Source organism: Methylococcus capsulatus str. Texas = ATCC 19069 (assembly GCF_000424685.1).
In the GTDB taxonomy this organism is placed as follows: Bacteria; Pseudomonadota; Gammaproteobacteria; order Methylococcales; family Methylococcaceae; genus Methylococcus; species Methylococcus capsulatus.
This window is the reverse complement of record NZ_AUKJ01000005.1, coordinates 1-57,306: the sequence shown is the minus strand read 5'-3', so window position 1 is coordinate 57,306 and position 57,306 is coordinate 1. Positions and strand designations below refer to the sequence as shown.

General features: G+C 63.7%; 53 protein-coding genes and 2 pseudogenes (1 of these 55 only partly in view). 22 read left to right on the top strand and 33 right to left on the bottom strand.

Annotation, left to right across the window (positions count from 1 at the left end):
* Window positions 1-467, bottom strand: the 5' portion of a protein-coding gene (locus H156_RS0101110) for a DUF2244 domain-containing protein (protein WP_017364870.1). It extends 13 nt beyond the left edge of the window; only the first 467 of its 480 coding nucleotides appear in the window; the start codon lies at window positions 465-467; its stop codon lies beyond the left edge, outside the window.
* Between the two features lie 238 nt (window positions 468-705).
* Here H156_RS0101110 and H156_RS0101105 point away from each other — a divergent pair, with 238 nt between their 5' ends.
* Window positions 706-1,284: a 3'-5' exonuclease family protein gene (locus tag H156_RS0101105; protein WP_017364869.1), complete on the top strand. Its 579-nt coding sequence runs from the start codon at window positions 706-708 to the stop codon at window positions 1,282-1,284.
* 17 nt (window positions 1,285-1,301) lie between these two features.
* On the opposite strand, the gene H156_RS0101100 is transcribed toward H156_RS0101105, so the two are convergent.
* The 4 genes from H156_RS0101100 to H156_RS0101085 all read right to left on the bottom strand — a co-directional run bounded on the left by H156_RS0101100 (window position 1,302) and on the right by H156_RS0101085 (window position 5,799).
* Entirely contained in the window at window positions 1,302-1,733 is a 432-nt protein-coding gene (locus H156_RS0101100; protein ID WP_428829178.1) for a protease complex subunit PrcB family protein, read from the bottom strand.
* Window positions 1,734-1,831: 98 nt separating this feature from the next.
* Window positions 1,832-3,823 (bottom strand): S8 family serine peptidase, encoded by a 1,992-nt coding sequence (locus H156_RS0101095; RefSeq protein ID WP_017364867.1) that lies wholly within the window; start codon window positions 3,821-3,823, stop codon window positions 1,832-1,834.
* Window positions 3,824-3,942: 119 nt separating this feature from the next.
* Window positions 3,943-5,028 (bottom strand): SEL1-like repeat protein, encoded by a 1,086-nt coding sequence (locus H156_RS15615; protein WP_238536830.1) that lies wholly within the window; start codon window positions 5,026-5,028, stop codon window positions 3,943-3,945.
* Between the two features lie 108 nt (window positions 5,029-5,136).
* Entirely contained in the window at window positions 5,137-5,799 is a 663-nt protein-coding gene (locus H156_RS0101085) for an LON peptidase substrate-binding domain-containing protein (protein WP_017364865.1), read from the bottom strand.
* A gap of 152 nt (window positions 5,800-5,951) precedes the next feature.
* Here H156_RS0101085 and potA point away from each other — a divergent pair, with 152 nt between their 5' ends.
* The 4 genes from potA to H156_RS0101065 all read left to right on the top strand — a co-directional run bounded on the left by potA (window position 5,952) and on the right by H156_RS0101065 (window position 9,824).
* Entirely contained in the window at window positions 5,952-7,049 is a 1,098-nt protein-coding gene (gene potA / locus H156_RS0101080) for a spermidine/putrescine ABC transporter ATP-binding protein PotA (protein ID WP_017364864.1), read from the top strand.
* Window positions 7,033-7,887, top strand: coding sequence for a spermidine/putrescine ABC transporter permease PotB (potB, locus tag H156_RS0101075; RefSeq protein WP_017364863.1), 855 nt, complete (start codon window positions 7,033-7,035; stop codon window positions 7,885-7,887). Before potA ends, potB begins: the two co-directional genes overlap by 17 nt.
* 99 nt (window positions 7,888-7,986) lie before the next feature.
* Window positions 7,987-8,799, top strand: a complete 813-nt coding sequence (gene potC, locus H156_RS0101070; RefSeq protein WP_017364862.1) for a spermidine/putrescine ABC transporter permease PotC — start codon at window positions 7,987-7,989, stop codon at window positions 8,797-8,799.
* Window positions 8,772-9,824 (top strand): extracellular solute-binding protein, encoded by a 1,053-nt coding sequence (locus H156_RS0101065; protein WP_017364861.1) that lies wholly within the window; start codon window positions 8,772-8,774, stop codon window positions 9,822-9,824. Before potC ends, H156_RS0101065 begins: the two co-directional genes overlap by 28 nt.
* Window positions 9,825-9,843: 19 nt before the next feature.
* Here H156_RS0101065 and H156_RS0101060 read toward each other — a convergent pair whose 3' ends face one another.
* From H156_RS0101060 to H156_RS0101050, 3 genes are all read right to left on the bottom strand, one after another.
* On the bottom strand, window positions 9,844-10,941 hold the full coding sequence (locus tag H156_RS0101060) for a phosphotransferase enzyme family protein (protein ID WP_017364860.1): 1,098 nt from the start codon (window positions 10,939-10,941) through the stop codon (window positions 9,844-9,846).
* A complete protein-coding gene (smrA, locus tag H156_RS0101055) occupies window positions 10,938-11,531 on the bottom strand; it encodes a DNA endonuclease SmrA (RefSeq protein WP_017364859.1) in 594 nt (197 codons plus the stop codon). The genes H156_RS0101060 and smrA overlap by 4 nt, the downstream gene beginning before the upstream one ends.
* A gap of 66 nt (window positions 11,532-11,597) precedes the next feature.
* Complete coding sequence (locus tag H156_RS0101050) at window positions 11,598-13,112, bottom strand: B12-binding domain-containing radical SAM protein (protein WP_017364858.1); 1,515 nt, start codon at window positions 13,110-13,112, stop codon at window positions 11,598-11,600.
* Between the two features lie 63 nt (window positions 13,113-13,175).
* On the opposite strand from H156_RS0101050, the gene H156_RS0101045 reads away from it, so the two are divergent.
* Together H156_RS0101045 and yjgA are read left to right on the top strand one after the other, a co-directional pair.
* Window positions 13,176-13,985 (top strand): M90 family metallopeptidase, encoded by an 810-nt coding sequence (locus tag H156_RS0101045; RefSeq protein ID WP_017364857.1) that lies wholly within the window; start codon window positions 13,176-13,178, stop codon window positions 13,983-13,985.
* Window positions 13,986-14,071: 86 nt separating this feature from the next.
* Window positions 14,072-14,620: a ribosome biogenesis factor YjgA gene (gene yjgA, locus H156_RS15610; protein ID WP_010960184.1), complete on the top strand. Its 549-nt coding sequence runs from the start codon at window positions 14,072-14,074 to the stop codon at window positions 14,618-14,620.
* 1 nt (window position 14,621) lies between these two features.
* Here the strand turns inward: yjgA and H156_RS0101035 are convergent, their stop codons facing one another.
* The 7 genes from H156_RS0101035 to lptM are packed head-to-tail and all read right to left on the bottom strand — an operon-like array spanning window position 14,622 to window position 19,882.
* Window positions 14,622-14,915 carry a DUF4389 domain-containing protein gene (locus H156_RS0101035; RefSeq protein WP_010960183.1) on the bottom strand — a complete coding sequence of 98 codons (294 nt, stop codon included), beginning with the start codon at window positions 14,913-14,915 and terminating at the stop codon, window positions 14,622-14,624.
* A 24-nt stretch (window positions 14,916-14,939) separates the two neighbouring features.
* Window positions 14,940-16,070 carry a DUF2333 family protein gene (locus tag H156_RS0101030; protein WP_010960182.1) on the bottom strand — a complete coding sequence of 377 codons (1,131 nt, stop codon included), beginning with the start codon at window positions 16,068-16,070 and terminating at the stop codon, window positions 14,940-14,942.
* A complete protein-coding gene (gene xerC, locus H156_RS0101025) occupies window positions 16,039-16,953 on the bottom strand; it encodes a tyrosine recombinase XerC (RefSeq protein WP_017364856.1) in 915 nt (304 codons plus the stop codon). The genes H156_RS0101030 and xerC overlap by 32 nt, the downstream gene beginning before the upstream one ends.
* Window positions 16,954-16,960: 7 nt before the next feature.
* Window positions 16,961-17,665: a DUF484 family protein gene (locus tag H156_RS0101020; RefSeq protein WP_017364855.1), complete on the bottom strand. Its 705-nt coding sequence runs from the start codon at window positions 17,663-17,665 to the stop codon at window positions 16,961-16,963.
* On the bottom strand, window positions 17,662-18,489 hold the full coding sequence (dapF, locus tag H156_RS0101015) for a diaminopimelate epimerase (protein WP_017364854.1): 828 nt from the start codon (window positions 18,487-18,489) through the stop codon (window positions 17,662-17,664). The genes H156_RS0101020 and dapF overlap by 4 nt, the downstream gene beginning before the upstream one ends.
* A 9-nt stretch (window positions 18,490-18,498) precedes the next feature.
* Window positions 18,499-19,746, bottom strand: a complete 1,248-nt coding sequence (lysA, locus tag H156_RS0101010) for a diaminopimelate decarboxylase (protein WP_017364853.1) — start codon at window positions 19,744-19,746, stop codon at window positions 18,499-18,501.
* A 7-nt stretch (window positions 19,747-19,753) separates the two neighbouring features.
* On the bottom strand, window positions 19,754-19,882 hold the full coding sequence (lptM, locus tag H156_RS16555; RefSeq protein ID WP_017364852.1) for an LPS translocon maturation chaperone LptM: 129 nt from the start codon (window positions 19,880-19,882) through the stop codon (window positions 19,754-19,756).
* Window positions 19,883-19,975: 93 nt separating this feature from the next.
* Between lptM and mutY the strand changes: the two genes are divergently transcribed.
* Both mutY and H156_RS0100995 read left to right on the top strand, forming a co-directional pair.
* Window positions 19,976-21,037, top strand: coding sequence for an A/G-specific adenine glycosylase (gene mutY / locus H156_RS0101000; RefSeq protein ID WP_017364851.1), 1,062 nt, complete (start codon window positions 19,976-19,978; stop codon window positions 21,035-21,037).
* A gap of 15 nt (window positions 21,038-21,052) precedes the next feature.
* Window positions 21,053-21,325 carry an oxidative damage protection protein gene (locus tag H156_RS0100995; protein ID WP_017364850.1) on the top strand — a complete coding sequence of 91 codons (273 nt, stop codon included), beginning with the start codon at window positions 21,053-21,055 and terminating at the stop codon, window positions 21,323-21,325.
* 76 nt (window positions 21,326-21,401) lie between these two features.
* Here the strand turns inward: H156_RS0100995 and H156_RS15605 are convergent, their stop codons facing one another.
* Window positions 21,402-22,508, bottom strand: a complete 1,107-nt coding sequence (locus H156_RS15605; protein WP_238536828.1) for a L,D-transpeptidase family protein — start codon at window positions 22,506-22,508, stop codon at window positions 21,402-21,404.
* A 14-nt stretch (window positions 22,509-22,522) separates the two neighbouring features.
* On the bottom strand, window positions 22,523-23,455 hold the full coding sequence (rdgC, locus tag H156_RS0100985; protein WP_017364848.1) for a recombination-associated protein RdgC: 933 nt from the start codon (window positions 23,453-23,455) through the stop codon (window positions 22,523-22,525).
* Between the two features lie 131 nt (window positions 23,456-23,586).
* On the opposite strand from rdgC, the gene H156_RS0100980 reads away from it, so the two are divergent.
* The 5 genes from H156_RS0100980 to htpG all read left to right on the top strand — a co-directional run bounded on the left by H156_RS0100980 (window position 23,587) and on the right by htpG (window position 32,281).
* The gene (locus H156_RS0100980; protein WP_238536827.1) at window positions 23,587-26,007 is read left to right on the top strand and encodes a Lon protease family protein; all 2,421 of its coding nucleotides are present in this window, start codon (window positions 23,587-23,589) and stop codon (window positions 26,005-26,007) included.
* Between the two features lie 55 nt (window positions 26,008-26,062).
* Window positions 26,063-26,914, top strand: a complete 852-nt coding sequence (fdhE, locus tag H156_RS0100975) for a formate dehydrogenase accessory protein FdhE (protein WP_017364846.1) — start codon at window positions 26,063-26,065, stop codon at window positions 26,912-26,914.
* A gap of 151 nt (window positions 26,915-27,065) precedes the next feature.
* Window positions 27,066-28,979: an ATP-dependent zinc metalloprotease FtsH gene (ftsH, locus tag H156_RS0100970; protein WP_010960172.1), complete on the top strand. Its 1,914-nt coding sequence runs from the start codon at window positions 27,066-27,068 to the stop codon at window positions 28,977-28,979.
* A 16-nt stretch (window positions 28,980-28,995) separates the two neighbouring features.
* Window positions 28,996-30,018 (top strand): sodium:calcium antiporter, encoded by a 1,023-nt coding sequence (locus tag H156_RS0100965; RefSeq protein WP_017364845.1) that lies wholly within the window; start codon window positions 28,996-28,998, stop codon window positions 30,016-30,018.
* Between the two features lie 358 nt (window positions 30,019-30,376).
* Window positions 30,377-32,281, top strand: a complete 1,905-nt coding sequence (htpG, locus tag H156_RS0100955; protein ID WP_017364844.1) for a molecular chaperone HtpG — start codon at window positions 30,377-30,379, stop codon at window positions 32,279-32,281.
* A 51-nt stretch (window positions 32,282-32,332) separates the two neighbouring features.
* Here the strand turns inward: htpG and H156_RS0100950 are convergent, their stop codons facing one another.
* A complete protein-coding gene (locus tag H156_RS0100950) occupies window positions 32,333-33,622 on the bottom strand; it encodes a citrate synthase (protein WP_010960169.1) in 1,290 nt (429 codons plus the stop codon).
* 553 nt (window positions 33,623-34,175) lie between these two features.
* Here H156_RS0100950 and H156_RS0100945 point away from each other — a divergent pair.
* From H156_RS0100945 to H156_RS0100920, 6 genes are all read left to right on the top strand, one after another.
* Window positions 34,176-34,457, top strand: a complete 282-nt coding sequence (locus H156_RS0100945) for a hypothetical protein (RefSeq protein ID WP_017364843.1) — start codon at window positions 34,176-34,178, stop codon at window positions 34,455-34,457.
* Between the two features lie 36 nt (window positions 34,458-34,493).
* Window positions 34,494-34,919, top strand: coding sequence for a hypothetical protein (locus H156_RS0100940; protein WP_010960167.1), 426 nt, complete (start codon window positions 34,494-34,496; stop codon window positions 34,917-34,919).
* 75 nt (window positions 34,920-34,994) lie between these two features.
* Entirely contained in the window at window positions 34,995-35,927 is a 933-nt protein-coding gene (gene msrP / locus H156_RS0100935) for a protein-methionine-sulfoxide reductase catalytic subunit MsrP (protein ID WP_010960166.1), read from the top strand.
* A 55-nt stretch (window positions 35,928-35,982) separates the two neighbouring features.
* A complete protein-coding gene (locus H156_RS0100930) occupies window positions 35,983-36,585 on the top strand; it encodes a protein-methionine-sulfoxide reductase heme-binding subunit MsrQ (RefSeq protein WP_238536826.1) in 603 nt (200 codons plus the stop codon).
* A gap of 59 nt (window positions 36,586-36,644) precedes the next feature.
* A complete protein-coding gene (locus tag H156_RS0100925; protein ID WP_026045875.1) occupies window positions 36,645-37,997 on the top strand; it encodes a GGDEF domain-containing protein in 1,353 nt (450 codons plus the stop codon).
* A gap of 38 nt (window positions 37,998-38,035) precedes the next feature.
* Window positions 38,036-38,530, top strand: coding sequence for a glutathione peroxidase (locus H156_RS0100920; RefSeq protein ID WP_026045874.1), 495 nt, complete (start codon window positions 38,036-38,038; stop codon window positions 38,528-38,530).
* On the opposite strand, the gene H156_RS0100915 is transcribed toward H156_RS0100920, so the two are convergent.
* From H156_RS0100915 to H156_RS0100875, 6 genes and pseudogenes are all read right to left on the bottom strand, one after another.
* Window positions 38,527-39,270 carry a substrate-binding periplasmic protein gene (locus H156_RS0100915; RefSeq protein ID WP_017364840.1) on the bottom strand — a complete coding sequence of 248 codons (744 nt, stop codon included), beginning with the start codon at window positions 39,268-39,270 and terminating at the stop codon, window positions 38,527-38,529. The genes H156_RS0100920 and H156_RS0100915 overlap by 4 nt on opposite strands.
* A 641-nt stretch (window positions 39,271-39,911) precedes the next feature.
* Window positions 39,912-41,822, bottom strand: a complete 1,911-nt coding sequence (locus H156_RS0100900; protein ID WP_017364837.1) for a DUF4209 domain-containing protein — start codon at window positions 41,820-41,822, stop codon at window positions 39,912-39,914.
* Window positions 41,819-42,652, bottom strand: coding sequence for a restriction endonuclease subunit S (locus H156_RS16550; RefSeq protein WP_238536831.1), 834 nt, complete (start codon window positions 42,650-42,652; stop codon window positions 41,819-41,821). Before H156_RS16550 ends, H156_RS0100900 begins: the two co-directional genes overlap by 4 nt.
* Before the next feature lie 15 nt (window positions 42,653-42,667).
* Window positions 42,668-43,311, bottom strand: a pseudogene (locus H156_RS17410) (DUF559 domain-containing protein); the annotation flags it as partial.
* Window positions 43,312-43,624: 313 nt separating this feature from the next.
* On the bottom strand, window positions 43,625-44,785 hold the full coding sequence (locus H156_RS0100880) for a Fic family protein (protein ID WP_017364836.1): 1,161 nt from the start codon (window positions 44,783-44,785) through the stop codon (window positions 43,625-43,627).
* Window positions 44,786-44,865: 80 nt separating this feature from the next.
* A complete protein-coding gene (locus tag H156_RS0100875; protein WP_238536825.1) occupies window positions 44,866-46,392 on the bottom strand; it encodes a class I SAM-dependent DNA methyltransferase in 1,527 nt (508 codons plus the stop codon).
* Here H156_RS0100875 and H156_RS17180 point away from each other — a divergent pair.
* Window positions 46,382-46,630 carry a hypothetical protein gene (locus H156_RS17180; RefSeq protein ID WP_162136871.1) on the top strand — a complete coding sequence of 83 codons (249 nt, stop codon included), beginning with the start codon at window positions 46,382-46,384 and terminating at the stop codon, window positions 46,628-46,630. The two genes, H156_RS0100875 and H156_RS17180, sit on opposite strands and share 11 nt — an antisense overlap.
* A 105-nt stretch (window positions 46,631-46,735) precedes the next feature.
* Here H156_RS17180 and H156_RS0100865 read toward each other — a convergent pair whose 3' ends face one another.
* From H156_RS0100865 to H156_RS0100840, 6 genes are read right to left on the bottom strand one after another with little or no spacing between them, the layout of a single operon-like run.
* Window positions 46,736-47,905 (bottom strand): SpoIIE family protein phosphatase, encoded by a 1,170-nt coding sequence (locus tag H156_RS0100865; protein WP_017364833.1) that lies wholly within the window; start codon window positions 47,903-47,905, stop codon window positions 46,736-46,738.
* The gene (cheB, locus tag H156_RS0100860) at window positions 47,898-48,965 is read right to left on the bottom strand and encodes a chemotaxis response regulator protein-glutamate methylesterase (RefSeq protein WP_017364832.1); all 1,068 of its coding nucleotides are present in this window, start codon (window positions 48,963-48,965) and stop codon (window positions 47,898-47,900) included. Before cheB ends, H156_RS0100865 begins: the two co-directional genes overlap by 8 nt.
* Window positions 48,962-51,220, bottom strand: a complete 2,259-nt coding sequence (locus H156_RS0100855; RefSeq protein ID WP_017364831.1) for a hybrid sensor histidine kinase/response regulator — start codon at window positions 51,218-51,220, stop codon at window positions 48,962-48,964. Before H156_RS0100855 ends, cheB begins: the two co-directional genes overlap by 4 nt.
* Window positions 51,217-51,870 (bottom strand): chemotaxis protein CheW, encoded by a 654-nt coding sequence (locus tag H156_RS0100850; protein ID WP_017364830.1) that lies wholly within the window; start codon window positions 51,868-51,870, stop codon window positions 51,217-51,219. Before H156_RS0100850 ends, H156_RS0100855 begins: the two co-directional genes overlap by 4 nt.
* Window positions 51,867-53,120, bottom strand: coding sequence for a CheR family methyltransferase (locus H156_RS0100845; protein ID WP_026597555.1), 1,254 nt, complete (start codon window positions 53,118-53,120; stop codon window positions 51,867-51,869). Before H156_RS0100845 ends, H156_RS0100850 begins: the two co-directional genes overlap by 4 nt.
* Window positions 53,111-53,572, bottom strand: a complete 462-nt coding sequence (locus tag H156_RS0100840; RefSeq protein WP_017364105.1) for a chemotaxis protein CheW — start codon at window positions 53,570-53,572, stop codon at window positions 53,111-53,113. The genes H156_RS0100845 and H156_RS0100840 overlap by 10 nt, the downstream gene beginning before the upstream one ends.
* A gap of 112 nt (window positions 53,573-53,684) precedes the next feature.
* Here H156_RS0100840 and yfbR point away from each other — a divergent pair, with 112 nt between their 5' ends.
* Window positions 53,685-54,272, top strand: coding sequence for a 5'-deoxynucleotidase (gene yfbR, locus H156_RS0100835; RefSeq protein ID WP_010960150.1), 588 nt, complete (start codon window positions 53,685-53,687; stop codon window positions 54,270-54,272).
* A gap of 10 nt (window positions 54,273-54,282) precedes the next feature.
* Here yfbR and H156_RS0100830 read toward each other — a convergent pair whose 3' ends face one another.
* From H156_RS0100830 to H156_RS15585, 3 genes and pseudogenes are all read right to left on the bottom strand, one after another.
* A complete protein-coding gene (locus H156_RS0100830; RefSeq protein WP_017364106.1) occupies window positions 54,283-54,738 on the bottom strand; it encodes an SRPBCC family protein in 456 nt (151 codons plus the stop codon).
* Between the two features lie 201 nt (window positions 54,739-54,939).
* Window positions 54,940-55,776, bottom strand: a complete 837-nt coding sequence (locus H156_RS0100825) for a helix-turn-helix transcriptional regulator (RefSeq protein ID WP_282213541.1) — start codon at window positions 55,774-55,776, stop codon at window positions 54,940-54,942.
* A gap of 515 nt (window positions 55,777-56,291) precedes the next feature.
* Window positions 56,292-57,306, bottom strand: a pseudogene (locus tag H156_RS15585) (IS3 family transposase); the annotation flags it as partial.

The following is a 57,306-nucleotide window of genomic DNA, read 5'->3' as shown; positions in this document are numbered from 1 at the left end:
AGTTCTTCTTTCAATTCCCGGTACAGCGCCTCGCGCTCCGACTCCACCAGAAAACGACCGATCTCTATCTTCCTGCCATGACGCTTCAGGCATAGCCGGCTGGGATGCCCTGCCGCCGCCGGCCCGTCCAGGCTGACACCGAGCCAGGCGCGGCGGAACCGGTAAGTCTCGTCCGGACCGCGGATTCCACGCTCCAGCATGACGTCCGCGTCCGTTACCGTGATCACTTCGCGCACCGCCGACTGCCGGAAAGCCAGGCTGAAACAATAAGCCAGTACCAGCCATTCTGCACCGGCAAACGGCAGAACGAACCAGCAGCCAAGGAAGGCGAACGCCGACCCGATGGAAACCAGCACCAAGGCGAACCCGCAGAGCAGCAGACGGGCCTGCACGCGCGTCAGCGATGCATTGGGTTTCAGGACGATTCGCTTGCCGCCTGTCTGTGGGTCCCGCTCGGACTCAATCATGGAACCGGCCCGCTCCGCACCTCAAGCGCCCGCAGGAGACTCCGTTTCAAGGCTCCGCTCATGCAGCATTCGGTCATTACCCCCAGTTTTCTGTGGGAATTCACTCACGGCATAAAATCCGCAGAACTTTAACGTAACCGTCTGGGCAACGCAAGGAAGCAATGGGCCCGGCATCGTCCCGATGTTTGACGGCCCGCCCCGTATTCGGGAATAGTGACCGTCATTCAGGAGCAAGCCCATGACCAAGATCAAAGCAGGGGAAATTTATGTCAGCGTAGACATCGAAGCGGACGGCCCGATACCCGGCCCCCACTCGATGCTCAGCATCGGTGCCGTGGCCTATGGGGCCCAGGGGGATCTTCTCGGTGAATTCACCGTCAACCTCGAAACGCTCCCCGAGGCGGCCCCTCATCCGGCCATGGCGGAATGGTGGCGGCAGTTCCCGGAGGCATGGAATGCCCACCGCCGGAACACGCGGCCGCCGGCAGAGGCTATGAACGCCTTTGCGGACTGGCTGGATGGTCTGCCGGGCAAGCCGATATTTCTTGCCTGGCCAGCCACCTGGGATTTCATGTGGATCTACTGGTATCTGATCCGCTTCACCGGACGCCGGCCTTTTTCGGAACATGGCATCGACGTCCGATCGTATGCCATGGGGATGCGCCGCCAGACTTTCGGAAAATCGGGCAAGAACTATCTGCCCAAACGCTGGAGTTCACCCCATCCACACACCCACATCGCCCTCGACGACGCCCGCGAGCAGGGCGATCTCTTCATCGCCATGCTGCGGGAAAACCTGGGCATCAAAAGCGAGTGAACGATGGGGAAGACGGTTCACCCACCGGCAGCACATGGGATGTCGACAGTGGACATCCGGAACTCCACCGGCAGAGCACTGCGCCGGAGCTTTGCCCAGACATGCGGCTGGGTCAGAACTTGCGCCGTCATGCAACCGGCTCCCGGCCGCTCGAGCAAGAGATCCACTTGCAGGCGGCGATCCTTCTCTTCGATACCGGCGATGGTGAGACGGTAGCCCCTGCTGTTCCTGGTGCCGGCAAAAGCGGCGATCACCATCTCGCTGGAGAAGTCCACTTGCGGCGGCGGGGGGACGGGATTAGCGCCCGCACCGTGCGAGGTCCACAGCGAGCGGAGCGCCGCTTCATCGAGAATGACCACGTTCCGCTCGTCCTCGATGCCGCTCTGAGCCCCCTGTGCCAGCAGCGTGAACTGGACGGGGCCGGCGCCGGAACCGGAAGACGCGGTCATGGCCGCCGCGAACACCAAGCCCCGCCACCTCGAAAAGGAACCTTTCATCGGCAGCCTCATGCCGGGGGAGGGACAGCCCCTCCCCGATTCGGAAATCACTATCGCGTCACCGCCAGCTCCGCATCATCGACCAGGAAGCTGGTGGCCCGGGACGAATTCTCGACGCCCCGGAACTGGAGCCGGATGGTCTGCCCCTTGTATGCGGACAGATCGAAGCGCCGTTGGACATACCCCGACGAGCGGTCCCTGTTCGAATAGGTTGCCAGCGTCTGCAGCACAGTCCCTGCGGTATTGCGCACCGTCACCGTCAGCGTGTCGCGCGCCGGCGCGCCGGTGAATTCGCTGGTGGCGATCCGCAGCCAGAAGCTGAAATTGGCGCTGCAGGCATCGACTGGCACCGTAACCTGCTGGTACAGGTCATCGGTATGGATCGTGCCATAGCCGTTCAGCCAGGCCTTCCAGTTTCCGCTGCGCGCCGGTGCCGAGTTGGAATTGTCTATGACCCCCGCGGACGCCGTCCATGCCACCGTCCCGCTTTCAAAACCGGGATTCGCCAACAGTTGGCTGGTCGTCGAGCAGGCGGGGGAGGACTGGCCGCCATTGGCGGTATCGGCACTGACCGAATTGGACAGGGCCGAATTCCCGGCATTGTCGGTGGCCATCGCGTCGAAAGCGTGCGATCCGTCCGCCACGGATGCAGAATCCCACACCACGCCGTATGGCGCCGAGGTATCAGTCCCCACGACCTTGCCATCGACGCGGAATTCGACCTTGGCGATGCCGCTTCCGCCGCTTTCGTCCACGGCATTGGCGGCGAGATTCACCGCGCCGGTCAAGGTGGCCGAAGCCGCCGGCGCGGTGAGCGTCACTTGAGGCGGCGTGGTGTCGACCGCGGGCGCCGCGATGAACCCCGTGTACAACAGGCGATTGGGCGACCCCGTGCCGGCCCCGCCGACCTTGCCGGGGGTCGCGTTGGAGGTCAGTGCCGATGCGACCTGAGCCGGTGCCGCGCCCGGGAAAGCAGACAGATACAAGGCCGCGGCTCCGGCGACGTGCGGCGTCGCCATCGAGGTACCGCTCATGACCTCGGTCGCGTTGTCGCCCGCGTTGCTCGCGGAAGTGATACTGCTGCCCGGCGCGAAAATATCCAGGCAGGTTCCATAGTTGGAATAACTCGCGCGGGCGTCGGTAGAAGTGGTGGCTCCCACGGTCAAAGCGGCGGCGGTACGGCCGGGCGACTCGTCGCAGGCATTCCTGTTGGAATTGCCGGCGGCGATCACATAGGTCACGCCCGCGTTGATCGAATTCTGCACCGCGGTATCGAGCGCCTGGGAAGCGCTGCCGCCCAGGCTGACGTTGGCGACGGCGGGGCTCTGCGCATTGGCGGTCACCCAGTTCACCCCGGCGATCACACCGGACGTCGTTCCCGAACCATTGCAATCCAGGACCCGTACCGAAACCAGTTTGACACCCTTGGCGACGCCGTAAGTCGAGCCGCCGATGGTTCCGGCGACATGCGTGCCGTGGCCATCGCAGTCGCGGGCGCCCCGGCCGTCATTGATCGCCGTGTAACCCTCGCTGGCCCGGCCACCGAACTGCGAATGGCTGGTCCGGATGCCGGTGTCGATCACGTAGACCGTGACGCCCTGTCCCGTCGTGTTGTAGGTGTAGGTGCCGTTCAGCGGCAGACTGGCCTGGTCGATCCGGTCCAGTCCCCAGGTTGCACCGGACTGGGTGGCGTGGATCGAGATAATGCCATCCTCCTCCACCAGCGCGACGGAAGGATCGTTGGCCAGTGCCGCGGCTTCCACCGGCGACATCCGGCCCACGAACCCTTTGACGGCATGCCGCCACACTTGCGCCGGCACGGTGTTATACAGCCGGCTCACCCGGCCCAGCAGCCCGTCAAAACCCGCAGCGCTCTCCGCTTCGCTTCGGAAGATCACGATGTATTGCCCGGGAATGGGCCGGGCGGCGCGCAGGAACGTACCCGCCTCGGCCTCCCCGAACGAGGCAGCCGACAGTCCGGCGGCCAAAATCAAAGACATCGCGACACGCTGGTTGACGAACCGTTCCCGTTCCTTGCTCATTGCCCACCCCTCTGCCTGCTTCTGGAAAATTCGGGTCCCGCCAATACGCCGGGAAGCCGTGTACACGTTCTCGAATACGCAGCCAAGAACGCTCGATGACGCCAGGGACTCCGGCCCTGTCACCACGCGCCCAGACCGCATCCTTCCGGAACCTCGCCCGCTGCGGGGACGAGACGGTGGAACGCGTCCCAACGTCTCGCCGGCCCTTCATCGGCTGCCTTGTCATACCAGCGGAACGCCTCTTCGAATCGGCGTGTCACTCCCCGGCCATGCTCGTGCATCAGCCCCAGGTGGAACTGCGCGTCCGCATGGCCGCGCCCGGCCGCGAGCCGGAACCAGCCTACCGCTTCGACATCGTTGCGTTCCACCCCCCGGCCTTCCATGCTCAACCGCCCCAGTTCGAACTGGGCCAGCGGATTACCCTGCCTGGCGGCCCGCCGGTACCAGCATACCGCCACGGCATAGTCCTTTGCCACGCCATGGCCGGCCTCATACATGGCCGCGAGCGCCGTTGCAGCCGCAGGATCGCCTAGCTCCGCCCACCGCCGCCAGACTTCCAGCGCCTTGCCGTACCAACTGGCGGAGCAGTCTGCATCCCGCACCATCCCCAGCCCCAATTCGGCCATCAGGCCCAGATTGAAGCAGGCACGGGCATGTCCCTGGAATGCAGCGGCCCGATAGCAACGAACCGCTTCGGAATAATCGCGGACGACACCCAATCCGTCCTCGTGCAAACGCCCCAAGGCCCACTGGGCATGGGCGCAACCTCGTTCCGCCGAACGGCCGTACCATTTGAGTGCCTCCCGGTGGGCGGCAGGGACGCCCGCTCCCACCTCATGGCAAAGACCGAGAACGAACTGCCCCAGGGCATCACCGCCTTCCGCACGGTCCCGCCACAGGTCCAGCGCCACGCGGTACCATTTCCCCGCCTCGCCGTGATCGGAGGAGATTCCAAGGCCCGATTCGAGCATGAGCCCCAGCTCGAGCGCCGCCATCGGGTCGTTTTGAGCCGCGGAGCGCTGGTACCACGCCATCGCCCGGTGGATGTCCGAGTCCGTGCCGAGCCCGTCACGGAAACACAGGCCGAGGCGCCGCTGGGCCGAAGCATCCCCGGCCTCGGCCTCCGTTGCCAATGCCTTGAAGGCCGCCACGGACTCGCCGCTCCCGAATCCGCCTGACACCGAAGCGGCCACCATAGGACGCATTGCGCTCCCATCCGAAACCCGTTTTCCGCTCCACTCCATCCGAAATCCCTCGCCGCCCACCAACGCCGATCTTGCCCGAGCCCGCCGCCGTTCGGCACCGGCAGCCCCTCAGTGGCGTCTCGCAGCACTCTGGATCTGCGGCTCCGCAAGCTTGAATTCGATAAGGCGCGCCAGACTCTCCAGCCGTTCGCCGAGGGACACCGCCTCCACCAGAGCCTGCCGCTCGGCCGTTTCGAAGGGCAGCTGGCCAATCATGAGGTTGACCAGGGACGTGACCGGCATTTTCTCCATCAGCAGATCGTCGACTTCCATCGACTTGCGGACGAAGTAGGCCCGGAGCAGCGAATAAAGACGGTGACATTCTTCGTGCTTGCCAGCATCGGTCTCGTAATCGACGGCGAAACGCTCCCAGCGGACCATCACCCGCCGGTAACCCCGCGTGCCTGCCAATTCCTCACCGACGTCGAAACGGCAGACGCCGGTGAGCACGATGATCAGGCGGCCATCCTGAGTCTCGCTGAAGGAAGTGATGCGGCCGGCGGTCCCCGTCCGGCTCAAGGCATCGGTGTCCCCGTCCGTCATGGAAGGGTCGGGCTGCACCATGCCGATCATCCGGTCTGCTCCCAGAGCATCGAACACCATGTTGAGATAGCGCGGCTCAAAAATGTTGAGAGGCAGCTGGCAACCCGGCATCACCACCGCTCCGGGCAGCGGAAAGACCGGCAGGCTGGCTGGAAGGAGGGAGAACGGCGGCGTGAAGGAGTGGCTCATGCGTTTTACGATTCGGCCCCACCGCGGCCTGCCGGGTGGGTAAGGTCTCGAGTCCGATCCAAGGACCCTATTATGCCAACAGCCGGCTCCGGATGCGCCCATCCGGACGGCCCAGGTTCCGGAACATCCTGGAAAATCGGACAATAGCGGCCATGACCCGATCCACCATCGCCAGTTTCCGCGCCGTTTCCAAGCACTACGGCAGTCACTGCGCCCTCCGCGACTTCAATCTGGAACTCCGGGAAGGCGAGCTGCTCACCCTCCTCGGCCCGTCGGGCTGCGGCAAGACCACGGTGCTGCGCCTTTTGGCCGGTCTGGAGATTCCCGATTCGGGCGAAATCTTCCTGGACGGGCGAACACTCGCCGGCGTACCGCCGGAAGCGCGTAACGTCAACACGGTATTCCAGAGCTATGCCCTTTTCCCCCATCTGAGCGTGGCCGAGAATGTCGCCTTCGGCCTGCGGATGAAAAAGCTCGGCAGCGCGGAAATCCGGGCGAGAACCGCGGAGGCATTGCGCATGGTGCGTCTGGACGGGCTGGGCGGGCACCGGCCGCTACAGCTGTCGGGCGGCCAGCAGCAGCGCGTGGCTCTGGCCCGCGCTCTGGTCAACCGTCCGCGGGTCCTGCTGCTGGATGAATGCTTGAGCGCCCTGGACTATCAACTGCGGCGCGAGATGCAGCTGGAACTCAAGGGTCTGCAGAGGCAGACCGGCATCACCTTCGTCTTCGTGACCCACGACCGGGAAGAAGCTTTGTCGATGTCGGACCGTATCGCCGTGATGCGGACGGGACGGATCGAACAACTGGGACCGCCCCGCGACATCTACGAGCGGCCGGCGAACCTGTTCGTGGCGCAGTTCGCGGGCGAGAGCAACGTTCTGGAAGCGACCGTCACGGCGATCACGGCTCCGGACAGCCTGATCGTCGAGCTGGCAGGGACGCCGCTGACCGTGCGAACCGACCGGCGATTCCGCGTCGGCGCCAGGCTCGTCCTGGTGCTCCGGCCGGAGGACCTGCACGTGCACGATGATGCCGCCGCCGAAGGCGGCCTCGCCGGGCACGTGCTGGAACGAACCTACCGCGGCGTGACCCTGGACACAGTGATCGCCCTGGATGCCGGACCGCGGATCAAGACCAGCGAATTCTTCCGCGAGGACACGCCGGCTCTGGATCATCCGCCCGGCCAGCGGGTACGGGTGAGCTGGACGCCGGGCTGGGAAATCGTGCTTCCCCATGAGCCAGAGACCTGAGATCCTCAAAACCGTGACGGTCGGCCTTCTGGCCGGCTGGCTGTTGTCGTTCGTGCTGGCACCCACCCTGCTGGTGGTGGGGCTGAGCCTCCTCAGCCGGAGCCCGGCGGGCTTCGCCGGCGGGCCCGTGACGCTCGACAACTACCGCCGGCTGGCCGACCCGATCTATCTGCATGTCTTCGCCGAGTCTTTCGCCACGGCGTTCATCGCCACCCTGCTCTGCCTGCTGCTGGGCTATCCCTTCGCCTATGGCCTGGCCCGCGCCCGGCCAGGGCTGCGCCCACTGCTGCTGACCCTGGTGATCGTGCCTTTCTGGACCAGCTCGCTGGTGCGCATCTATGCCATCCGCGGCCTGCTCGCGGCCAAGGGAGCGCTGAACAACCTGCTGCTGGCCGCGGGGCTGATCGATCAGCCGGTGCGGCTGCTCTACACCCAGACCGCCGAGATCGTCGGCCTGGTCCACGTGCTGCTGCCGTTCATGATCCTGCCGCTGTACGCCAGCCTGGAAAAGCTCGATCCCCGCCTGCTGGAAGCGGCCCGGGACCTCGGCGCCGGCCCCTTCCGGAGATTCCGGCACGTGGTCCTGCCGCTGACCCTGCCCGGCGTCGTCGCCGGCTGCCTGCTGGTGTTCCTGCCGGCCCTGGGCCTGTTCTACGTAGGCGACGTACTGGGCGGTTCGCGCCATCTGCTGGTCGGCAACCTGCTCAAGGACCAGTTCCTGGAGGCCCAGGACTGGCCCTTCGGCGCCGCCGCCAGCCTGGTGCTGATCGGACTGCTCCTGGCCTTCCTGGCGCTCTATGCGTATGCGGCGAAACGCATCGCCCCGGACGACGGTTAGTCCCGCGACGGATGGGCGAGTTCAGCCGCGCTCGCCTCCCAGCTGCGGCCGCCGCGACGAACAACGTATTCGCTCATGTGAAGAACAATGAGTCTGCGAATGAAAAATACCGCCCGTTTTGAGCCGGGGAAGGGCATTGCAGCGGCGATTCCGCCCGGCCGGCTGTACGGCGTCTTGATCTACGCCTTCCTTTACCTGCCTATGGCCGTGCTGATCCTGGGTTCGTTCAACGCCTCGAAATACGGCATCGGCTGGCAGGGCTTTACCCTGGATTGGTATGAAAGCCTGGCGAACGATGCCGAAATCCTCACCGCGGCCCGCAATTCTCTGGCCGTGGCCGCGCTGTCCGCCAGCCTTGCGACCGTCGTGGGCACCCTGGGCGCGGTCGGCCTGCACCGCTACCGGTTCCGGGGGAGAAAATTCCTGATGGGCCTGCTGTTCGTCACCCTGATGTCGCCGGACATCGTCATGGCGGTGTCGCTGCTGGTCCTGTTCATCGGCTTGCACCTGGAGCTGGGCCTGTTCACGCTGTGGCTGGCGCACACCGGCTTCTGCCTGCCTTTCGTCACCCTCACCGTGCATGCGCGGCTGCAAGGGTTCGACAACGCCCTGGTCGAAGCGGCGCGCGATCTGGGCGCCGGGGAATGGACCGCCATCCGCCGCGTCGTGCTGCCATTGGCGCTGCCGGCCATCGCCGCGGGCTGGCTGATGAGCTTCACCCTGTCGCTGGACGATGCGGTCGTCAGTTTCTTCGTCACCGGTCCGGATTTCGAGGTCCTGCCGCTGCGCATCTATTCCATGGTCCGGCTCGGGGTGAAACCGGAAGTGAATGCCCTCGCCTCGCTGCTGTTCGCGGTCTCGCTGAGCTTCGTGGTTCTCGCCCAATGGCTGCTGCACAAAGACCGGCACTGATCCGGCGGGCCGCGTTCTTGCTCGTGGCATTCCTGGTCCCGGTCGCGGCCGGGCAGCGGGAACTGCACTTCTTCAACTGGTCGGATTATCTGCCGCCGGCGGTGCTGGAGAACTTCACCCGCGAGACCGGCATCCAGGTGCACTACGCCACCTACGACAGCAACGAGGCAATGTATGCCAAGGTCAAGCTGCTCGAAGGCGGCGGCTACGACTTGGTGGTGCCGTCCACCTATATGGTCGACCGGATGCGCAAACAAGGCCTGCTGCGACCGCTGGATCGCTCGCTGCTGCCCCATTTCGGCAATCTCGATCCGCATCACCTCGACTTGCCGTTCGACCCAGAGAATCGCTACAGCGTGCCCTATCTGTGGGGAATGACCGGAATCGGGGTCAACGCCGAACGGATAGACCCTGCCAGTCTGCACGACTGGGCCGACCTCTGGCAGCCACGGTTCCGCCGCGCCCTACTGCTGCCCAACGACATGCGGGAGGTGTTCCACATGGCCATGAGGGTGCTGGGGCTGCCGGTCAATTCGACCGACCCCGCCCACATCGACGCGGCCTACCGCAAGCTGCGCGAACTGATGCCCAATGTGCGCCTGTTCAGCTCCGACGCGCCTCAGATCCTGTTCATCACCGGCGAAGTGGATGCGGGGATGATCTGGAACGGCGTGGCCTACCTGGCCGCGCGGGAGACCCCGGCGATCCGCTTCGTTCAGCCCCCGGGAGGGCCGCTGCTGTGGATGGACAACTTGGCGATCCTCAGGAACGCCACAAACCCGGACGAAGCGCACGCACTCATCGACTACCTGCTGCGGCCGGAAGTAGCCCGGCTGATAAGCGAGACCGTGGGCTACGCCACGCCGAATGCCGCCGCCATCGCCATCCTGCCGCCCGAGATCAGGAACGACCCCTTGATCTACCCACCGGCGGACGTCCTGGAACGCGGGGAGTACCAGGTGGACCTGGGTGAGGCGATCGGACTCTACACGGAATACTGGGAGCGACTGAAAGCAGGACAGTGAGGGCGAGCACGCTGCGCAATCAACCTTCTCCGGTTTCCATCGAAGGCGACGGCGCGGCTACGATCCGCCGTATCGCCGTCTCGTCCGCTTCGATGCATTCCACCAACCTGAACTGCACCCGCGCCCGCCGGAGATTCTGGCCACGGCTTTCGACCCGGAAGTACACGTCGCCGGCCAGATGGTCGGCCAGGAAACGGATGCCAAGTTCGAGCGGGATCAGCCGGATGGCGTCGTAGAGGTGGTCACGGTCCTCGGCCGTCAGCATGTCTCCCGCCGCCGCGAGATACCCCCGGAGGATGGCCTCGCACAGGGCCAGATCGAAGCGGGCCGCTCCCGGATCGTCGGAAGATTCACCGGAACGGTTGCAACAGGAGCGCAGACAGTCGCCGATGTCGTAATGCACCAGTCCAGGCTTGACGGTATCGAGGTCGATGAGAGTGAGGGCGCGCTCGCCGTCGCGGTCGAACAGGATATTGGCCAGCTTGGGGTCGCCATGGATGATGCGCAGAGCCAAACGGCCAGCCGCCTTCGCCCTTTCCAGCACCGGCACGAAATCCCGCCGCGCCTCGACGAAATCCAGCGCCTGGCGGACCGAAGGATCGGCCGCCCCGGCCGATGCCCGAACCGCGTCCAGCCGTGCGAGGTAGGCGGGTGCGATGTGGAAATCCGGCAACGTGTCTTCCAACTCTGTGCAATCGATCTCGCCCAGTGCGGCGTGAAACGTTCCCAGCACCCGACCGACCTCCAGTGCCTGACGTTCCGTCGCGATACGCTCCAGCACCCGGCTGCCTTCGAGGTAGCGCTGCGCCCGCCAGTAGCCGCCTTCGGCATCGATGAACGCGTCGCCGCCTGCCCGCGGCGCGACCAGATCCGGCCAATGCTCGCCGAGTCCGGAACGACCTTGCTTGACCCTGCCCTGGATGCGGCAGAGGTTGACGGTGATGCGCCCGGGATGCGCAAACACCCGGGTATTGAGGCGCTGCAACACGAAGCGCGGCGATGCGGCGGGAGACACCAGCCAGGTCCGGTTGATCAACCCGCCGCCCAGAGGTTCGACGAGGAAGCCCTCGCCTTCCGGCAGAAAGCGCGCCGCGACGAACTCCGGTTCTGCGCTCATTTTGGCTTGACCGAGGTCAGGCCCAGCTTCTGACGGGTGATCTGCTTCTGTCGTTCACTCTTCCGCAGCATCACGTACACGGCGCCGGTGCCGCCGTGCCAGCGCCGGGCACTGTGGAAGGCGAGCACTTCGTCGAGCTGGGGAAGCCAGCGCGCCACGTAACTCTTGAGATAGGTCGGCTTACCGGCCTCCCGCCCGCCCTTGCCATGATTGATCAGCACGGTCCGCACGTCATGCTTCATGCAATCACGGATAAACTCGAACACCGCCGTCCTGGCCTCTTCCACGCTCAGGAAATGCAGGTCGAGCACGGCTTCGATCTCATAGGCGCCCTCCTCCAGTTTACGAAACACCGCGCGCTGGATCCCCTGACGGCGAAAACTCAGCACCGACTCGCGATCGACGAATTCAACGAAATCAGTGGTGAGGAAATTGGCATCGCGCCCCGTCGCCCGCTGCGCCGCCGACCGTCGATAGAGCTGACCCGGCGTCGGCGCCTCCTGCGGACGCAAGAATGCCCGATCCGAGGGTTTGAGCGGCGTTACGTCTTCCATCTCACGCCGGAACAGTTCTTTGTCATCAGTATTCATCGGGACGATCTTTCCACTTCATCGAGCGCTACGAAGGAACGACCGCCCATCCGCCCGGAAGTTCCATCAGCCACGGCCATGGCGCGTCTGACGCCGGGTGGCCGGCTTTTCAAGCCGACGCGGCGCTTCAGCCGTCCCCGCATCGAGCAGGCAACGTGGGGGTCGCCTGGTACCGCTGGCCCGGAAATCCGCCGCCAGGGCATGCCGGACCCGGGCATCGTCTTCGCTGCATTCCATGGTCAGAAATTCGAAGACGAAATCGTACAGGCGGTCGAGCGCGATCTCGTGGGTCTTGCCCGTCCGAAGGTACAGCCAGTCGGAAAATGCCATGAACCGCGCAAAAGGCTGATCCCGCAGCAAGATCGTCCGGAGTTCCCTGAAGCGTCCGGAGTTCCCGACCAGATCCCAATAACGGGCGAAGCGGTTCAGGCGCTGCAGGGCCATGAAATCCAGGACGTCGGTCCGCACCACGTTGTAAGGGGGATGAGGGTTGTAGCGCATACCGCAGGATCGGGTGTGGCGGTCGATCGGCGCGCCGCGCAGGCGCTTCAGAATGCCAACCTGGATTTCATGGGGATCGAGAGCAATCAGGCGGTCGAAGCCGCGGGCGAATCCCTCCAGCGTCTCGCCCGGCAGACCGGCGATCAGATCGACGTGCAAATGCGCGTGGGTATGCCGCCTCAGCCAGCCCAGATTGGCTTCGGTCGCAGCATTGTCCTGGCGGCGGCTGATGCGCGCCTGCACCTCCGGGTCGAAACTCTGCACCCCGATTTCGAGCTGCAGGCATCCCGGCGGAAAGCGCGCCAGCGCCTCCTTCAAACGATCCGGCAGATGATCAGGAATCACCTCGAAATGCAGGAACAAGGACGGGTCTGCCTTGTCCAGGAAGAATTCGAGGATACGTAGGCTGGTGCCGATGTTGAGATTGAAGGTCCGGTCGACGAACTTGAAATGCCGCACACCGCGCCGGTAGAGATCTTCCATGGCGGCCAGGAAACGACCGGTCTCGAACGGCCTGGCGGTCCGGTCCAATGCCGACAGACAGAATTCACACTTGAATGGACACCCCCGCGAGGCCTCGACATAGATCAGCCGGTTGGCGATGTCCTGATCGCCGTAACAGGTATAGGGCAGTTCCAGGGCGTCGAGGTCCGGCAGTTCGGCGCGGAGGAAGCGCCCGGCCGGCGGCGTGCCGTTCAGGATGTCCCGGCACAGGCGGGAAAACACCAGCTCGCCCGGTCCCCCGACGATATAATCCGCCAGCCGGGTGATCGGCTGCTGTTCCCATTCATGGCTGACCTCCGGCCCGCCGAGCACGACGATCAGCTCCGGTCTCACCGACTTGAGCAGCGCGACCAGCCGGGCGGTCTCTTCCACGTTCCAGACGTAAACGCCCAACCCCAGGATGCGCGGATGCAAGGCCAGCACTTTTTCTGCGACATCGGCAGGGCGGTCGGTGATGACGAATTCGGCCAGCGCGGCATCGGCCCGCAACTCACCCAGGTTGGCCAGCAGACAGCGCAGGCCGAGGGATGTGTGGATGAAGCGCGCGTTGAGGGTGGACAATACGATGGCCGGCACGGCTTTGGGGATCCCTGACTTACGGAGCCGGCATTTTAATACAGGCGGAAGCGGCGGCTCCGCATGGATGACACAGCGACAGGACAGACCTTGCCGATCTTGAAATTCTTCCGGCACCTGCGCCGGCGGCGGATTCTCGACGAATGTCCGATCGGTCCGACGGCATTCCGCGCCGCCATTGCCAACGTTCCTCTGCTGGCCCGCCTGCCCGAACCGGAACGGGAGAAACTGCGGCGCCTGGCGACCCTATTCCTCCATGAAAAGATTTTCGAATCGTCCGGCAATCTGGCTTTGACCGAAGCCATGAAGATCCGCATCGCCGCACTGGCCTGCCTCCCCATACTCCATCTGGATTTCGACTGGTATGCCGGCTGGCGCACGGTAGTGGTGTTTCCCACCGAATTCGTGCGGCCGCGGGAGGCCATGGACGACGTCGGCGTCATGCACGAATGGGAGGAAATCCTCGGCGGCGAAGCCTGGGATCGGGGGCCCGTCATCCTTTCCTGGGCCGACGTGGAAGCTTCGGGACAGGGCGACGGCTACAACGTCGTCATCCACGAAATGGCACACAAGCTGGACATGCTGAACGGCCCCTGCGACGGTTTCCCTCCCTTGCACCGGGGCATGAGGCCCTCGGCCTGGGCACAGGACTTCACTTCCGCATTCGAAGATTTCAATGCCCGGTTGGACCGCGCCGAATACACCCCCGTCGACCCTTACGCGGGCGAATCGCCCTCGGAGTTCTTCGCGGTGCTGAGCGAATATTTCTTCGAACGGCCCGCCTTGGTGCACGACGAATTCCCCGCAGTTTACGCCCAGATGTGCCAGTTTTACCGGACCGACCCGCTGCAGCGCACCCCCGCCCTGGGGTAGGATTCACGCCGGGCACCCGCCGAGCGTACCCCATACCTGTCCGGAGGTTGGGTGCCACCCCATATCGAGCCTACGAGAAGACCCCAATGCAAGACGAATTCGACGACCTGGACGCCGCCGCCGAGGAAGAAGGCTCCGGCCGCCGCCGTAACCATGCGAAAATGAAGCGCGCGAGCGCAGAGCTGCTGGAACTCGGTCGGGAACTGGTGCTGCTGCCACAGGAAGGACTGGACCGGCTGGCGCTGCCCGAGCCGGTAGCGGAGGCCGTGCGGCTGGGAAGGCGCATCGATGCGCACGGGGCGCTGAAGCGGCAGATCAAATACATCGGCAAACTGCTGCGCCAGATCGACGCCGGACCGATCCGCGACGCCCTCGACGCCATGAGAAATCACGGCGCCGCGGCTGCCAGGCGGCAACACCGCATCGAACGATGGCGCAACCGGCTGATCGCCGAAGGCGACGAAGCCGTCGACGCGCTGATGGAGGAGTTCCCCAGCGCGGACCGCCAGTTGCTCCGGAAGCTGGTCCGCGGCGCCCGCGAGGAGCGGGCGCGCGCCAAACCGCCGCGCCACGCCCGTCAACTGTTCCAGGAAATCCGCCGGCTGCTGGCAGAGGTCGAGGAATGCTCCGAGTGATTCAACGGCCCCGAGGGTCCGGCCGGCCCGTCCGTTCGCCGAAGGGGAATGGCATGGCCTCGGTCTCGTAGGTCAGGAACAGCATGATGCGATAGATGTATTCGGCTAGCCGGGCGCCGCTCTGGACGGCGTTGGGATTCACGCCACCGGTGAGCAGGTGGCTCAGGAACTGGAACGCGACGATGGCCCAGAACACGAACCGGACCGCGCCGAGCACCACCATGAAAAACACCATGAAGACCAGCCGCCGGCCGATGCCGGTGATCGCAGGACGTTCGAAAGTCTCGTCAGACATGAGTTCCCCTTGGCGGCCGCCGGATCAGCCTTGCTGGAGCAGGTTGCGCAGATCGATCGTTGCCGCGTTGGCGCGGGCGATGTAATTGGCGAGGGTCAGTGAATAATTGGCGAAAATGCCGAAGCCGTCGCCGTTCAGGATGATCGGGCTCAGGAACGGTGCCTGGCCGTCCTCCAGTTCGTGGATGATGGACTGCAGCGAGACCAGCGCGGTCTTGTTGCCGAGGATGTCGCGGAAGTCGAATTCGATGGCCTTGAGGATGTGGATCGCCGCCCAGCTGTAGCCCCGGGCCTCGAAGAAGATGTCGTCGACGTTCCACCAGGAGGTCTTGGTGGCCACGCCCCTTTTCTCCTCCGTGCTCACCTGGCTCATGTCCCCAGCACTCGCGCTCAGACGGTTGGACAGACTGCCCAGACGCTTTTCGAGGATCTCCAGGTACTGCCGCAGATTGTCCGCGCGGGAGAAGAAACTGGCCTCGCGCTTCATCAGCCTGGCGCGGTAACGCATCATCGCCTCGATGCCTTTCTGGTATTCCGATTCGGACGAGGGCAACTGCCAGGAAGTATGGTCGAAATAGAAGAAAGGTTCTGCCTGGGCGAGGTCGGGATCTTCCTTGGATTGCGACTGGGCCCGGGCGATGTGGTTGCGCAGCGCCGAGGTGGCATCGCGCAGCGCGGTCAGCGCTCCATACTCCCACATCGGCATGTTGTCCTCGAAGACGCCCGGGGGGAACATGTCGTTGACTAGGAATCCGCCCGGCTTGTAAAGGAGGGTTTCGCCGATGTCGATCAGCGTCGTCGCATAGGTATAACCCAGCGGCAGCTCGCGGGAATTCTTGACACCGGCATCCTGGATCGCCGAAGCGAGCACGTCGAATTCTTCCGGCTCTTCACCCCAGTACTCCGCGATCGCCAGGAAAATCCCCAGCACCAGAATGGTCAGCATCGTCACGGTCCAGAGCAGACCCTTCTCGCGCATGGTGCGCGGATGGTACGCGCGTAGGATGGCGCCGAAGAAAGACTTCAGCAGACCTGGACGTTTGGGTGACGCAGCCATGAGGAATCCTGTAGGGGTTGCCCGTCGTGGGAAGTGTCGATTATATCCAAAAAAACCCAGGGGATACTCAGGCTTTCCGGGGGCGGTCGCGCCGCGCACGCGGGTGGCTCTGATCGTAGACGGCGGCCAGCCTCTGGAAATCGACGTGCGTATAGATCTGGGTCGTGGCCAACGTGGCATGACCGAGCAGCTCCTGCACGGCCCGCAGATCGCCGCTGGCCTCCAGCATGTGGCTGGCGAAGGAATGCCGCAGCATATGGGGATGGACCCGTTCGGACAGCCCCAACTTCGCACGCCAGCGTTCCAGCCGCATTTCCACCGTGCGCGGGGCGATGCGCCGGCCCTGCCGGCTGAGAAACAGCGCTGGCTGCCCCGCGCCGGTCAGGACGCGACGGGCTTCCAGCCAGGCACCGATGGCTTCGAGCGCCTTGGCGCCGACCGGCACGTAGCGTGCCTTGCCGCCTTTGCCCTTACGGACGAACACGCTGCCGGCGCCGAAATCGACGTCGACGACATCCAACTCCACCAGTTCGCTCAAGCGCAGGCCGGACGAATAAAACAACTCCCACATCGCCCGATCACGGGTCTCCAGCCGATCGTCGGCGGGCGCATCGAGCAGCCCGGCGACCGCATCCACATCGAGCAGACGCGGCAGCCGGCGTCCACTCCTAGGCGGGCGCACAGCCCGCGCCGGGTTGACATCCAACAGCCGTTTTTTCAGCAGATCGTCGAAAAACCCGCGAATGGCGGCCAGAAGCCGCTGAAGGCTCCGGGCCGACAACTCACCCCGATGATGCCGGGTGCCGACATAGGCCCGGATCCTGGCTGCGTCGACGTCCGCCCAGCCAGCGAGGTTCACCGAATCGCAGTACGCATGGAAGGCGCAAAGGTCCCGCCGGTAGGCCGCGTGCGTATGTCTGGACGCCCGCCGCGCCAGCCGGTCCAGATAATCGTCGAGCTGCTCGAGGGAATCCGGCGCCACGGTGCATTCAGCGTTCGCGGTCGATCAGGGCGACGAGACGGGCGGCGACGATTTCCCCCATCTGCACCAGGAACAGATTGCCCATCTCCGGAGTGAACCGCCCGGCGTCGAAGCTGCCGATCGCCAACAGCCCCTTGATCCCGGCATGACAGAGGGGCACCAGGGCGCACGACGCCACATCGGGCGCATCGGCACCGAAGAGAAACTCCAGCAAAGGTTCGGGGGGGGAGCCGCACACCGGCTCGCAGGAGGCCAGGAGGGGTTCGAGCAGGATGCTCACGGCCGGATCCGGCATCACGTGCAGATCACCGACCGCAGGATGGGCGACGGTGCGGAAAACCCTGACGGAAACGAAGTCGGCCTGAAATCCTTCGTGCAGGCTCCATTTCAGTCCCGCCAGCATGTCATCCACTGAAGCGGCATCCAGCAGAGTCAGCGTGAGGCGATGGAAACGGGCAAACAGCGCGTCGTTCTCCCGCGCGATCCTGAGAATGTCGTTCAACTGTCCCTGCTGCTTCCTGTTCTTCCCGCGCAGCAGCTCGATCTGGCGCGCCACCAGCGAAACCGCTTCACCACAGGGATGGGGCACATGCATGGACTCCAGCAGATCCAGCTGGTCGTGGAAAAAGTCCGGATGCTTCCACAGATAGTCCGCCACCTGGGACGCCGAGAGTTCCGCGCGCTCCGTGCGCCTGGCCTTCCCGAAGTTCATGTTGCCATCCTCCCCTCGAACACGGTAACTGCCGGGCCACTCAGGTAAACCGGCGTCCCCCTTCCCTGCCAGCCGATCCGCAGTGTGCCGCCCGGCAGGTCGATGCGCACGGGACTTTCCAGCGTCCCCTGCAATATGCCGACCACTGCGGCGGCACAGGCGCCACTGCCACAGGCCAGGGTTTCCCCCGTCCCACGCTCATAGACCCTGAGGCGCGCATGATGCAGGTCCAGGACCTGCATGAAACCGATGTTGGCGCGTTCGGGGAATAGCTCGTGCCGTTCCAGCACCGTGCCGACGCGCGCCACCGGCGCCTCGTCGACATCGGCTACCGTGATCACCGCATGGGGATTGCCCACGGAGACCGCGCCGAACCGCCAGTCCACGCCCTCGACGTTCACCGTGTAGACCGACCGCTCCCGATCCGCCAGCAGCGGGACCTCGGCAGGCGCATGGCGAGGCACTCCCATTTCGACCCTGACTTCACCGCCCGCCTCCAGCCACAGGACCATGCGGCCGGCCGCGGTTTCCACCCGGATCTCGTCGCGGTCGATGAGCCCCTTCTCGCGCACGAAGCGGGCAAAGCAGCGCGCGCCATTGCCACACTGCGAGACCTCTCCGCCGTCAGCGTTGAAAATCCGATAGCGGAAATCCACCTCGTCGGAAGCCGGCGGCTCCACCAGCAGGATCTGGTCGCAGCCTATGCCGTAATGCCGGTCGGCCAGCCGGCGCAATGCCGCCTCATCCAGGTTCACTGTCTGATGAATGGCATCGATCACGACGAAGTCGTTGCCCAGCCCCTGCATCTTGGTGAAACGCAGCATGACAGGCTCCTACGGCAGCAGCCGCTCACCGGCGAAAAGTCGAGCCACGTTCTCCCGCTCCCGGATCAGGTACACGGCGCTGCCATCCACCAGGATTTCGGCCGGCCGTGGCCGGGAGTTGTAATTCGAACTCATGCTGAAACCGTAGGCTCCGGCAGAGCGCACCGCCAACAGGTCGCCCGGGACCAGTCTCAGCTCGCGCGACTTGCCCAGGAAATCGCCGGTCTCGCAGACCGGTCCCACGACATCGTAGCTGTGCGACTCCACATCGTCACGTGGTGCGACCGGGACGATCTCCTGCCAGGCACCGTACAGCGCCGGGCGCAGGAGATCGTTCATCGCCGCGTCGACGATCGCGAAATGCTTGGTCTGATTGGCTTTGAGATATTCCACCCGGGTCAGCAAGATGCCAGCGTTACCGGCGACGGCACGGCCCGGCTCGATCAGGATTTCGAAATCGTGGCGGCCGAGCCGGCGGAAAAGCTGCTCGGCGTATTCCGTCGGATGCGGCGGATCCTCGTCGCGGTAACGGATACCCAGGCCGCCGCCCAGGTCCAGGTGACGGATCGCGATGCCTTCGCCGCGCAGCCGAGCGACCAGCGCCAGCACCCGTTCCAGCGCGTCGATGAACGGCATGGAACTGGTCAGCTGCGAACCGATGTGGCAATCGATGCCGACGACTTCCAGGTTGGGCATCCGCGCCGCACGGCGGTACTGCACGAGCGCCTCTTCCACTTCGATGCCGAACTTGTTCTCGCGCAGGCCGGTCGAGATGTAAGGGTGGGTGCCGGCATCGACGTCCGGATTCACCCGCAGCGACACCGGCGCCTTGACGCCGCGCTCGCCGGCCAGCCGGTCGAGCCGGTCGAGCTCTTCGGCCACCTCGACATTGAAGCAGCGGATGCCGGTATCCAGAGCGCGCGCCAACTCGTCCTCGCGCTTGCCGACGCCGGAGAACACCACTCTGGAAGGGTCGCCACCTGCTGCCAATACCCGTTCCAGCTCGCCGACCGAGACGATGTCGAAGCCCGACCCCAGCCGCGCCAGCAGATTCAGGATGGCGATGTTGGAGTTGGCCTTGACGGCATAGCAGACCAGATGCGGGCAGTCGCCCAGCGCAGCGTCGAAGGCATGCCAGTGCCGCTCCAGCGTGGCGCGGGAGTAAACGTAGCATGGCGTTCCATGCTGTTCGGCGATGGCGGACAGCGGGACGTCCTCGACGTGGAGGATGCCGTCACGATAATTGAAATGATCCATGGAACCTTCAGGATTTCTGCTTTTCGGTCCGCGCCGGCTCGCGGTCTGGGAGATACAGCGGACCTTTCTGCCCGCAGGCGCTCGACAGCAAAGTCAGCGCCACGGTCAGCCAGAGGGCGGGATGATTCTTGCTCATACCGGGTGGTCCTGCGGAAATGGGGGAAATGGGGTTGAAAGACCTCATGCAAGGCCGGCATTCTAATGCAAACACCGCCCCCTGTAACGATTCGTGGCTTCCCCGCCGTTCTCCGCCTTCCAGCAAGCCGTACTCGACTGGTTCGATCTCGAGGGACGCCACGACCTGCCCTGGCAGCGTCCCCGCACGCCCTATCGGGTATGGATATCCGAGGTCATGCTGCAGCAGACCCAGGTCGCCACCGTCATCGGATATTTCGAGCGGTTCATGCGGCACTTCCCCCGTCTTGCGGTTCTGGCCGAAGCAGACCTCGAGGAGGTCCTGGCGCTGTGGTCCGGCCTGGGCTATTACAGCCGCGCCCGCAATCTCCACCGCACCGCCCGCATCGTCACCGAGCGTCATGCCGGCGAACTGCCCGCCGATCCCGCGGTGCTGACAACCCTGCCCGGTATCGGCCGTTCCACGGCCGGCGCGATCTCGAGTCTGGGATTCGACCGCCGGGCGGCGATCCTCGACGGGAACGTCCGCCGGGTGCTGGCGCGCTGCCATGGCGTCGAAGGCTGGCCGGGGGCATCCAAAGTGGAAAAGGATCTGTGGCGACTGAGTGAGGAACTGACGCCTTCGACACGGTGCGCAGATTACAACCAGGCGATGATGGACCTGGGCGCGACGGTGTGCACGCGCAGCAGACCGGCCTGCGCCGACTGCCCCCTGGCCGGAACCTGCGTCGCGCGACGGCAAGGCCGGCAAACCGAACTGCCGGCGCCCCGCCGGACCGCTCCGACGCCGGTACGATCGACCCTCATGCTGCTGATGGTCGATCCCGACAGGCGGGTGAGGCTGCAAAAACGCCCGCCCGCCGGAATCTGGGCGAACCTGTGGGCCTTTCCGGAATTCGACGGTCTAGAGGAACTGAATGCCTGGTGTGCGCTACACGGCATTCACGCCCACCGGCTTGAGCCCCTGCCGCCGCGCCGTCATACTTTCAGCCATTTCCATCTGGACTTTACGCCAGTCATCGTTCACTGCGGTGTGGGCCACACCGGCGTCGAAGAAGCGGCGCAAGGTCTTTGGCACCCCCTAGGCGCCGCGATCGGGTTCGGCGTCCCGACCCCGGTCCGCCGACTGCTGCATGAACTCGAACGACTCATCTGAACACTGGAGAACACCATGGCGAGACGAATCATTTGCGCGAAACTCGGCATCGAAGCCGATGGGCTGGATGCCCCACCGTTTCCCGGCCCCCAAGGTCAGCGAATCTTCGAGCACGTGTCCAAAGAAGCCTGGCAGGACTGGCTCAAGCTGCAGACCATGCTGATCAACGAACACCGGCTGACGCCGTTCGAAGCCAGCGCCCGGAAGTTTCTGGAACAGGAGAGGGAGAAATTCCTGTTCGGCGGGGGTACCACCACGCCCGAAGGCTACGTGCCGCCCAGGTCCTGACTTTTTTCGATGCGACGGGCATGGAAAGGGCCGTCGGAAGACGGCCCTTTCCATGTATCCGCTGGACGAAAACCATTCAGAAAAGGCTTTCGGTCGATGGACGTTCCTCGGCGCCGTATGGGCCGGCGGGGCCACCCATGGTCGGGGCTTCGATCCGGCTTTCGTCGCGCGCCCCCGCCCCCGGTTCCACCTCGCCCGCCGGTGAATGCGGGGCTGCGGCCTCGAGCGGCGCGGCACCGGACAGGCTGATGACGGTGGGAATGCCGGTGGGTTCCTCGACGGCCTTCCTCAACGCCGCCTCGTCGATGGCGACGGGATGGGTCGCGGTTTCCTTTTGGATCAAGCTCACCGCTTTGGCCATGAGGTCGGCGGAGCTCAGGCGGTCCTCGTCCAGCGATTCACTCACTTCGATGTAGAGCGTTTCACCCTGCCAGCCCAGCTTGACCGGCTGGTTCACGAGGTTGACCGGGGTGCCGACGGCAACCTCGGGAAACAGCTTGGCGACGTCTTCCGGGTACATGCGGATACAGCCGTGGGTCACTCGCATGCCGATGCCGTAGGACTTGTCCTGATCGGTCCCATGGATGAGATAACCGGGCACGCCCAGGCGCATGGCGAACTGGCCAAGGGGATTGTTGGGGCCGGCCGGGACGACGTCGGGCAGGATCTCGCCGTTCTTGGCATGCTCGGCCTTGATCGACGCCGGCGGGCGCCATACGGGATCCTTGACCTTGGCCACCACCTTGGTCAGACCCAGTGGCGACCGCCAGTCCATCCGGCCGATGCTGATGGGATAGGTCACGACCTTGGTCGGTTTGGCGCCCTTGCCGGCACTGGGATAGAAATACAAGCGCATCTCGGGGATGTTGACGACGATACCGTTGCGCGGCGCATCGGGCAGGATGAACTGCCGCGGCACCGTGACCCGGGTCCCCGCGCCCGGCAGCCAGCGATCGACCTTGGGATTGGCCATCACGATTTCATCCTGGCCCACGCTGTATTCCCTGGCGATGTCGATCAAGGTGTCTTCCTGCCTGGCCGGAACGTATTCGATCTGCCCGACCAGGTCCGAGCCGTCGGCCGGCAGCGGCAACACCTCGGCGCAGACCGCGGAAGACAGCAGTCCGCCCAGGGCAATCCCGGCGCACCGTTGCGCCGACGGGGTCATCCGATTCGCACTCATGCGCACTCTCGCTTTTATTTATTGTCCGCCATCACGGATCGTTGGACGGCCTCACCGCCGAAGAGTTCGACGAGCCGTGCCAGAAATTGTGACAGTTCCAGCGTCATGATGGCAAAGTCCGCATCGAAACGCTCCACTTCGTCGGCCGCGTCGATTTCCGCCGCCTGTTCCTGGATCACATCCAGGAAACGCAGCTTCTTGATTCCCAGCGCATCGTCCAGGGTAAAGCTCAGTCGGTCGTTCCAGCTCACCGCCAGCCGCACGACTTCCTTGCCCGCATCGATGTGGTTGCGGATTTCCGGCGCCGACAGGTCCTGGCGGCGACAGCGGACGATGCCACCCTCTTCCTCCGGCGAGCGCAGCTCGCACTCGTCTTCGATGACGAGGTCCGGCGGCAGATCCTGCTCCAGCAGCCAGGTGGTCATCACCGCCGGCGGACGGTCTTGCGTCGCGACCGGCGCCACCGGCAGGGAACCGAGGGTCTGCCGCAGCAGGCTGACCAGTTCCTCCGCCTTCTTGACGCTGGCGCTGTCCACCACCAGCCATCCGCCGCGCGGATCGACATAGGCATAGGTCCGGCGCGTATGGCTGAACGCGCGCGGCAACAGGCTGTTAAACACCTCGTCGCGCAGATCGCGGCGCTCCTTGCGCCCGACCGGCGTCCCGCGTCGTGCTTCGATCTCCTCGGCCCGCTCCTCCAGCGCTTCGTTCACCACCGAGGCCGGAAGTATTTTTTCTTCTTTGAGCAGAGAGACCATCAGGTAGCCGTTGGCAGCATGCACCAACGGCAGATCGTCACGGCGCAGTGGCGGATGCCAGCCGGCGGCGGCCAGCTCCATGCTGCCGCAGGGTGCGAAGCGGCGGGCCACGAGGGCGTGTTCGAGTCGTTCAGCGGTGAGGGTGCAGGCTTCGGTGAATCGGTAGAGGACGAGGTTCTTGAACCACATGGCCAATCGTTCAAAAAGTGCGGGATTATCGGCGCAATCGGACCGGCTGTCACGGACGATGGGCCCGATTGCAGCAGCCGCCGGTTTGGCGGATCATGAGCCCTCCCGCAGTTCGTCGACAACAAGGAATCATGAACGGCCATCCCGCTGCGCTCCCCCCCGACCGTCTCCTTACCCCCTGCGATCCCGCCAGCTTCTGGTTCGAAACCACCGCCGAACTGGCGGATACCGACATCATCATCGGCCAGCCCCGCGCCCTGGAAGCCATCCAACTGGGCCTCAAAGTCGCTCAGAAAGGGTTCAACGTGTTCGTGCTGGGGCCGCCCGGCAGCGGCAAACTGACCGCGGCGCGCGAACTCGCAGAACGCATCGCCGCCACCCAGCCACCGCCGAGCGACTGGTGCTACGTCAACAACTTCGCCAACCCCGCCCAGCCCAAGGCATTGCGCCTGCCGGCCGGCTGGGGACGGCACTTGGCGCACGACATGGAAGTGGTGGTCGAGGATCTGGTTTCCGCCCTCCCGGCAGCCTTCGAAGGCGAGGAATACCGCAGCCGCGCCGAAAAGATCGAACAGCAGGCGCGCGAGCGCGAAGCCGAGGCGGTCAACCGGCTACGGGCGGAGGCATTGCGGAGCCGCATCGCACTGATCGAGACCCCGACCGGCTTTGCCTTCGCTCCGATGCAGCGGGACCAGGACGAGATCATCAGCCCGGACCAGTTCCAGAACCTGTCGGACCAGGAACGCCAGGCCATCGAAACCACCGTCGCCGACCTGCAGCAGCAACTGCAGAAGATCCTCCGCCAGTTTCCGGCCTGGCGCAAAGAGGCGCGCGGCAAACTCAAGGCGCTCAACCGCGAAATCGCCGAATTCACGGTGTCCCATCAGTTCGCCGACCTCAAAGCACGCTATGCCAGCCTGCCCGGCGTGATCGAGTACCTGAACCTGGCCCAGGCCGACATCATCGAACACACAGAGTCGTTTCTCCCCAAGGCCGAAGGCGTCATCAGCCTGTTCGAAGGGCCGCAGAAAGCGCCGGCACAGCGCTACCGGATCAACCTGGTGGTCGATCACAGCGAACTCACCGCCGCACCGGTGGTGCAGGAAGATCTGCCCACCCATGGCAACCTGATCGGACGGATCGAGCACCAGGCCCACATGGGAGCGCTGGTGACCGATTTCACCATGATCCGGCCGGGCGCCCTGCACAAAGCCAACGGTGGCTACCTGCTGCTCGATGCGCGCAAACTCCTGAGCCAGCCGTTCGCCTGGGAGACGCTGAAGCGCGCCCTGCATGCCGGCGAGATCCGCATCGAAGCGCTGGAACGCAGCCTCAGCCTCATCAGTACCACCAGCCTGGAACCGGAGCCGATCCCGCTGGATCTCAAGGTCATCCTGTTCGGCGAGCGCATGCTCTATTTCCTGCTGGACATCTATGACCCGGAATTCCCCGAGTTCTTCAAGATCGCCGCCGACTTCGAAGAGGTCCTGCCACGCGACGCGGATTCGATCGAACTGTACGCGCGGATGGTTGCCACCCTGGCCCGCCGCGAGAAACTGCGGCCGTTGCACCGGGAGGCGGTGGCCCGCATCGTCGAGCATGCCTCGCGGAGGACCGGCGACAGCGAGAAGCTGAGCGCGCATCTGCGCAGTCTGGCCGACCTGATGAGGGAGGCCGATTTCTATGCAGGCAGCGACGGACGCAACCTCATCACCGCAGCCGACGTCGAACACGCCATCAACCGCCGGATCTACCGCTCCGACCGCCTCCGCAACCGGGTCCAGGAAGCGATACGGCGGGGGCTGATCTTCGTTGACACCGAAGGTGCGGTAGCGGGCCAGATCAACGGCCTCTCCGTATTCCAGCTCAATGATTTCGCCTTCGGCCAGCCCTCGCGGATCACCGCCACCACCCGTCCCGGCAGCGGACGCATCCTGGACATCGAAAAAGAAACCGAGCTCGGCGGCGCCCTGCACAGCAAAGGCGTGCTGATCCTCGGCAATTTCCTCGCTTCGCGCTATTCCGGCGCCCAGGGCTTCTCGGTCGCCGCCAGCCTGGTGTTCGAGCAGTCTTACGGCGGCGTGGACGGCGACAGCGCTTCGCTGGCCGAGCTGTGCGCGGTGCTGTCCTCGATCGCCGAAGTGCCGATCCGGCAGAGTCTGGCCATCACCGGTTCGGTCGACCAGCACGGCCGGGTGCAGCCCATAGGCGGCGTGAACGAGAAGATCGAAGGCTTCTTCGACGTCTGCGCGGCGCGCGGCCTGACCGGCGACCACGGCGTGATCATCCCGGCGGCCAACGTCGTGCATCTGATGCTGCGGCGGGACGTGGTGCAGGCCGCGGCCGAAGGGAAATTCCACGTCTATGCGGTGTCTCAAGTCGACGAGGCGCTGGAACTCCTCACCGGCATCCCGGTGGGTCGCCGTGACGAAACCGGCGTGTTTCCGGAAGGTTCGCTGAACAGGAAGGTGGAAGAACGGCTCAAGGACTTCGCCGCGGTGCTGCGCAGCCTGCAGAAGAGCGGCGAAGAGACGGGCGGGGAGAAACATTGACTGCGCTTCCTGCGATCATCTGACGGTGTTTCGAATCGCACGCATACCTCCTTCCATGGAAAGCAACCGTTTCACCGGCAGCGACGCCGAAATCCCCGCCGTCCTCGTCCCATCCACCGACGGCCCGTTCCGCCATCGCGCAGCCCGCTTCCGCGATCTGGCCCGGTCCCGGTCCTCGCTGGCCGGCTACCTGAACCTCATGGCCGACCTGGCCGAGATTCAGGCCGGCCTCTGGAACGATGCCGCCGCCGCGCTGCCGCTGGACATGGCCGGGCTGCCGGAAAATCCGGCATGGCGCGCCACGCTGCGGTCGATCGCCGACCGGCTGACTCCGGGGGAGCCTGGGCTCGCCTCCTTGCTGAACCGGATCCGGCAGGCGACGGACCAGGAGCTGGCAATCTGGGGAAACGGCGTCCTGGCCGGCGATTTCGACCGCACCGATGCCGGGATCACGCCCCTCGTAGCCGCGGCCCTGCAGATCCACATGACTTCGTTCGCTTCCCGCCTGGAGAAAGAAGGACTCGGCCCGACGCGAAACGACGCCACCTGCCCGGTTTGCGGCTCCCTGCCGGTCGCCTCCGTCCGGCAGACGGGTGGGGCGGTCCACGGCCTGCGCTACCTGGTCTGCGGCCTGTGCGGGTGCGAATGGCACCGGCTGCGCATCCAGTGCACCCACTGCGGCTCCAGCAAGGAAGTGGCCTACTTCGCGATCGAGGGCGGGAGCGATGCCGTGAAGGCGGAAGGCTGCGGCGACTGCATGACCTACGTGAAGATCATGGATCGCGACAAGGACGCCGCCGTCGATCCCTTCGCCGACGACATCGCCAGCCTGGCTGTGGACCTGCTCATGGCCGAGGAGGGTTACCGGCGGCTGGGTTTCAATCCGCTGCTGGTGCCCGGCGGCTGATGCGAGAGACCCTACCCAAAATGGCCATGGCGGAAAACCGGCGTAGCTGGGGGCGATCGTCCCTGGCAGCAATCCGATCATACAAGCACTAGAATTTCCCCACCGGAACTCACCGTCCCGGCCGTCATGCAGCCTTAACCGGAGACTCCCCATGGCCAAACACTCCCAGCATTCCTCCCCTCCCCGCAAGCTGTTCGATACTTTGAACGATCTCTGGCAGCGGGCGAAAAGCGAGGCCGGCCTCTCGGCCGAAGGTCCCGAGGGCACCCGCCGCCGCAACAACCTGATTCTGTATCTGTTGCTGGTGCTGTCCACCCTGTACCTGCTGAACGGGTATCAGACTCTGCGCAACGAGGAAATTCCCTACAGCGAATTCCTGAAAGCGGTGGCCGAAGGCAGAGTGGAACAGGCCGTGGTCACCGAGCAGACCATTTCGGGCACCCTCAAGCCCGAAGCCGAGGGTGAATCGACCCGGCCCTTCATCACTGTGCCACTGTGGAACCACGAACTCGCCGCGGAACTGGAAAAAAAGGGCGTGAAATACACGGTCCGCTATGGCAGTAACTGGTTCAGCAGCCTGATCTTCAACTGGATCGTCCCCATCGTTCTGCTCACCCTGTTCTGGACCTGGATGGCGCGGCGCATGACCGGGGGGAGGGGATTCCTGAGCATCGGCAAGAAGACCCGGATCCAGGCCGACACCGCCGCCAAAGTCACGTTCGGCGACGTGGCCGGCGCCGACGAAGCCAAGCAGGAGCTGCGGGAAACCATCGAGTTCCTGCAGAACCCCACCCGCATCCAGAGCCTGGGCGGACGCATGCCCAAGGGCGTGCTGCTGGTCGGCCCACCCGGCACCGGCAAGACTCTCCTGGCCCGCGCCGTCGCCGGCGAAGCCGGGGTCCCGTTCTTCAACATCAGCGGCTCGGAGTTCATCGAACTGTTCGTGGGGGTCGGTGCCGCACGCGTCCGCGACTTGTTCGAACAGGCCCGTCAGAATGCCCCGTGCATCATCTTCATCGACGAGCTGGATGCCATCGGCCGATCCCGCGGCGGTCCGGTGGTGATGGGTGGCCACGACGAGCGCGAGCAGACCCTCAACCAGCTGCTGACCGAGATGGACGGCTTCGACCCCTCGGTCGGCGTCGCCGTGATGGCCGCCACCAACCGTCCGGAAATCCTGGACAAGGCTCTGCTCCGCTCCGGTCGCTTCGACCGCCAGATCGTTGTGGACAAGCCGGGGCTGGAGGACCGGGTTTCGATCCTCAAACTGCATACCCGGAAGATGAAACTGGCAGCGGATGTCGATCTACGTGTGGTCGCCCAGCGCACACCCGGCTTCGTCGGCGCCGATCTGGCAAACGCCGCCAACGAGGCCGCCATCATCGCCGTACGCGCGAACAAGGCCGCCATCGGCATGGCGGACTTCGAGGCTGCCATCGACCGTATCCTGGCGGGTCCGGAGAAGAAGAGCCGGCTGCTCAACGATGCAGAGAAGCACCGCGTGGCCGTCCACGAATCCGGCCACGCCCTGGTCGCCGAAATCGTGCCGACCGGCCAACCCGTGCACAAGGTGTCGATCATTCCCCGCGGCGCCGCTGCCCTGGGATTCACCCTGCAGCTTCCGGTGGAAGAGAAATTTTTGTCGACCGAGCAGGAACTGAAGGATCAGATCGCCATCCTCCTGGGCGGCCGCACTGCGGAGGAGCTGGTGTTCGGCGAATCCTCCAGCGGCGCCCAGAACGACCTGGAAAAGGCTTCCGAGATCGCCCGCACCATGGTTTGCAGCCTCGGAATGAGCAAGGTGCTCGGTCCCCTCACCTACGGCCGGCGTCAGCAGCTCGCCTACCTCAGCGTCGAAGGCGCCGAGGAACGCAACTTCAGCGAGGAAACGGCACGGCTGATCGACAACGAGGTTCGGAAACTGATCGAGGAAGGCTTGCAGCGCGTGCGCGAAATCCTCACCCACCACCGCGTCACACTGGACAGGCTCGCCGCCCTGCTCCGGGAAAAGGAAGTCGTGAGCGGGGAAGACGTCAAAGCGGTGATCCGCGAAGCGGCATCCTAGCGAACAAGGCCGCCGAGTGGCTGCACCGGAACTGCTGATTCCCTGGGCGGACTTCCTGCTCTGCGTCGCGCTCATCGCCGTCGCGGGAAACCGGCTCTCCCGTTACGGCGATGTGATCGCAGAAAAAACCGGTCTGTCCGGGAGCTGGATCGGTCTCGTCCTGCTGGCGACGGCGACATCCCTGCCGGAACTGATCACCGGTGCCAGCGCCGTGACCGCCGCCGGGGCGCCCGACATCGCCGCGGGCGACGTGCTGGGAAGCTGTGTCTTCAACCTCGTCATCCTCGTCGCCCTGGATTTCCTGCACCGCCACGAATCGGTCTACCGCCGCGCCAGTCAGGGCCATTTGCTCTCGGCGGGCTTCGGTATCATCCTGCTCGGCCTGGTGGGGCTCAACCTGCTGCTGGCCGACAAGCACATCGTTCCGACGCTGGGCTGGGTCGGACTTTACTCTCCGCTGCTCGGCCTGCTGTACCTGTTTTCGATGCGCGCCGTGTTCCTTTATGAACGCGAGCAAATGGCGGCCTTCACGGAAGACATGACCGAACAGTATCCCGGCATCCGTCTGCGCCGGGCGGTGACGTGGTATGTTGCCGCGGCTGCCGTGGTCGTCGGCGGGGGTGTCTGGCTGCCTTCCATCGGCACGACGCTGGCCGAAGTCATGGGCTGGAACAAGAGCTTCGTCGGCACCCTGTTCGTCGCAGCCGCCACTTCGATGCCGGAACTGAGCGTCACGATCGGGGCAGTGCGCATCCGGGCTGTCGACATGGCCATCGCCAACCTGCTGGGCAGCAATCTGTTCGACCTGTGTATCCTTGCCATTGACGACCTGGCCTACCTGCCCGGACCGCTGCTGTCGCATGTGTCGTCGGTCCACGCCCTCTCGGCCTTCTCGGCCATGGTCATGACCGGCATATTCATCGTGGGTCTCCTCTACCGCGCCGGCACCCGGCTGTTCAGAACCGTCGGCTGGGTCAGTATCGCCCTGCTGCTGGTATACCTGGGCAACGCCTACGTACTTTACCTTTACGACAAGTGATCTGCTTCCGACTGACCTTTCCTCGGTCTTTCGTCTTCCGAGCGGTGGGGTTCATGCCACCTGTTTTTCCCGATCCCGGGCTGCGGGCCCGTCCCGCCTGAACCGCTCCGGCGATTCGTGGCCCGAAGTCGAGTGCCGGCGCTCGCGGAGGTAGAACGCCATCGCCTTCATGGCTGCGCGTGTCGCAGGGCGCTCACCGTCAATCCGCTCGCTCCCGGAAGTGTGAGCGTGATTCTACGTCACCGCCGGAAGACCATTTTCCAGGGAAGGTCATGGTATTGAAATCCTGATCGGGCGCCTCCACTTCGGTGAGCGCCAAAACATCCATCCCTATTTCCGCAGAAGGAAGCACACCGCCATGACCGAAGCCGAAAACCGTGTCACTTTGGGCTTCGAAGCAGAAGTCAAACAACTGCTTCACCTCATGATCCACTCCCTGTACGGCAACAAGGAAATTTTCCTGCGCGAGCTGATCTCCAACGCCTCCGACGCCGCCGACAAGTTGCGCTTCAGTGCGCTGGGCAACGATGCGCTGTACGAAGGCGACAGCCGGCTGCGGGTGCGGATCGAGTTCGACAAAGCCGCCCGCACGCTGAGCATCAGCGATAACGGTATCGGCATGACGCGCGAGGAAGTGCAGCACAACATCGGCACGATCGCCCGTTCCGGCACCCGGCATTTCTTCGAGTCGCTGACCGGCGACGAAGCCAAGGACAGCCAGTTGATCGGCCAGTTCGGCGTGGGCTTCTATTCCGCATTCATCGTGGCCGACAAAGTGGTGCTGGAAACCCGCAAGGCCGGCGTACCGGCCGAGGAAGGCGCGCGCTGGGAATCGTCCGGCGAAGGCAGTTACACCCTGGAAACCCTGACGCGACCCGAACGCGGCACCCGCGTGACCCTGCACCTGCGCGAAGGCGAGGACGAGTTCCTGGACGGCTGGAAGCTCCGTGCCATCATCCGCAAGTTCTCCGACCACATCTCTCTGCCCATCGAGATGAAGCGGGAAACCGGCGAGCCGAAGGAGGGCGAGGAAGCGCCCGCCGAGGTCTGGGAAACGGTCAACAGCGCCTCCGCATTGTGGGCCAAGAACCGCGACGAAATCACCGACGAAGCCTACAACGAGTTCTACAAGCACGTCTCGCACGACTTCCAGGAACCGCTGGCCCGCGTCCACAGCCGGGTCGAGGGCACCAACGAGTACACCCTGCTGCTCTATATCCCCAAGCACGCGCCGTTCGATCTGTGGGACCGCGATTCCAAGCGCGGTGTCAAGCTGTACGTCCGTAAAGTCTTCATCATGGAGGATTCGGACAAGCTGATGCCGCGTTACCTGCGCTTCGTCCGCGGCGTGATCGATTCCGACAGCCTGCCGCTCAACGTTTCGCGTGAAATCCTCCAGGAAAACAAACAACTGGAGAAAATCCGCGGCGGCGCGGTAAAGAAGGTGCTGGGACTCCTGGAAGACCTGGCGAACAACGAGCCCGAAAAGTACCAGGCGTTCTGGAAGGAATTCGGTCAGGTGCTGAAGGAGGGCCTGATCGAGGACTTCGCCAACAAAGACCGCCTCGCCAAGTTGCTGCGCTTCAGTTCCACCCACACCGACAGCGAGGAACAGACCGTCACCCTGGACGAATACGTCTCCCGCATGAAGGAAGGCCAGGACAAGATCTATTTCGTCTCGGCCGAGAGTTTCGGAGCCGCCAGGAACAGTCCGCACCTGGAAATCTTCCGCAAGAAGGACATCGAGGTGCTACTGCTGAGCGACCGTATCGACGAATGGCTGGTCAGCTATCTCACCGAATACGAAGGCAAGCCGCTGCAGTCGGTGGCGCGGGGCGACCTGGACCTCGGCAAGCTGGAAGGCGAGGAAGAGAAAGCCGAAGCCGCTGCCGAGAAGGAGGCATTCGCGCCGCTGACCGAACGACTGAAAAAGGCGCTCGAAGCCAAGGTGAACGACGTCCGCCTCAGCCATCGTCTGACCGATTCACCGGCCTGTCTGATTTCCGAATCCTACGGCATGAGCCGGACCATGGAACGGATCATGAAATCCGCGGGCCAGAATATTCCCGGCAGCAAGCCGATCCTGGAGATCAATCCCCACCACGGCCTGATCGCGCGTCTGAACACGGAAGCCGACCAAACGCGTTTCCAGGATCTCGCCTCGCTGCTGCTCGACCAGGCCGTGCTGGCCGAGGGCGGCCAGCTCGACGACCCGGCAGAGTTCGTGCACAAGCTGAACGGTCTGTTGCAAAGCCTGCTCTGAAATCCCGTCCTGCCCCGCCCTGCGGCGAACGCCGAAGGAGCGGGGCCCCCTTCAACGCTGAGCGATGGGCACGTAGGGACGTTGTCTTTCGCCGATGTAGATCTGGCGGGGCCGGGCGATCCGCATGCCCGGATCCTCCAGCATCTCCTTCCAGTGCGCGATCCAGCCCGGCAGCCGGCCGAGCGCGAACATCACCGTGAACATGTTGGTCGGGATCTTCAACGCCCGGTAGATGATGCCGGAATAGAAGTCGACGTTCGGATAGAGCTTGCGTTCGATGAAATAGGGATCGGTCAGCGCCACCTCTTCCAACCCCTTGGCGATTTCCAGGATGGGATCGTCGATACCCAAATAATTGAGCACTTCATCACAATACTTCTTGAGAATCTGGGCACGGGGGTCGTAGCTCTTGTATACCCGGTGACCGAATCCCATCAGCCGGTACGGATCGTTCTTGTCCTTGGCCCGTTCGATGTATTTCTTGTAGCAGCCGCCGGCACGGTGGATTTCCTCCAGCATCTCGATGACGGCCTGGTTGGCCCCGCCGTGGAGCGGCCCCCACAGCGCGCAGATGCCGGCGGAGATCGCCGCGAACAGATTGGCCTTGGACGACCCCACCATGCGTACCGTGGAGGTGGAACAGTTCTGCTCGTGATCGGCATGGAGGATGAACAGCACGTCCAGCACCTTGCGGATCAGCTCGTCCGGTACATAGCCGCGCATCGGCCGGGTGAACATCATATGCAGGAAATTGGAGATGTAATCCAGCTCCGGCCGGGTATAAACGAAGGCCTCGCCCACCGATCGCTTGTAGGCGAAGGCGGCCAGCACCCGCACCTTGGACAGGAGCCTCGAAATGGTTTCGTCGCGCTCGTCGATGGTCTGGTCCGGTTTCAGCAACTCGGGGTGATAGACCGAGAGCGAGCAGACCATGGAGGAGAGGATCGCCATCGGGTGGGCATGGCCGGGATACGAGGTGAAGAAGCTCTTCATGTCCTCGTGGATCAGCGAGTGGTGATGAATCTTCTCCTTGAACCTTGCATACTGCTCCACCGTGGGCAGCTGGCCGTAGATCAAGAGATAGCTCACCTCGACGAAGGTCGACTTCTCGCAGAGTTCGGCGATGTCGATGCCACGGTAGCGCAGGATGCCTTGCTCGCCGTCGATGAAGGTGATGGCCGACAGACAGGAGCCGGTATTGCCGTAGCCGGGATCGAGCGTGATATAGCCGGTCTGGGCACGCAGCTTCGTGATGTCGATCGCTTTCTCTCCCTCGGTGCCCTCGATCACCGGGACTTCCACGACGCTTTCGTTCAGTTCAAGTTTGGCAAAATTCGACATAAGGAATCCATGTTTTGGGATAGCTATTCAGACTCTGTTCTTAGCGCCGGGGCCTGGAAAAACCTCTTCCGCCGCTGCTGCGCACACCGCTACTGCTCACCGTGCGGTGACTGTATCTTGTCCGGGAAGCGGACGCACTTGGCGTGATCTTAACATTCCTTTTGCGCGTACTGGACTTCATCGGTTAGGGTTACGGACCGCCGCGCCCCGTCGAGCGCTTACGGACATCGCCGGGAGCCGGACACCGCGGCCCGTCTTGACCGACGAACGAGACACCAGGAGGAAACGGGTGGGAAGCATCGGGACCGACCTTTTGCCGATTGCACTCATGGTGATGCTCGCGCCCGTGGCGGCGCTCTCGGATACCCATCGTCGTCGCGGAGATCATTCCGGGCGTCCTCGTCGGGCCGAAGGCACCGCACCTGGTGGAACCTTCGCCGGCAAATTCGGCTGGACATCGTCATGGGCGCACTTGCCTCGGGCATGGTCGTTGGTCTCACCAGCAAAGGACCGGGCGGTGATGTGCGGAGGTCCAAGCCGGAAATCATCGGGTATGGCTTTCTGGTTCCCGATATTCTTCGTCACGGCCGGCATTCATTTCGATCTCGACGCCCTGTGGACGAGTCCGCTCGCACCGCTCCAGATCATGATTCTGCCGGCATTGCTCGTCCTGGTGCGCGGCATTCCCTCGTTCGTTCATCGCCGCAGCCCGTCGCCCGCGGACCTCGTGCCGCCGGAACGTGCGACCGCCGTGGACAGCTCAGGAATGGTCTCTGTGCCGGCCTTCCCCATTCTGGCCGGCAGGCTGCGAATGAGACTCGGCCTGTCGGCATGAGGATTCCGATACATCTGCCATGAGGAACGCACGTTCATGAAAACCCCTCTCCGTTTCGCCTGTCTGGCCCTTGCCATCCTACCGTTGCAGCCGTCCTTTCCCGCTTTCGGCGCCGATGTCCCTGAGGAATCACCGTCGATCGAGGACATCGGAGAGAAGATGAAGGAAACCGCCCGGGCGATCGGCGACTACTCTTCACGGAAAGGGAACGAAGCCGCCGACGCCCTGAAATACGGATTCAGCGAACTGAAATCCAGGACCGGCGAACAATGGCAGCGGGTCGAGGAGACGGCACGGGACACGTCGAAGGAGGCGCTCGATCAGACCGCGACGCAGGCGGAACGCTTCAAGAGCGGCTCGCAGGATGCCTGGAGCCATATCCGGAAAGGGTTTTCCGACGCGTTTTCCTCCTTCCGGCGGGCTTGGGACAAAGACCGGCAGGACGGCGGCTCGAACGAATGAATCGGGTTATCGCAGCCGTGGTGACCCATGCAGTACCATCGGGGCACCACTCGCCCCTGGAGCCGGGAGACTGCCATGCGTAAAACCAGCTCACCCAGAATCGCCCCTTCCGAAATCACGCCGCGGGACCTGTACCACGACCGCCGCCGCTTCATGCAGGCGGCCGCCGGCGCTGCGGCCGCCGCCCTCTGGCCCCATTGGCTCAGTGCGGGCGAGAAACTGCCGGGGGTCCGAAAAACCGATCACGTCCTGCCGGATGCACTGACACCCTTCGAAGACGTCGCTCATTACAACAACTTCTATGAGTTCGGAACGGACAAGGAAACGCCGTCCCGGACCGCGGGCAGCCTCAAAACCCGCCCCTGGACGGTATCCGTGGAAGGCGAGGTGCAAAAACCCAAGCTGTTCGACGTCGACGACCTGCTGAAACTCGCTCCTCTGGAAGAACGCATCTACCGCCTGCGCTGCGTCGAAGGCTGGTCGATGGTGGTGCCTTGGGTGGGGTTTCCGCTGGCCGAACTCATCAAGCGCGTCGAGCCCACCGGGAACGCCAAATTCGTCGAGTTCATCACACTGTACGACCCGGCCCGGATGCCCGGCCAGAAGTCGTCGGTGCTGGATTGGCCCTACCGGGAGGCACTGCGCCTGGACGAGGCCATGCACCCCTTGACGCTTCTGGTCTTCGGGCTTTACGGCGAAGTGCTGCCGAACCAGAACGGCGCCCCGGTGCGGGTGGTGGTGCCTTGGAAATACGGGTTCAAGAGCGCCAAATCCATCGTCCGCATCCGCTTCGTCGAACAACAGCCGGTTTCGACCTGGACCCGGGCCGTGCCCAGCGAATATGGCTTCTATGCCAACGTCAATCCGCAAGTGGACCATCCGCGCTGGAGCCAGGCGAAGGAACGCCGGCTCGGGGAATTCTTCAAGCGGCCCACGCTGATGTTCAACGGTTACGCCGAACAGGTCGCCCACCTCTATGCCGGCATGGACCTCAAGAAGTTCTTCTAGGGGAAGGAAGCGGATACGGCACGAGGAAAATGCACCGAGGGCCGCGAAGGCCGTCGTGTTCGTCGCGGCCCTCATTCCGCTGGCAAGACTTGCCGCCGGCGCCGCACTCGGCACCCTGGGCGCCAATCCCATCGAAAAGATCATCCGGACGACGGGCTACTGGACCTTGAGTTTCCTGCTCATCACCCTCGCCGTCACACCCCTGCGCATCGTGTTGAAGCTGCCCAGGCTGGTACGCTTGCGGCGAATGCTGGGCCTGTTCGCATTCTTCTATGGACTGCTGCATTTCACCGGCTATGTGGTCCTGGACCAGTTCTTCGACTGGCCGGCGATCCTGAAGGACATCGCGAAACGCCCGTTCATCACGGTGGGTTTTCCTTCTTTCGTGTTGCTCATTCCGCTGGCGGTCACCTCCACCGACGCGATGGTGCGCCGGCTCGGCGGCAAGTGCTGGCGGCGCCTGCACCGGCTGGTCTATGTCTCGGCCATCGGCGGGGTGATCCACTACCTGTGGCTGGTGAAGAAGGACATCTCCGATCCTCTCAGGTTCACCGTCCTGCTCACCGCGCTGCTGGGGTTCCGGGCGATCGTCCTGCTGCGGCGCCGCGCGCGTGGCTCGAATTCGACGGTGCTGTCCGACCGCCGCGAAGCCGGCTAAACTTCAGGAGCCGCGACAAACCGGTCCGGCCGCCGCTGCGCCACTTCCGAAACGCCACGATGCTCAGACTGACCCGCAAAGTCTTCGTCGACCTGTCGATCTGGATGATCGGCTTCGGTCTGTTGATCGGCCTCATCTTTCCGTTCTTCGCATTGAGCCTGGGGATACCGTCCTCGTATGTGCTGACGCCCTGGTTCTTCGCTACCTGCATCGCCGCCGGATTCGCCGTGGGAGCGATGAACATCGCCCTGGCGCGCTCGGTCGTCGGTGAGCGGTTGCGGTTGCTGGCGGAACGGATGGGCCTGGTCGCGAAACGCCTGCAAGACATGTCGCAGGACGACACGCCCGGAAGATGCACCCCGGAACATTGCGCCATCCAAGTCGATTCCGACGATGAAATCGGCGACGGCGCCCGAGCCTTCAACCAACTGATCCAGGCACTGTCACTTTCGATCGAAACCGAAACGGCGGTCCGCACGTTCACCGAGATGCTGGTCAGCGAACTCGACGTGCATCAGCTCACCGAGCAGGCTTTGGCGCTCCTGCTGCAACATACCGGTGCCGACGGCGGTGCGATCCTGATCGAAGTGGACGGCGAAATCCGGGTTGCTGCGTCGCAGGGCATCGGCAGCGCCCACACCCTGGCGAACAACGACCGCGTCCGCAGCGCGCTGCGCACCGAGCGCCGCCACAGGGTGCAACTGCCCGAGGATCTCGTGGTAGACGGCATGCTGGCGCAGTTCCGGCCGAAGGAGGTCATCATCGATCCCGTGCGGCACAAGGAAGTGGTGCTGGGAGCGGTCGTGTTGGCCAGCGGCCAAGGCTTCAGCGCCGAAGACCGGAATCGCCTGGACGTGTTCGAGAGAGGCCTCGCGTTGGCGTTGCACAACGCGCTCCTGTACGACCGTCTGCAGACGCTAGCGGCACTCGATCCCCTCACCGGCGCCTACAACCGCCGGTTCGGCATGGCCCGGCTGCGGGAGGAGTTCCGGCGTGCGGTCCGGCTGAACCTTCCCCTCGGCATCCTGATGTTCGACATCGATTATTTCAAGCGGATCAACGACACCTACGGCCACCTCGCCGGGGACCGGGTGCTCTCCCGCGTCGCCAAGACCGCGCGTTCGGTGCTGCGCGAGGGTGACGTCCTGATCCGTTACGGTGGCGAGGAATTCATCGCGGTCCTGCCCGCCGCATCCCTGCACGACCTCGAATACGTGGGCGAGCGGCTACGCCACCAGGTGGACGACCTCATGCTGATGGACGGCGACCAGTCGATGCATGTAACCGTAAGCATCGGGGCGGCCGCGTACCCGGACACCGACGTGGAAGACGAAACCGCCCTGGTCGATCGGGCCGACAAGGCGCTCTACGCCGCGAAATCAGACGGGCGCAACCGTCTGGTCATCAGCTGATGCCGCTCGTCTCTCATCTTGCGACGGGATTCAAAGACATGAACATCTACGAATTCGAAGTCCGCACCCTGGAGGGCGAAACCGTTCGCCTGGACGGCTACCGCGGGAAGGTCCTTCTGATCGTCAACGTCGCCAGCCGCTGCGGCTTCACTCCGCAGTACGCCGGCCTGGAGGCGCTGTACCGGCGCCATCGTGACGCCGGCCTGGTGATCCTCGGCTTTCCCTGCAACCAGTTCGGCGGCCAGGAACCCGGCAGCGAAACGGAAATCAGGCGGTTCTGTTCGAGCCGGTACGAAGTGAGCTTCCCGCTGTTCGCCAAGATCGAGGTGAACGGCGAGCATACTCACCCCCTCTATGCCTATCTCAAATCCGCGCAGCCGGGACTGCTCGGCAGCGAAGCCATCAAGTGGAATTTCACCAAGTTCCTCGTCGGCCGCAACGGCGAGGTCGTGAAACGCTACGCCCCGACCGCCACGCCGGAAAGCATCGAACCCGATCTCCTGCCGCTGCTCACGGTTGGGAGCGGGGGCTAGGGCCTGTAGTTGTGGGCATCCAGAATCCGGCCGTAGCTGCCGTCATTCTTCATCGCCTTGAGCGCCCGGTTGAAGTCGTCGACGATCCGGGCGTGATTGGGGTTGGCGCGGCTGACGGCGATGTGCAGCTGCTCCAGGCCGACCGGCCGCGGCAGGAATTCCAGGCGGCTCTCGCTCTCGGGCAGGTATCTCTTCGCCGTGTATTCCAGTACGTGCTTGTCGTCGATCACCAGATCGCATTGGCCCTCCACCAGTTCGGTCAGGGCCTCGACCAGGGTATCGTTGGCGATCTTCAGCAGCCCACCGGCGCGGAGAAAACCCGAAGGGTAGCCGTAGTTCTTCACCATGCCGATCCGCAGGCCCCGGATGTCGCCGTAGTCCTCGAATTCGATGTCGGTCCATTTGCGCTTGACGAAGCGGACATCGTTGACGAGGTAAGGATCGCTGTAGTCGAGATACCGGGCACGTTCGTCGGTGTACCAGATGTTCGCGACCACGTCGTAGACGCCGATGTTGGCACCTTCCAAATCGCGTGACCAGTCGTCCACGGTGAGCTGGGTGGTGTAGCCGGCGCGGGAAAACACCGCGGACACCAGGTCGATGGCCAGACCTCCCCCCGCGGCGGTCGGATCGACATAGGGTGGCCACTCGTCCGCCACCATCCGCAATTGCTCGGTCCTGCCGGCCAGGGCAAAGAACAGCAGCAAGGCGGCCAGGCTCAGCTTCGGCAGTTTCGACATCCTGGGACTCCCTCCTCGATGAAAATTCGTCGGTGGCGCAATGCCGGGGGCGGGCGGCAAACGCACCCGCGCAGCCGGTCGGCCCGGTCCCGAAGTGTAGAGGGGTTCGGCGCCGAAATCGAGACGTTGAAGTCTCCGAACGATTCACGCTTCGCCGCGGCGGCCATACTTCACGCCTGCGCTGGAGTTTCGTACTTCAAGCGGGATGTGTTCCCGAAAGCGGTGTACAAGAGTCGAGGCTGCGGGGGTTTTGCCGAGAAGGCGCCGCGGGGGATCTCCTCGACGGCGGCGACGGGAAGGTCATCGAAGACTCCGGTGAGGCAGGAGTTCCGACCCTCAAACCTCACCACCGAGGAGTACTCGATGACCGAAGACAGGATGCAGCTTTCCGAGCTGCTCGAGAAGGCCGTCTCCTGCTTCAACCGATGGAACAACCCCTTGGTGAAGACGACGCCGGAGCCCGACCGGTTCGATTTGGCGACCTGCCGAATTCCCTTCGGGGTCACCGGTGGTGGCAACCAGTGTGATGGAAAACGGCTGCATTTAGTTGCTCCTGTCCTCCTCGCGTTCGATGCAGTACCCGAGCGCGTGCAGCTGATCCAAGAGGGCGCTTTCGACTTCGGCCTCCGACAGAAACGCCATTACGGTTCTCCTTGTTCTTCGACGGGCTCAGCAGGAGGGATTTGCCCGTCATTGACTTTCTGCTGTCCAGCGGCAGGGTTCGCGGAGTTCCACCATGTATTGAAAATGAGCTGCAATGCCAACCACCACGCATAGATCGCGAAGGGCGAGTTACATCCATCCTCGTCAAGCAGTCCATGGGCCAACTCGTTGCGCAAATTGGGGCCGAAGGCATCGCAGAACAGCGATTTGAGTTCGAAAGTCAGATCCTTGCCAAACACCTGCACGGCCTCCGGCAATTCGAGCAAGGTGCTCATCCCGTTTTCATTCTGGATGCCGTTCTTGTCAATGTTCGTAGTCCTGGCACCCGCCTGCTTGAGATGCACCCGCACCAAATGCTCGATCTGTGGAATCAGTAAATGCAGTGCGGTAACGAAATCACGTTCATAACCGGCAAACAGCGCTTTGCCGAAAAGGCCCGCCCGATCTTTGGGTACGATGGGGGAACTTCTTGCCAATGCAATGAAATCGATTTCCCGTAACCTATGCTCAAGCAGGAGCACTTCCAAGGCTGGCAAAATATCACCTTGCACCACAATGCTAACCAGGATGCCGTAGTCACGGATCATCTCAGCGCGGATCGCAATTTCATCGTCTGCCGTCAGCGCTGCGCCCAAGCTCATCGGCGGGCACTTCGCAATTACCCGGCCATCACGGCTCATCCCCATCGCAGCAAAAAGCGATTGCAAGGGGTACCGACGCATCCTTTCAATCGCGTTTTTTCGGAGTTCTTCCGTATTGGCTCCGCGATGCAGGTTCGCAAATGCCAGCAAGGCGAGTTGCGCCGATTTACCGGTGACGGACTTCCTGGCGCTCTCGATGAGTTGAGTAATATCGACGCCTGGCGTCTGAATAAGCACCATCTCTCCCAGAGCTCGCTCGCCAGAATCGTTCAAGTGATCACGCAGTTCAGCAATCCTTGCATCGACTTGATGCGTGGAGCGCTCGGCTCTGGGTACTGTTCGATACGTCTGGATGGCGTTTTCAAATAAGCTCGCAGCCACCATGTGACTGGGGCTCTCTGATGCGGTTTGTGCAACCGCTTCCTTGACCCAGCCTTCGGCTACCGCAACCGTCATTTCTGCCGCTTTAGCCGCGTCAGGAATGGTCCTGTACCATTCGGCAGCCGAAGAAAAATACTCCCGCGCCCTGTGCAGATCACCGGCACCATCAAATTCTCGGGCTAGCGCTTCTAGCTTTCTCGCCACACCCACTCGGTGATCTCGCCCCAAACCATTCGATTTCAGAAGGTCGGCCAGCCAAAGTCCGAGGAATCCGTCGTCCCGCTTGGCTGCGTTAAACGCAGTAACTATGGAGGCCTCCATTTGCTGAAGCCTATCTCCGGCCGCCGTCTTGAGCATCCGTGCCAGACTAATCGCACGTGACCAGCATTCGCAGCCTCCGTGTACCCAGGTATCTGCGTCGAGTGGAAGGCGGCGGTAAGCGTCAATGGCTTTCAGGGCGAATGCAGTGTTGCGAGGCTCGCCCTTCAACCAGAGCAAGTCGCTGAGCCGTGCCTTCAGCCAGTTGTCGTCGACCGCATCGACGATTTCGGCAAAGAACGCAATGTCGGTATCGAGCAGATCATCCGGTATGACTGACCGCCGGTCATGGAAAACAGCAAAGGGCTTGAAGGGTTCGTTCGTACTTGATGGTACGAGCATCATCGAACAGGCATCGGCAAGCAGCCATAGGACCTTGCCGTGCGCAACACGACCTTGCTCTATGGCTGTGCGTGCGGCACTCGACAGTGCCAGCCACATCGCCGAGTAGCCTTCTCGGGTGGCTGGGGCAATCGCGTCTTTCCAACCTGACGCCTCAAAGTCTTGAAGCGAAACGGCCAAATCCTGCGGGTAGCGTTCGTTGCTCACAGCCCACGCTCCGTAACAAAATCCTCGGCATCCTTCACGCGCAGCTTGCCGAAGATGAGCTTGGGCAGCAGGGTGTCGCGGAGGTGGGCGAGGGTGCGGGATTCGCGTTCGTTTTCCACCAGCTGTCGATAAAGGGGGCCAACCATCTTCGTGAAATTTGTCAGCACCTGGTCGGAAAGAACCACAATCCGAAGAGGCCGGAAGTTGCTTTTGCTGATCTCAAGAAACGTCAAGCCGTTGGCGTTACCGACAATCGCATCCATATTTTCCTTGCACCACAACAGCACGAAGACGTTCGGCAGGGTGCCATCACATTTCATCGCGATGAAGCCCTGGTTGATCGCTGTCGGCACTTCGGCAATCGCCAAATAACCGATGGGGGCGCGTGACGAGAGCAACACAGTGCCGACGGGCAGAAGGCCTGAACTGATCTTTGCAAGACCGGCATCCGTAATTTTTCGATCTGTGTCTAGCAAAACGGGAAACTTCAGGGCGGACAGGTCTTTAGGCGTTGCCCAGCAGTGTTGCCCACCTTCCCAAAACTCCGGTTCCTTGGTGCTGGGTGTCGATCCGACACAGACCGTCACTTCTTCGCCAATCGTCGAATGACGCCACCCCTCCGGAATCTCCCCCAATTCGGATTCGACGAGGCGGTCGGGGAAGAGGTCGAGGATATGTTGCGGCCAATGCCATACCCCGTCCGCATCGAGCGTGCCCCAAAGCTCCCCCTCTCCCTCTGGGAGAGGGGCCGGGGGTGAGGGCGAAGAAGGCGAACGTTGCTCCACGATCGCCTGAAAAATCGCCTCCAGCACCGCCTCGGTTTGCTGCAAGACATCGTGATTCCAAAAACGCAAGACGCGCAGGCCATGCTCGGCTAGAAGGCATCCCGGCGAGCGTCGTGCCGCTGCCCGGCCTCTTCGTTGTGCTGCCCTCCGTCGATCTCCACGACCAGCTTGTGATCGTGGCAATAGAAGTCGAGCACATACGGCGGAAAGGGATGCTGACGGCGAAACTTCACGCCCGCAAGCTGACGGTTGCGTAGCAGGCGCCACAGCAGCGCTTCGGCATCGGTCATGCGGTGGCGCAGCTCGCGTGCGAAGTCAAGGATGTCGGCGGGAAGTTTGGGCTTTTTGCCCTCACCCCCTGCCCCTCTCCCAAAGGGAGAGGGGAGATTCATCTTGGCGCGTACCGGCTCGAAGTCCACGAACCACGCTCGGAACAAGGCGCGGGCCATCGCCTCCAGCGTTTCGTTCTGGCGGCGTAAAAGTTCGATCTTGTCGTCCAGCGTGCCGAGGATGTGGGCGATGGCGCGTTGTTCTTCGAACGGCGGGCAATTCAATTCAATCTTGCCGAGATTACCTTGCGTTAGCTTCGGCATCACGGCACCCGTAAGATAGGCGCTGATGTCAGTTCCCTGAATGGCGTACATTAAGAATCTGGTATCCGCCTTGTCGTTACCAGTTACAACATGCGCGTGATTATTACCCACGATTTTCCTCGCGCCATGAAAGCGATAGGGGTTTGTCGAGTACGCAAGTTCTCGCCGTCCTCAGCAATCAGCAAGTAATCGCCATCGAACAGGTAATCATCCACGTAGTCAACAACCCCCAAGCCCCATAGTACGGATAAGGCCCAAGGCGTCTTTGTGATTCTTTTACCGGCTTACGCTTCCCATCATGGTTAACGGTTAATTCACCAAGCAAAGCTGTACGCCATTGACCCGCCATAACCCAGCTCCTTCAAATTGAGCTCAATCACTGCTCCATACTGCAGAGCTCGCCGCCCAAGCTCTGCCGACTTTTTCATTCCCCCGCCCCCACCAGCGCCAACAGATCGAGATAGCCGCCATAGACGAACACCCGCTCGCGGGCGCGGCCGGTCACTTCGCGCACGATGCCCAGCTTTTGCAGCGCCTCGACCATGCGCGCGGCGGTGGCGAAGCTCACCCCGGCCCGTTCGGCCAAGAGCTTGATGTTGACCACCGGGCGGTGGCGCAGCACGTCAAAGACGCGCAGGGCGTTGGGCGCGGCGCGCCCCAGCTTAAGCAGCCGTTCACGGTCGGCGGCAAACAGGGCGAGCAGGCGGTGGGCGGTGTCCACCGCGTCCTGGGCGGTGGCGGCCACGCCTTCGAGGAAGAAGTCGAGCCACGCCTCCCAGTCGCCGGTCTGGCGCACAGTATCGAGCAGGCGGTAGTACTCGCCGCGGTGCTGCTTGAAGTAGAGCGAGAGGTAGAGCAGCGGCTGGCGCAGCACGCCTTCGTGATGGAGGATGAAGGCGATGAGCAAGCGCCCGACGCGGCCGTTGCCGTCGAGGAAGGGGTGGATGGTCTCGAACTGCACGTGGGCCAGCGCCGCCTTGACGAGCGCGCCGGGGCTGTCGGCGTCGTGCAGGAAGCGCTCCAGCTCGCCCATGCAGGGTTCGACCTCCTGCGGCGGGGGCGGCACGAAGATGGCGTTGCCGGGGCGGGTGCCGCCGATCCAGTTCTGCGTGGCGCGGAATTCCCCCGGCGCCTTGCCGGCGCCGCGGCCGCGGGCGAGCAGTTTGGCGTGCAGCTCGCGGATGAGCCGGTTGCACAGCGGAAAGCCCTCCTTGAGACGCGCCATGCCGTGTTCCAGCGCGGCGACGTAGTTGGAGACCTCCACCACGTCGTCGAAGGGCACGCCGGGGGCCTCATCGAGTTCGAAGATGAGAAGGTCCGACAACGAGGACTGCGTGCCTTCGATCTGGCTGGAAAGCACCGCCTCGCGCCGCACGTAGGCATAGAGGAAGATGTCCGGCTCGGGCAGGAGCGCGGCGATGGCATCGAGCCTTCCCAGAGCCAGCAGTGCCTGTTCCAGCTTTTGCTGGCGTGCGGCGGGCATGTCGAGCGGCGGCACGGGCGGCAGCGCGGCGGGGACGAAGGCGCGCACGGCTTCGCCGCCTGCGCTGACCATCTGCCATGTGCCGGTCGAGCCACGTTGCATGAGGAGCCTCCCTGTGTGCGCCAGTGAAAATAGCGGTGCTAGTTATTTTAACTTAAGACTCGAAACAAAAATAACCAACCTCAAAACCCCAGCGCCTTCAGGTTGGCCTCGATCGCCGCATCCAGCCGCGCCGCTTCCGCCCGTTGCTCGCGCCACTGGGCAGAGAGCCGCGCCATCTTTTCCCCGAACGGCTCGCCATCGTCCTCTTGTTCCGCCGCGCCGACATAGCGCCCCGGCGTGAGCACGTAGCCGTGCTTGCGGATCTCCTCCAGCGTGGCGCTTTTGCAGAAGCCGGGAATGTCGCGGTACTCCCCCTCACCCCCGCCCCCTCTCCCAGAGGAAGAGGGGAGTGTGCCACGCCAGGCGTGGTAGGTGTTGGCGATCTTCTGGATCTCCTCATCGGTGAGTTCGCGCCGGGTGCGGTCCACCAGCACGCCCATCCTGCGGGCGTCGATGAACAGCACTTGGCCGCGCCGGTCGCGGCCCGCTCTACCCTCACCCCCAACCCCTCTCCCGGAGGGAGAGGGGTGTTTTCCGCTCTTGTCGCGGGCAAGGAACCACAGGCAGGCCGGAATCTGGGTGGAGTAGAAAAGCTGCCCGGGCAGCGCCACCATGCAGTCCACCACGTCGGCCTCCAGCATCGCCTTGCGGATATCGCCCTCGCCAGATTGCTGCGAAGACATCGAGCCATTGGCCAGCACCACGCCCGCGGTGCCGTTGGGGGCGAGGTGGTGGTAGATGTGTTGCAGCCAGGCGTAGTTGGCATTGCCCACAGGCGGCACGCCGAACTTCCAGCGCACGTCCTCGCGCAGGCGCTCGCCGCCCCAGTCGGAGATGTTGAACGGCGGGTTGGCGAGGATGAAGTCGGCCTTGAGGTCGCGCAGCTCGTCCTTGTGGAAGCTGCCCTCGTTGTTCCAGCGGATGTCGGCGTCAATCCCGCGCACGGCAAGGTTCATCTTGGCGAGCCGCCAGGTGGTGTAGTTGCTCTCCTGCCCGTAGATGGCGATGTCGCCGATGCGCCCGCCGTGCTCCTCAACGAACTTTTCGCTCTGCACGAACATGCCGCCGGAGCCGCAGCAGGGGTCGTAGACGCGGCCGGAATACGGCTCCAGCATCTCCACCAGCACGCGCACCACCGAGCGCGGCGTGTAGAACTCACCGCCGCGCTTGCCTTCCGCCCCTGCGAACTGGCCGAGGAAGTATTCGTACACGCGCCCGAGGATGTCATAAGACCTGCCCTCACCCGGCCTTCGGCCACCCTCTCCCTCAGGGAGAGGGGCTAGGGGTGAGGGTTTCAGCAAGGCAATGCCGGAGATGAGGTCGATGAGTTCGCCCAGCATCACCTTGTTGAGCGCGGGGCGGGCGTAGTCCTTGGGCAGCACGCCTTTCAAGGATTCGTTGTCCTTCTCGATGGCGCGCATGGCCTCATCGATCAGGGTGCCGATCTCGGGCTGCTTGGCATGGGCCTGCAGATGCGACCAACGGGCCTCCTTGGGCACCCAGAACACGTTGTCGGCGAGATATTCGTCGCGGTCCTCGGCGGCGGCCGGGTCTTCCCTCATGAGCGCGGCATGCCTGGCCTCGAAGGCGTCGGAGATGTATTTCAAAAAGATCAAGCCTGGCGTTCTCGACGCCATAGAGCGCCAGCGGATCGGCCAGCCACAGATGGTGCCGGCGGATCGACATCGCCAGATCGAACAATGTGATGGAGTTCGACAATGCGTCTTCCAGGACGGCCACCACGATATCGGGCACCAGCGTCGTCAGGTTGACCATCCGGCTCACACAGCCGTTGTCGATTCCTTCCCGCGCGGCGATTTTCCTCAAGGACTTCGCTTCTCCTAATCCCAGCATCGCCAGCCAGCGGGGGCCTTTGGCCAGAGCCGATTGAATGGAGGCCGCTGCAACGTCGACACCGCCCCCGCCGATCCAGCTCCGGAGCCCTCGGGATCAATCGAACTTCAATTCCAGGACGGAAACGTCGTCTTCGAACTCGGCGCAGTCCTGCACATCCCGCATCGCCGCCAGAAGCTCCCGTGGCCCGCCGCCGGCCGAAGCAACCGACGCCAGCTGGTCCACGAATTCGCCGAAGGTGAACTCGTTACCGCCGGGACGCGTGACCTCGTAAATCCCATCGCTGAACAGATAAACAGCAGAAGCCGGCGGCAAGCGGAATTCTGCCGAAGCAAAGACGGCATCACTCATGACACCGATGGGCATGGCCTGCTGACGCAGCTCCGCGGGCGCACTGCCTGCGGCGACAACGATCGCCGGGGGATGCCCTGCGCTGGCATAGCGCACCGTGCGGGTCGCCCGTTCGAACACCCCGTACCAGAGCGTGAAATACAGCAGATTGTGCTTTTCCATGGCGAAGGCTTCGTTGAGCGCGCCGAGCACGGACGTCGGGTCCAGGAAATCCACTTCCGGCAGCGTACGCCGGCTGATGGCCGCCATGGCGGACACCGAGAGCAGGGCGGGCCCCACGCCGTGGCCGCAAACGTCGAGCAGGAAAAACGCGAAATGGCCGGGATCGACGTCGAAGTAACCGAAGGAGTCCCCTCCCAGCGTGGCGGAAGGCACGAACTCCCAGGCACTGCGGATGGGACCCGATGCAATCGGCGCTGGCAACTGTGAACGCACGTAGCTCGCGGCCTCGTGCAGGTCCGCTGCCAGCGCCCCATAGGCTTCGTCACGCTGCAGCTGGGCGATGTAGGCGTTGGAGTGATAACGCAGGCGGGCTATCAGCTCGACGCGGTCGGGAAGTTTGACCAGATAGTCATTCGCGCCACGCGCGAAGGCTTCTGCTTTCACCGCCGGCTCCTCCTTGCTCGACAGCACGATCAGCGGGACGTTGCGGGAAACCGGATGCTCCCGGAACCGCACCACCAGATCGAGGCCGTCCACATCCGGCATCACCAGGTCCTGGAGGATGAGTGTGGGCCGGACCCGCTCCGCTTCCGCCAGCGCCTGAGTCGGATCGCTCAGGAAATGGAACTCGATGTCCGTTTCGTCTTTCAGCAGACGGCGGACCGCTTCGCCGATGATCCTCTGATCGTCGATCAGCAGCACGACGATGGGGTGGGCGACCGCGAGCGACGCCGCCCTGTTCTCTTCACGCATCAGAAGCTCCCCGGGAAACGCGTGCCGGATCCGGCAAAGAACGTATGTACCGCACGACGGCGGGCGCGATCCGGTCCAACGGCAGCACGGCGCTGGCCGCCTGCTGCCGGACCGCGGCCCCCGGCATGCCCCAGATGACGCTGGTATCCTCGTCCTGTGCGACCGTCATCAGACCCGCGCGCCGCATGGCCAGCAGACCCGCCGCCCCATCCCGGCCCATTCCCGTCAACAGAACCCCGCACCCGGTCAGTCCGGGGAGAATGGCGAGGCTTTCGAACAGCCGGTCCACCGACGGGCAGTGGTTGGTCCCGTCCCCGGCCTCGACGTAGTGGAGCCGCATCCGGCCGTCCAGAACCATGTGTGCCTCACGGGCGGCAAGGTAGACCGTGGCCGACCTGATCCGCTCCGGCCGTTCCAGCAGCCGGATATCCAGCGGCGTCTGGCGCGACAGCCAATGCGCCAGATTGTCGGCGAAACGCGCGTCCAGATGCTGCACCACCAGCACGGCAGCGGGAAAATCGGCCGGAAGCCCGGAGAGGACGACGCCGAGCGCATGAGGACCGCCGGTCGAGGAACCGATTGCCACCACCGGCACCGCCCCGCCGTGCGACGGATGAAGCGAGCGAGGCGCTGGCTTTCCCGCGGATGCCCCTTGAAGCGGCGCGGCCATCAATGCACCCAGCGTCGCTATCTTGCGTAACAGCTCGCCGGCACCAGCAATCTCCTCGCCGTCACCCACCCTTCGCGGCGTCTCGACCGCATCCAAGGCGCCGGCCGCCATGGCTTCGTAGACGCGGCTGAAGGCGCCGGCGATGGTCGCCGTGACCACCAGGATGGGACAGGGCATCGTGCCCATGATGTGACGCGTGGCCTCGACACCGTCCATCGCCGGCAGATGCATCGCCATCAGGATCAAATCCGGCCGATCGGCGGCACAGCGGGCCACGGCCTCCTTTCCATCACGGGCGGTCCAGCAGACATCCAGGCCCGCCTCCCCTTCTATCACGCCGCGCAGGATTTCGATGGCCTGGCGGTCGGCGTTGACGATTGCGATCCTCAAACCGTGGCCTCCCCGATCAGTTCCTGCACTGCCCGGATCAGCGTGTCATCGCGGAATCCGCTTTTGGCGAGGTAATGGTCCGCGCCCGCCTCCAATCCCGCCATCCGGTCTTCCTCCCTGTCCTTGTACGAAACGATCATCACGGGCAGCCGCTCGAAACGAGCATCGGCCCGTATTCGCCGCACCAGCTCGATGCCGTTCATGCGGGGCATGTCGATGTCGCTCACGACCAGATCATAGCGGCCCGGCGCCAGCGCGTTCCAGCCCTCCATGCCGTCGACCGCCACGTCCACCTCGTAGCCGTGATTTTCGAGCAGCCGCCGTTCCAGTTCACGTACGGTGATGGAATCGTCGACCACCAGGATCCTGCGGACCCGCCGACGTTCCGGCGCCGCCCGGTTCCGCCGCCCGACTGCCAGACCGCCCGACAGCATCGAGGCGATGGAGCGGAACAAGTCATCCACGTCGAGAATCAGGACCGGCATGCCGTCTTCCGCGACCGAAACGGCACTGACGTGCGGCACTTTGCCGAATCGGGCGTCCATGGGCCGGACCACCAGCTCGGACTCCCCGAGAAAGCCGTCGACCTCGATGGCATAGGACTCTCCCTGGTTCGTCAGAACCACGGCAGGGACGCGATCCGCCACCGCATCCGGCGGATCCATTCCGAGCAGCTCGCGGGCGGCGACGAGGGCAATGTTCGCGCCATCGGCGATGAAATAGCTTCGGCCCTCGATGGCCTTGAGTTCGGCCGGGTCCAGCACCACCAGCCGGCCGATGCGCGCCAGCGGAAAGGCGTAGGGTTCGCCGCCGAGCCGAACAAGCAGGGCACGGACCACCGAGCGGGTCACCGGAAGCTGGAGCCGGAACACCGTGCCGCGACCGGAGCGCGACTCGACCGACACCGAGCCGCCTTCGGCATGCACCATGGACTGCACGACGTCCAGCCCCACGCCGCGACCCGACACCCGGCTGGTTACGTCGCGCGTCGACAGTCCGGGCAGAAACAGAAAGTCGAACAGCTCCGTGTCGGTCATCTGCATCGCCAGCGCCGCCGTCGTCAGATTGCGTTCGACGATCTTCCGCCGGAGCCGCTCGCGGTCCACGCCGCGGCCGTCGTCGCTCACAGTGATCAGCAAAAGGCCCGCGTGATGACGCGCTTCCAGACGCAGGCTGCCGCGTTCCGGCTTCCCCGCCGCCCGCCGTTCTTCCGGCTGTTCCAGACCGTGATCCAGCGCGTTACGGAGCAGGTGACCGAGCGGAGCCTCGAGCTTGGCGAGAATGTCGCGGTCGACCAGAGTGGCGCCGCCGCCGATCTCGAAATGCACCTGCTTGCCGAGTTCCCTGGCCAGATCGCGTACCTGGCGGGGAAACGAACGCGCCCCCTCCTCGAAAGGACGCATCCGGCCGGCCACCACCTCCCTGAACTGGGATTCGGCGGTCGACGCCGCGCGGCGCAGATGGGCATCCAGCGCCTCGAGGGTTCGCCCCAGTCTGCCGCGTATCTCTTCCAGTAGCCGGAGCGCGCCGCCGCTCGGTTCCTCCTTGGTCAGCACGGCCGCCAGCCGGTCCAGTCCCCGGCGGGTGGCCTCCAGGCCGGCGAGGGTGTCCTCCATGCGGTGGGCATCAACCAGTGATTCGGAGGCCAAGCTGATGATGCGGTTGAGTACCTCGGCACTGATCTTGACGGCGCGGTCCGGCGCCGCGGCAGCCGCGGCTTCCGGTCCCGGCGCGGGCACCGCCGCAGCCTCTGTTTCGGCATCGGACAGGGCAGCTTCGGCTCCACCGCCCTTCGACTCGGCGGTCGGCTCCGGAACTGGCGTCGCAGCCGCCGTGGCGGAATTGCTGGCGGCCGTGGCCGCCACCTGGTCGAGATGCCGTAGGCGGCGTTCCAGATTCTCCGCTGCGTCCGCCTGCGTTGCCAGCCAGGCCGGCAAGTCCGGCTCATCCACCTGCGCCAGGACGACGATCCAGTCGACGCCCTCGAGCAGGACGTCCACCCGCGCCGGCGTCAGCGCCAGCCTGCCTTCCTTGGCCGCCAGCAGGGCGTCCTCCATGGCGTGGGCGATACCGACCGCCGCATCCAGCCCCAGGACCCGCGCCGCTCCCTTGAGCGAATGGGCCGCTCGCATGAGCGGTTCGATCCGCCCGGAGTCGGCCGGCCCTGTTTCCAGCGCGATCAGGCCGGCGGTCAGGACGCCGGTATGGGCCTCGACTTCCTCCCGGAACAAATCCAACAAGGCGAAATCGCTCATCGCAGCAGGGCCTCCAGCGCACTGGACAGACGTTCGGCATCCAGCACCGCTATGCTGCCCACGGCATGCCTGACCAGCCAGCGGGTGTAAGCGTCGGCAGCCTTACCGACCGTCGCCGGCGGCCGGCTCGTCTCGTCCAGGACCAGACGCCTCAAACCCAGGATGGCGCCGACCGGGAATACCAGCCGGTGCCCCTCTCCACCGCAGACAAGAACCCGTTCGGCAGCGGAATCGGCTTCGCTTTCGATACCCAGGACGGCGGCGAGGGAAAAATACGGAATCAGTTCTCCGCGCACGCTCATGATGCCCAGAAATTCCGTCCCGCTGCGATGCGGAACGCGCCGCCAAGGGCCCGGCGCGGCGCCCTCCCGCACCCACTCCGCCGGCAGGGCGAACCATTCCTCCCCCAACCGGAAGACCACCAGCGGCGTCCGTTCCGCGGCGTCGTCGTCCGGCACGGCCGAGAGCTGCTCGGTCCAGCGATCGATGCTGTCCTCGCCGGGCGGACGGTCGAACAACGCCCGGCCCGCAACCTGATAAACGTCGCAACTGCGGCAGTGGATCACCTCGGTGAGGCGGGAGCATGCGCGGCTGCCATAGATGCCGATCCGGTTCCAGCATTGTCCCTCCTGGATTCCGGCCTCCGTCATGGCTCACCCTCGGCAGCGGCGGAGCGGTTGCGGAAGTGGCGGGCGCGCTCCTCATCCCCCCGCCGCTCGTAAAGGGCGGCCAGGTGCAACAGGCTTTCATTGTGCGAGGGAGCGAGATAAAGCGCCTGGCGGAAATATCTCAGCGCTTCGTCATCCCGGTTGGCGGCCGACATGACGATCCCGAGCAAGGCATGGACCTCCGGATCATGGGGATGCGATGCCAGATGGCTCTGACAGAGGCGCTCGGCCGCCTGGTAGTTCCCACCGTCCGCCAGGGCACGCGCAGTACCCAGCACCGCACCCTCGTCGAACGGCGCGGCACGCCCGGTTTCCCTGCCACCAGAGAGCAAATCCGGCCCCGAAGGCTTCGCTTCCCTCGGCGCATCGCGCCTGACCGCCTTGGCGGCCAACGGCCGGGAGGAACGGGCGGGAGGTGGCTCCGCTTCGGCCGCGTCCTGCCGTATCCACGAAAATGTCCCCGCCACGCCGTGGCGCCGGAAACCCCGGTCTAGCCCCCCGATGCCGTCGGCGTGCCCCAGCACCAGCAGTCCACCCGGATCGAGCGCGTCACGACACTGGTCCATGATCCGGGCCCTCAGCTCGGCCTTCAAATAGATGAGCACGTTGCGGCAAAACACCGCCTGGTAGCGACGGCCGCCACCCCAGCCCGGGTCACCCAGATGGGCGACCCGGTACTCGACGTCGCCCCGCAGTCCGTCCTTCACTCGATAGCGACCATCCCCGAGTTCGTCGAAATAGCGGCTGCGCCAGGTGCCGTCACCTGGGCTCCGGAACGAGCGTCCGCCGTAGATTCCCGCCCTGGCCGCCTCGATGGCCCTGGCGCTGATATCCAGGGCTTCGACCCGGAAGTCTCCCTTCCTCATCCCGACCTCCCGCAAAGCGATGACGATGGACCAAGGCTCCTCGCCCGTCGAACAGCCCAGGCTGAGCACATGGAACGGCACGCTTCGCCGTTGCAGGCGGTGCCGGGCGGCGGACTCGGCCAGCGCTTCGAAAGCCGGCGGCTCCCGAAAAAACCAGGTCTCGGGCACCAAGACCGCATCCAGCAGACGTGCCCGTTCCTCGGCATCCGCCGCCAGCCGCGCCGGGTAGGCGGCGGCGGTACAGCCGGCGGCATCGAGCCGCCGTTTCAGGGCGCACAGGACAGCGGCCTCGCCCAGGGCGCGCGGCTCGAGCCCGGCCGCCGCCAGCCAGTCCCACAACCAGCCGACGTCGCCATTCAGCCGCACCGCTCCACCTCGGCGCACAACCGGGCCAGTTCCTCCGTCGCCAGCGGCTGCCAGCGGATAAGCTGCAGCAGAGCCTGCTCCAGTCCCGCCACCTCGCCCAGCCACTCGGCGCCGGGTATGCCGACGCCGGTCTCGCGGAGCGCGTCCCGATCGACTGTCTCGGTACCGGTCACCCGCTCGGCCAGCAGGCCCAGTGCGGGCCCGACCTCCCCGCCTCTGGCATGTCCGACCAAAAGCAGACGCGTGCTGAGGAGGCGGCGGGAGGGCCGCCCCGCGATCAGCTGGGTCAGATCGACCGCCGGCAAAACGGCACCGCGATAACGGAACACCCCCGCCACCCAGGCCGGCGCCTGCGGCAGCGGACGCAGTCTGGGCACCTGCGTCACCGTGAAGACATCGGCGGCGGGCAGTGCATAATGCTCACCGCCGATCTGGAAGGGTACGAGCAACATAGGCCAAAGATCATACCGGCCCGCGCATTTTTCTGCATGCCGCGATCTCCCGCCAGACCGCCGCCGATACTTCGTCGGACCTCCTTCACGACCCCATGGAACCCGCAACCCCATGAAGCAAAGCCCGTTTTTCGCCCACCTGGGCCGCCTGCGCTGGATCAAGCGCTGGGGCCTCATGCGCAACGCCTACGAAGAAAACGTCATGGAGCACGGCTGGGAAGTGGCCGTCATCGCCCACGCCCTGGCGGTGATCCGCAGCGAAATCTTCCACCGGCCCATCGACGCCGACCGGGTCGCAGCCGCCGCGCTTTACCACGACGTGAGCGAAGCCATCACCGGCGACCTGCCCACCCCGATCAAATACCACTCCCCCGCCATCCGCGACGCCTACAAGGATCTGGAGCAAAAAGCCTCGCAGGAACTGCTGGCCCTGCTGCCGGAAACACTGAAACCGGCGTTCGCCCGGATACTGCTGCCCGAAGCCATCCCGGAAGAGTTCCGTGTCCTCATCAAAGCCGCCGACCGCATCGCCGCCTACCTGAAATGCGGCGCCGAACGGCGGGCCGGCAACACCGAATTCGTCAACGCGGAACAAGAAATCCGGGAAAAAATCCGGCAACTGGAGTTGCCGGAAGTCGACTATTTCATGGCCGTATTCGTGCCCGGCTACGAACTGACGCTGGACCGCCTGGTGCTCTGAGTATTTGTCGTTACGCGCCGCGCAGATCCCTTTCCATGCCATCGATGCCGTCGCTTATGGCGCTGCGCACCAGTTCCGCCACCGATGCGACATCCTCCGGCTCCGACTCGAAATCGATGGTCCAAACCACGATCGCTAAGCCATCGTAAGACTTGAATACTTCCACCGTGCCTTTGTAGTAGGTGACGGGAAACGGAGACAAGGGCCGGAGATAGGTCAGCCTCATGGTGACATCGTCGATCTCTTCAATGGTGTCCCTGATCTCACCGCCGCCCGCCACGGTCATGTACCGCAATGCACCGGCTCCCTCGCCCTCCACCCTGCACGTCTCGATGATCGGAAACCAGACATCGAGCCGCCCTATGTTTCGGACCACTTTCCAGACCACATCCGCGGATACGTTCAGTTTTTTTGCAATGGGTTGCTTGGTAAGCACAGATATCTCCTCGATCAATTTGGACAACACAACGATTGCACTGGCGGCGCCGACTCCGTCGAATCCCGATCGCCTATGGCCCGCCCTGCACACTGTCTCAGCACCGCCTGGAACCCGTATTGGAAAAATCCGACAGAGCAGAACGGCGCGACGCGCATCGCGGCGCCAATCCGCCGACCGGCGAGAAGACGCATGGACTGCGTCTGGAAATAACTTTTATGGGAAAACCGGCTAATCGCTGTGATATCCGGCCACATTTAAATTCAGCAATCCGGAGCATCGTATAGTCCCGGACGCCTTCACTTGAGGATAAATGGACTCTGGCGGCATCCCGTAAAACTCCCGGAACTCGTGAATCATATGGCTTTGATCGTAGTAGCCTGCCGCGTACGCGAGATCGGCCCAACTCGAATATTTTCCGGTCTGTAATATCGCGCTCCGCAGACGGACTATGCGGGCGTATTTCTTAGGCGTAGCGCCGATATGAGCCTGAAACCGCCGTTCGAGCGTGCGCTCACTCAAGCCCAGGGTACGGGCAACCATAGAAATACGACAGCTTCCGCCGGATTCATCGAGCGCCTTGCATGCGGTTTGAACCAGCACGTCATCATTACCGACATTCAAACGGGAGAGCAGGAACTGCTCGACGCATTGAACGCGTTCACTCGCCGCCGTCTTGAAAGCCAACTGGTCCTCGATTTCCTCTATCGAATATTTAGGAAAAATATCCCGGCAATCGACCCGCCTTTCCGCGCAATCTCTCGCAACACCCCGGCAGAACACATTCAACCCCCAAGGAGTCAGCCGCGCCGAAACCCCAGATACCTTACCTGACGCACCAAGGTCGCTTCGAAAGCTCTGGAAACCGGCGAGTCCGCTACGTGTCGTATAAGTTTGCCCCTTGTGCTTCGTAGTGAGCAAATCGCCGTACAAAAAGCACAAATAGGTTGCGGTATCCGGAAGAATAGAGAGCGCGAGGTTATCGCCGCCCAGCAAATCCTCATAATCCCAAAACGCCGAGACAAAAGGCGCCAACAAACGGGATGGCCGAAAAATCCTCAAGCTCATACTAAGCGTTAAGAAAGAAAAGTCATGCGTCACCTCGGCATGGATTCGCTACGCGCTCTGACGAGTGTCGAGATCCAGGTTACATGGATGTATCAGCCTTGCCATCCCTGGCTTCTCGATTCCGGCACAAATCCGCCGGGAGCGGATTTGCATTTCCCCGAAGGGCGGCAGGCAGGATGGCCAGCCGTGAGTCCATGCCGGAATGACGAGCGATGCGGCATTCATTTATTTACGCTTAGTGACAGACAGCATGACATCTCACAATAAGGAGCGGAGCGCGTTCGCCCAGCGCTCCGCCTGATGGATGTTAGGTTTCGTTGACCAAACCCCATCCGAGAGCCTGTGACTGATTTTCGAAAATGGCCATTGCTGTCGTCATGCGTTTGAAGCCCAGGCTGCGATAAAAAGGTTCCTTACCAGGAGCGGAATACAGAATAATCTTTTTATGCCCCGCCGACAGTGCGATAAGTTTTCCAAGGTAATCCTCCCGGAATTAGGGGAGATCAGAAGTAGAGCTATGCGGCCCTGGCCAACCGCTGTTTTGGCGTGATGCCGCCCAAGGCCATGTTTGGGCGTTCGTGATTGTACGTCCACATCCAGCGTGTTGCGAATGCCTGCACTTCATCCAGTGACTCCCAGTCATACTGCGACAGCCATTCATGGCGCACCGTGCGGTTGAATCGCTCCACATACGCGTTCTGCTGCGGTTTGCCCGGCTGGATGTATTCAATCCGGATGCCTTGCCGTGCCGCCCAGGCCTGGACCTTCGCACTGATATTCTCCGGCCCGTTGTCGCAGCGGATCACCCGTGGTCGCCCCCGCCATTCCATCACTTGCTCCAGGGCGCGGATGACGCGCTCGGACGGCAGCGAGAAGTCCACCTCCATCCCTAGCGACGCGCGGTTGAAGTCATCGATCACATTGAACAACCTGAACTTCCTTCCATCTGCACGCTGATCATGCATGAAGTCCATCGACCAGACTTGGTTGATCCGTGTCCGGCACCGTGAGCGGTTCAGGCTTGTCCCGTTTCAGCCGTTTCCTCGGCTCGATGCGAAGATTCAGTTCCAGTTCGCGGCATATCCGGTACACCCGTTTGTGGTTCCATCCGAATCCTTTCACGTTGCGCAAATACAGGAAGCACAGCCCGAATCCCCAGTTGCGGTGATTATCCGTCAGCCGCAGCAGCCAGTCGGCGATTTCTTCGTTCTCGGCATTGCGCTTGGCGCTGTACCGATAACAGGTTCCGCTGACCTGAAATGTCGCGCAGGCAAGGCGGATTGACACCCTGTGCCCGCTGACAGCACGCTTGGCCATCTCACGGAGGTGAGATGGCCTCACCACTTTTTTGAAATCGCCTCCTGAAGAATGTCGGCCTTCAGGCGCTCGTCCGCGTACATCTTCTTCAGCCGGGCATTCTCGGCTTCCAGTTCCTTCATCCGGGCCATCATCGACACGTCCAGGCCGCCATGCTTCGCTCGCCACTTGTAAAACGTCGCCGTGCTGATCCCCAATTCCCGGCACGACGCC

Bases quoted from the DNA above. Each gene is read 5' to 3' on its own strand.
- H156_RS0101105 (WP_017364869.1), top strand. From the start codon at position 706: ATGACCAAGATCAAAGCAGGGGAAATTTATGTCAGCGTAGACATCGAA.
- H156_RS0101100 (WP_428829178.1), bottom strand. From the start codon at position 1,733: ATGACCGCGTCTTCCGGTTCCGGCGCCGGCCCCGTCCAGTTCACGCTG.
- H156_RS0101095 (WP_017364867.1), bottom strand. From the start codon at position 3,823: ATGAGCAAGGAACGGGAACGGTTCGTCAACCAGCGTGTCGCGATGTCT.
- H156_RS15615 (WP_238536830.1), bottom strand. From the start codon at position 5,028: ATGCGTCCTATGGTGGCCGCTTCGGTGTCAGGCGGATTCGGGAGCGGC.
- H156_RS0101085 (WP_017364865.1), bottom strand. From the start codon at position 5,799: ATGAGCCACTCCTTCACGCCGCCGTTCTCCCTCCTTCCAGCCAGCCTG.
- potA (WP_017364864.1), top strand. From the start codon at position 5,952: ATGACCCGATCCACCATCGCCAGTTTCCGCGCCGTTTCCAAGCACTAC.
- potB (WP_017364863.1), top strand. From the start codon at position 7,033: ATGAGCCAGAGACCTGAGATCCTCAAAACCGTGACGGTCGGCCTTCTG.
- potC (WP_017364862.1), top strand. From the start codon at position 7,987: ATGAAAAATACCGCCCGTTTTGAGCCGGGGAAGGGCATTGCAGCGGCG.
- H156_RS0101065 (WP_017364861.1), top strand. From the start codon at position 8,772: ATGGCTGCTGCACAAAGACCGGCACTGATCCGGCGGGCCGCGTTCTTG.
- H156_RS0101060 (WP_017364860.1), bottom strand. From the start codon at position 10,941: ATGAGCGCAGAACCGGAGTTCGTCGCGGCGCGCTTTCTGCCGGAAGGC.
- smrA (WP_017364859.1), bottom strand. From the start codon at position 11,531: ATGAATACTGATGACAAAGAACTGTTCCGGCGTGAGATGGAAGACGTA.
- H156_RS0101045 (WP_017364857.1), top strand. From the start codon at position 13,176: ATGGATGACACAGCGACAGGACAGACCTTGCCGATCTTGAAATTCTTC.
- yjgA (WP_010960184.1), top strand. From the start codon at position 14,072: ATGCAAGACGAATTCGACGACCTGGACGCCGCCGCCGAGGAAGAAGGC.
- H156_RS0101035 (WP_010960183.1), bottom strand. From the start codon at position 14,915: ATGTCTGACGAGACTTTCGAACGTCCTGCGATCACCGGCATCGGCCGG.
- H156_RS0101020 (WP_017364855.1), bottom strand. From the start codon at position 17,665: ATGAACTTCGGGAAGGCCAGGCGCACGGAGCGCGCGGAACTCTCGGCG.
- dapF (WP_017364854.1), bottom strand. From the start codon at position 18,489: ATGCTGCGTTTCACCAAGATGCAGGGGCTGGGCAACGACTTCGTCGTG.
- lysA (WP_017364853.1), bottom strand. From the start codon at position 19,746: ATGGATCATTTCAATTATCGTGACGGCATCCTCCACGTCGAGGACGTC.
- lptM (WP_017364852.1), bottom strand. From the start codon at position 19,882: ATGAGCAAGAATCATCCCGCCCTCTGGCTGACCGTGGCGCTGACTTTG.
- H156_RS0100995 (WP_017364850.1), top strand. From the start codon at position 21,053: ATGGCGAGACGAATCATTTGCGCGAAACTCGGCATCGAAGCCGATGGG.
- H156_RS15605 (WP_238536828.1), bottom strand. From the start codon at position 22,508: ATGAGTGCGAATCGGATGACCCCGTCGGCGCAACGGTGCGCCGGGATT.
- rdgC (WP_017364848.1), bottom strand. From the start codon at position 23,455: ATGTGGTTCAAGAACCTCGTCCTCTACCGATTCACCGAAGCCTGCACC.
- H156_RS0100980 (WP_238536827.1), top strand. From the start codon at position 23,587: ATGAACGGCCATCCCGCTGCGCTCCCCCCCGACCGTCTCCTTACCCCC.
- fdhE (WP_017364846.1), top strand. From the start codon at position 26,063: ATGGAAAGCAACCGTTTCACCGGCAGCGACGCCGAAATCCCCGCCGTC.
- ftsH (WP_010960172.1), top strand. From the start codon at position 27,066: ATGGCCAAACACTCCCAGCATTCCTCCCCTCCCCGCAAGCTGTTCGAT.
- htpG (WP_017364844.1), top strand. From the start codon at position 30,377: ATGACCGAAGCCGAAAACCGTGTCACTTTGGGCTTCGAAGCAGAAGTC.
- H156_RS0100950 (WP_010960169.1), bottom strand. From the start codon at position 33,622: ATGTCGAATTTTGCCAAACTTGAACTGAACGAAAGCGTCGTGGAAGTC.
- H156_RS0100945 (WP_017364843.1), top strand. From the start codon at position 34,176: ATGGCTTTCTGGTTCCCGATATTCTTCGTCACGGCCGGCATTCATTTC.
- H156_RS0100940 (WP_010960167.1), top strand. From the start codon at position 34,494: ATGAAAACCCCTCTCCGTTTCGCCTGTCTGGCCCTTGCCATCCTACCG.
- msrP (WP_010960166.1), top strand. From the start codon at position 34,995: ATGCGTAAAACCAGCTCACCCAGAATCGCCCCTTCCGAAATCACGCCG.
- H156_RS0100925 (WP_026045875.1), top strand. From the start codon at position 36,645: ATGCTCAGACTGACCCGCAAAGTCTTCGTCGACCTGTCGATCTGGATG.
- H156_RS0100920 (WP_026045874.1), top strand. From the start codon at position 38,036: ATGAACATCTACGAATTCGAAGTCCGCACCCTGGAGGGCGAAACCGTT.
- H156_RS0100915 (WP_017364840.1), bottom strand. From the start codon at position 39,270: ATGTCGAAACTGCCGAAGCTGAGCCTGGCCGCCTTGCTGCTGTTCTTT.
- H156_RS0100880 (WP_017364836.1), bottom strand. From the start codon at position 44,785: ATGCAACGTGGCTCGACCGGCACATGGCAGATGGTCAGCGCAGGCGGC.
- H156_RS17180 (WP_162136871.1), top strand. From the start codon at position 46,382: ATGTATTTCAAAAAGATCAAGCCTGGCGTTCTCGACGCCATAGAGCGC.
- H156_RS0100865 (WP_017364833.1), bottom strand. From the start codon at position 47,905: ATGCGTGAAGAGAACAGGGCGGCGTCGCTCGCGGTCGCCCACCCCATC.
- H156_RS0100855 (WP_017364831.1), bottom strand. From the start codon at position 51,220: ATGAGCGATTTCGCCTTGTTGGATTTGTTCCGGGAGGAAGTCGAGGCC.
- H156_RS0100850 (WP_017364830.1), bottom strand. From the start codon at position 51,870: ATGACGGAGGCCGGAATCCAGGAGGGACAATGCTGGAACCGGATCGGC.
- H156_RS0100840 (WP_017364105.1), bottom strand. From the start codon at position 53,572: ATGTTGCTCGTACCCTTCCAGATCGGCGGTGAGCATTATGCACTGCCC.
- yfbR (WP_010960150.1), top strand. From the start codon at position 53,685: ATGAAGCAAAGCCCGTTTTTCGCCCACCTGGGCCGCCTGCGCTGGATC.
- H156_RS0100825 (WP_282213541.1), bottom strand. From the start codon at position 55,776: ATGAGCTTGAGGATTTTTCGGCCATCCCGTTTGTTGGCGCCTTTTGTC.